General features: G+C 35.9%; 38 protein-coding genes, 1 tRNA gene and 5 pseudogenes (1 of these 44 running past the window's edge). 18 read left to right on the top strand and 26 right to left on the bottom strand.

The features are described 5' to 3' along the window. Positions 1 to 160, bottom strand: partial view of a class II fructose-bisphosphatase gene (gene glpX, locus ACFIKB_RS04585; protein ID WP_015856516.1) — the 5' end (the start) only. Its footprint begins 827 nt before the window's first position; the window shows 160 of its 987 coding nt (coding positions 1-160); its start codon is at positions 158 to 160; its stop codon lies beyond the left edge, outside the window. 143 nt (positions 161 to 303) lie between these two features. Further along, positions 304 to 1,620: a homoserine dehydrogenase gene (locus ACFIKB_RS04580; RefSeq protein ID WP_375635882.1), complete on the bottom strand. Its 1,317-nt coding sequence runs from the start codon at positions 1,618 to 1,620 to the stop codon at positions 304 to 306. 1,253 nt (positions 1,621 to 2,873) lie between these two features. Here ACFIKB_RS04580 and ACFIKB_RS04575 point away from each other — a divergent pair. The 3 genes from ACFIKB_RS04575 (at position 2,874) to ACFIKB_RS04565 (ending at position 6,534) form a co-directional block, all read left to right on the top strand. After that, positions 2,874 to 2,948: transfer RNA gene (locus tag ACFIKB_RS04575), tRNA-Glu, on the top strand. Positions 2,949 to 3,770: 822 nt separating this feature from the next. Continuing rightward, positions 3,771 to 4,985: an NADP-dependent isocitrate dehydrogenase gene (locus ACFIKB_RS04570; protein WP_375635881.1), complete on the top strand. Its 1,215-nt coding sequence runs from the start codon at positions 3,771 to 3,773 to the stop codon at positions 4,983 to 4,985. Between the two features lie 121 nt (positions 4,986 to 5,106). After that, complete coding sequence (locus ACFIKB_RS04565) at positions 5,107 to 6,534, top strand: MFS transporter (protein ID WP_375635880.1); 1,428 nt, start codon at positions 5,107 to 5,109, stop codon at positions 6,532 to 6,534. Positions 6,535 to 6,577: 43 nt separating this feature from the next. Here ACFIKB_RS04565 and ACFIKB_RS04560 read toward each other — a convergent pair whose 3' ends face one another. The 7 genes and pseudogenes from ACFIKB_RS04560 to ssb form a co-directional block, all read right to left on the bottom strand. Then, the gene (locus ACFIKB_RS04560) at positions 6,578 to 7,777 is read right to left on the bottom strand and encodes an MFS transporter (RefSeq protein ID WP_375635879.1); all 1,200 of its coding nucleotides are present in this window, start codon (positions 7,775 to 7,777) and stop codon (positions 6,578 to 6,580) included. Between the two features lie 1,298 nt (positions 7,778 to 9,075). Then, a complete protein-coding gene (tgt, locus tag ACFIKB_RS04555) occupies positions 9,076 to 10,194 on the bottom strand; it encodes a tRNA guanosine(34) transglycosylase Tgt (RefSeq protein ID WP_375635878.1) in 1,119 nt (372 codons plus the stop codon). Positions 10,195 to 11,639: 1,445 nt separating this feature from the next. Next, a complete protein-coding gene (locus ACFIKB_RS04550) occupies positions 11,640 to 12,152 on the bottom strand; it encodes a peptidylprolyl isomerase (protein WP_375635877.1) in 513 nt (170 codons plus the stop codon). An 18-nt stretch (positions 12,153 to 12,170) separates the two neighbouring features. After that, positions 12,171 to 12,764, bottom strand: coding sequence for a peptidylprolyl isomerase (locus ACFIKB_RS04545; RefSeq protein WP_375635876.1), 594 nt, complete (start codon positions 12,762 to 12,764; stop codon positions 12,171 to 12,173). After that, positions 12,754 to 13,273, bottom strand: a pseudogene (gene coaD, locus ACFIKB_RS04540) (pantetheine-phosphate adenylyltransferase). Before coaD ends, ACFIKB_RS04545 begins: the two are co-directional and overlap by 11 nt. Before the next feature lie 24 nt (positions 13,274 to 13,297). Further along, positions 13,298 to 16,081, bottom strand: coding sequence for a DNA gyrase subunit A (gene gyrA / locus ACFIKB_RS04535; protein WP_375635875.1), 2,784 nt, complete (start codon positions 16,079 to 16,081; stop codon positions 13,298 to 13,300). Positions 16,082 to 16,309: 228 nt separating this feature from the next. Next, positions 16,310 to 16,816 carry a single-stranded DNA-binding protein gene (gene ssb, locus ACFIKB_RS04530; protein ID WP_375633841.1) on the bottom strand — a complete coding sequence of 169 codons (507 nt, stop codon included), beginning with the start codon at positions 16,814 to 16,816 and terminating at the stop codon, positions 16,310 to 16,312. 332 nt (positions 16,817 to 17,148) lie between these two features. On the opposite strand from ssb, the gene uvrA reads away from it, so the two are divergent. The 4 genes from uvrA (at position 17,149) to ACFIKB_RS04510 (ending at position 23,601) form a co-directional block, all read left to right on the top strand. After that, complete coding sequence (gene uvrA, locus ACFIKB_RS04525; protein WP_375635874.1) at positions 17,149 to 20,064, top strand: excinuclease ABC subunit UvrA; 2,916 nt, start codon at positions 17,149 to 17,151, stop codon at positions 20,062 to 20,064. Positions 20,065 to 21,092: 1,028 nt separating this feature from the next. After that, the gene (locus ACFIKB_RS04520; protein ID WP_015856528.1) at positions 21,093 to 21,431 is read left to right on the top strand and encodes a P-II family nitrogen regulator; all 339 of its coding nucleotides are present in this window, start codon (positions 21,093 to 21,095) and stop codon (positions 21,429 to 21,431) included. 59 nt (positions 21,432 to 21,490) lie between these two features. After that, positions 21,491 to 22,900, top strand: a complete 1,410-nt coding sequence (gene glnA / locus ACFIKB_RS04515) for a type I glutamate--ammonia ligase (protein WP_015856529.1) — start codon at positions 21,491 to 21,493, stop codon at positions 22,898 to 22,900. Positions 22,901 to 23,055: 155 nt separating this feature from the next. Next, a complete protein-coding gene (locus ACFIKB_RS04510) occupies positions 23,056 to 23,601 on the top strand; it encodes a hypothetical protein (RefSeq protein WP_375635873.1) in 546 nt (181 codons plus the stop codon). A 34-nt stretch (positions 23,602 to 23,635) separates the two neighbouring features. On the opposite strand, the gene ACFIKB_RS04505 is transcribed toward ACFIKB_RS04510, so the two are convergent. Beyond that, entirely contained in the window at positions 23,636 to 24,424 is a 789-nt protein-coding gene (locus ACFIKB_RS04505) for an ATP12 family chaperone protein (protein ID WP_375635872.1), read from the bottom strand. A 912-nt stretch (positions 24,425 to 25,336) separates the two neighbouring features. Here ACFIKB_RS04505 and ACFIKB_RS04500 point away from each other — a divergent pair. From ACFIKB_RS04500 to ACFIKB_RS04480, 5 genes are read left to right on the top strand one after another with little or no spacing between them, the layout of a single operon-like run. Continuing rightward, on the top strand, positions 25,337 to 25,648 hold the full coding sequence (locus tag ACFIKB_RS04500; protein ID WP_375644746.1) for a prephenate dehydratase domain-containing protein: 312 nt from the start codon (positions 25,337 to 25,339) through the stop codon (positions 25,646 to 25,648). After that, entirely contained in the window at positions 25,635 to 26,840 is a 1,206-nt protein-coding gene (locus ACFIKB_RS04495) for a DUF6421 family protein (protein WP_375635870.1), read from the top strand. The genes ACFIKB_RS04500 and ACFIKB_RS04495 overlap by 14 nt, the downstream gene beginning before the upstream one ends. Then, the gene (locus tag ACFIKB_RS04490) at positions 26,837 to 27,763 is read left to right on the top strand and encodes a DMT family transporter (RefSeq protein ID WP_375652939.1); all 927 of its coding nucleotides are present in this window, start codon (positions 26,837 to 26,839) and stop codon (positions 27,761 to 27,763) included. The genes ACFIKB_RS04495 and ACFIKB_RS04490 overlap by 4 nt, the downstream gene beginning before the upstream one ends. Before the next feature lie 19 nt (positions 27,764 to 27,782). Beyond that, on the top strand, positions 27,783 to 28,085 hold the full coding sequence (locus tag ACFIKB_RS04485) for a hypothetical protein (protein WP_375652937.1): 303 nt from the start codon (positions 27,783 to 27,785) through the stop codon (positions 28,083 to 28,085). Positions 28,086 to 28,122: 37 nt separating this feature from the next. Further along, a complete protein-coding gene (locus tag ACFIKB_RS04480; RefSeq protein ID WP_375652936.1) occupies positions 28,123 to 29,049 on the top strand; it encodes an acetyl-CoA carboxylase biotin carboxylase subunit family protein in 927 nt (308 codons plus the stop codon). A 967-nt stretch (positions 29,050 to 30,016) separates the two neighbouring features. Here the strand turns inward: ACFIKB_RS04480 and ACFIKB_RS04475 are convergent. The 9 genes and pseudogenes from ACFIKB_RS04475 to ACFIKB_RS04435 form a co-directional block, all read right to left on the bottom strand. After that, the gene (locus ACFIKB_RS04475; RefSeq protein WP_375652935.1) at positions 30,017 to 32,770 is read right to left on the bottom strand and encodes an autotransporter outer membrane beta-barrel domain-containing protein; all 2,754 of its coding nucleotides are present in this window, start codon (positions 32,768 to 32,770) and stop codon (positions 30,017 to 30,019) included. A gap of 1,439 nt (positions 32,771 to 34,209) precedes the next feature. After that, positions 34,210 to 34,611, bottom strand: coding sequence for a hypothetical protein (locus ACFIKB_RS04470; RefSeq protein WP_015856534.1), 402 nt, complete (start codon positions 34,609 to 34,611; stop codon positions 34,210 to 34,212). A 366-nt stretch (positions 34,612 to 34,977) separates the two neighbouring features. After that, positions 34,978 to 35,379: pseudogene (locus tag ACFIKB_RS04465) on the bottom strand (hypothetical protein). Between the two features lie 119 nt (positions 35,380 to 35,498). Beyond that, on the bottom strand, positions 35,499 to 35,822 hold the full coding sequence (locus ACFIKB_RS04460) for a hypothetical protein (RefSeq protein WP_375635866.1): 324 nt from the start codon (positions 35,820 to 35,822) through the stop codon (positions 35,499 to 35,501). Positions 35,823 to 35,841: 19 nt separating this feature from the next. Continuing rightward, positions 35,842 to 36,787, bottom strand: a pseudogene (locus tag ACFIKB_RS04455) (hemagglutinin repeat-containing protein); the annotation flags it as partial. 854 nt (positions 36,788 to 37,641) lie between these two features. After that, positions 37,642 to 39,018: an amino acid permease gene (locus tag ACFIKB_RS04450; protein ID WP_375635865.1), complete on the bottom strand. Its 1,377-nt coding sequence runs from the start codon at positions 39,016 to 39,018 to the stop codon at positions 37,642 to 37,644. 931 nt (positions 39,019 to 39,949) lie between these two features. After that, positions 39,950 to 40,312 (bottom strand): hypothetical protein, encoded by a 363-nt coding sequence (locus ACFIKB_RS04445; RefSeq protein WP_375635864.1) that lies wholly within the window; start codon positions 40,310 to 40,312, stop codon positions 39,950 to 39,952. 317 nt (positions 40,313 to 40,629) lie between these two features. Beyond that, positions 40,630 to 42,168 carry a histidine ammonia-lyase gene (gene hutH / locus ACFIKB_RS04440; protein ID WP_375635863.1) on the bottom strand — a complete coding sequence of 513 codons (1,539 nt, stop codon included), beginning with the start codon at positions 42,166 to 42,168 and terminating at the stop codon, positions 40,630 to 40,632. A gap of 910 nt (positions 42,169 to 43,078) precedes the next feature. Beyond that, positions 43,079 to 43,892, bottom strand: a pseudogene (locus ACFIKB_RS04435) (class I SAM-dependent methyltransferase). A gap of 374 nt (positions 43,893 to 44,266) precedes the next feature. On the opposite strand from ACFIKB_RS04435, the gene ACFIKB_RS04430 reads away from it, so the two are divergent. From ACFIKB_RS04430 to parE, 4 genes are all read left to right on the top strand, one after another. Continuing rightward, a complete protein-coding gene (locus tag ACFIKB_RS04430; RefSeq protein WP_015856539.1) occupies positions 44,267 to 44,893 on the top strand; it encodes a LemA family protein in 627 nt (208 codons plus the stop codon). After that, on the top strand, positions 44,893 to 45,744 hold the full coding sequence (locus tag ACFIKB_RS04425; RefSeq protein ID WP_375644750.1) for a TPM domain-containing protein: 852 nt from the start codon (positions 44,893 to 44,895) through the stop codon (positions 45,742 to 45,744). Before ACFIKB_RS04430 ends, ACFIKB_RS04425 begins: the two co-directional genes overlap by 1 nt. A gap of 122 nt (positions 45,745 to 45,866) precedes the next feature. Next, a complete protein-coding gene (lipB, locus tag ACFIKB_RS04420; RefSeq protein WP_015856541.1) occupies positions 45,867 to 46,604 on the top strand; it encodes a lipoyl(octanoyl) transferase LipB in 738 nt (245 codons plus the stop codon). An 81-nt stretch (positions 46,605 to 46,685) separates the two neighbouring features. Further along, a complete protein-coding gene (gene parE / locus ACFIKB_RS04415; RefSeq protein ID WP_015856542.1) occupies positions 46,686 to 48,752 on the top strand; it encodes a DNA topoisomerase IV subunit B in 2,067 nt (688 codons plus the stop codon). Positions 48,753 to 48,769: 17 nt separating this feature from the next. Here parE and recJ read toward each other — a convergent pair whose 3' ends face one another. Further along, positions 48,770 to 50,554, bottom strand: a complete 1,785-nt coding sequence (recJ, locus tag ACFIKB_RS04410) for a single-stranded-DNA-specific exonuclease RecJ (protein ID WP_375644752.1) — start codon at positions 50,552 to 50,554, stop codon at positions 48,770 to 48,772. A 296-nt stretch (positions 50,555 to 50,850) separates the two neighbouring features. On the opposite strand from recJ, the gene rplM reads away from it, so the two are divergent. Next, the gene (gene rplM / locus ACFIKB_RS04405) at positions 50,851 to 51,315 is read left to right on the top strand and encodes a 50S ribosomal protein L13 (RefSeq protein ID WP_375635857.1); all 465 of its coding nucleotides are present in this window, start codon (positions 50,851 to 50,853) and stop codon (positions 51,313 to 51,315) included. Positions 51,316 to 51,317: 2 nt separating this feature from the next. After that, positions 51,318 to 51,803, top strand: coding sequence for a 30S ribosomal protein S9 (gene rpsI, locus ACFIKB_RS04400; protein ID WP_015856545.1), 486 nt, complete (start codon positions 51,318 to 51,320; stop codon positions 51,801 to 51,803). A gap of 303 nt (positions 51,804 to 52,106) precedes the next feature. On the opposite strand, the gene ACFIKB_RS04395 is transcribed toward rpsI, so the two are convergent. The 6 genes and pseudogenes from ACFIKB_RS04395 to ACFIKB_RS04370 form a co-directional block, all read right to left on the bottom strand. Next, complete coding sequence (locus tag ACFIKB_RS04395) at positions 52,107 to 52,472, bottom strand: response regulator (protein ID WP_015856546.1); 366 nt, start codon at positions 52,470 to 52,472, stop codon at positions 52,107 to 52,109. Positions 52,473 to 52,996: 524 nt separating this feature from the next. Then, the gene (locus ACFIKB_RS04390) at positions 52,997 to 53,356 is read right to left on the bottom strand and encodes a hypothetical protein (protein WP_375635927.1); all 360 of its coding nucleotides are present in this window, start codon (positions 53,354 to 53,356) and stop codon (positions 52,997 to 52,999) included. 734 nt (positions 53,357 to 54,090) lie between these two features. Beyond that, a complete protein-coding gene (locus ACFIKB_RS04385) occupies positions 54,091 to 54,879 on the bottom strand; it encodes an ABC-2 family transporter protein (RefSeq protein WP_375644753.1) in 789 nt (262 codons plus the stop codon). Then, positions 54,863 to 55,687 (bottom strand): ABC-2 family transporter protein, encoded by an 825-nt coding sequence (locus tag ACFIKB_RS04380; RefSeq protein ID WP_375635855.1) that lies wholly within the window; start codon positions 55,685 to 55,687, stop codon positions 54,863 to 54,865. The genes ACFIKB_RS04385 and ACFIKB_RS04380 overlap by 17 nt, the downstream gene beginning before the upstream one ends. Then, a complete protein-coding gene (locus tag ACFIKB_RS04375; protein WP_375652933.1) occupies positions 55,662 to 56,315 on the bottom strand; it encodes an ATP-binding cassette domain-containing protein in 654 nt (217 codons plus the stop codon). The genes ACFIKB_RS04380 and ACFIKB_RS04375 overlap by 26 nt, the downstream gene beginning before the upstream one ends. A 149-nt stretch (positions 56,316 to 56,464) precedes the next feature. Continuing rightward, positions 56,465 to 56,548: pseudogene (locus ACFIKB_RS04370) on the bottom strand (ATP-binding cassette domain-containing protein); the annotation flags it as partial. Positions 56,549 to 57,671: the final 1,123 nt, after the last annotated feature.

The raw sequence follows: 57,671 nt of genomic DNA, 5'->3' as shown, positions 1-57,671 counted from the left end.
GTTCCTGCCGCATTGCATCTACAGCAGCCTGATCCGCAGCTTTTTCATCGCCACGCCCGCGCCAGCGTGCAGCAGCAACAGCAGCACGTTCAGTAACACGTACCAATTCAAGCGTCAAAATACGATCAAGTCCATTTAAAATCTTCTGAGTTGTGGGCATATGAAAAAATCCTACCGAATGAATACCAGAAAAAATATGAGTCCTTATTAAATACTAAGAATAAAGTTTTTGGCAAAGATGAAAATTTTCCACAAGAGACAAAAGAACTCAAGCTTGCCTTTTTGTCATTATCAAGAAAGTTATCAATTCTCTGCCATAGGCTCAATACGAATAAATTGAGATTTTGCAACAAGATGTCCATCTTTTTCAATTTCTGCAAGTGCCTGTCGTACATTCACCTCTGTTGTTTCATGCGTAATTAAAATAATTGTTTTTTCAATTTGATCTTCTACAAAAGATCTTTGAACAATCGACTCCAATGAGATGTGATTATCAGCCATATGCCTTGCAACCGCGGCAAAAACACCAGTACGATCATGAACATTTAAACGAATAAAATAACCCCCTGCATGATGAGAAATACGTGCTTTTTTATGAGGAGTAAGTTCTAATGCTGGACGTCTTAAAACAGGTGCATACTGAAAACCAGAACGCGCTTTTGCTATATCAGCCAAATCACCAATAACGGCTGATGCTGTTGCCATTCCTCCGGCGCCAGGACCAGAAAACAGTAATTCACCTAATAAATCACTTTGAATAGAAAGAGCATTGGTTACGCCATTTATCTGTGCAATCATTGAAGATGTTGGTACCATTGTCGGATGAACGCGTTGCTCTATTCCAGAATCCGTTTTTAATGCAACCCCTAAAAGCTTAATCCGATACCCTAATTCATCAGCTGCTCGAATATCAATTTGCGAAATATTATGAATTCCTTCAACATAAACATCATCTAACGAAACAGCTGTTCCAAATGCCAAGCTTGTCAACAAAGCTAATTTATGAGCAGTATCATTTCCCTCAATATCAAAACTTGGATCTGCTTCAGCATACCCAAGTCTCTGTGCATCTGCTAAACAATCTTTAAATGAAAGACCTTCCGTAAACATGCGTGTTAATATATAATTACAGGTTCCATTGAGAATACCATAAATTCGAGATATGTGATTACTGACAAGTGATTCTCTCATTGCTTTGATAACAGGAATTCCCCCTGCAACAGCTGCTTCAAAATGAAGAAAAATACCTTTTTTTTCTGCAATTATAGCCAGCTCTACTCCATGTCGAGCAAGAAGGGCTTTATTGGCTGTTACAACATGATGTCCCGCCTCAAGCGCTCTCTTAACAGCGGTGTACACCACATCCAATTCACCACCAATTAACTCTACAAAAACATCAATCTCATTAGAAGCAGCCAACTCCACAGCTGAATCAAACCATTTTATATCACTGAGATCAATTCCACGATTACGGTTTTTATCGCGCGCACTAACAGCAACGACTTTGATAAATCGCCCACATTGACAAGCTAAACTATTCGCTTTTTCACATAGAGCTCGAACAACTGAAGTACCAACCGTACCAAGTCCCGCAACACCAACTTTTAAAGCTTCTGCCATTATTAACCACTGATCCCTATCTTCACTGAAAAATCGTTTAAATGATGTGCCAATCAACACAAAGAGTACTTACATCCATAAGAACAAAAGAAATACTCCGCTCTATTCACTTCATGTTCTCCAATAGAATTATCCCCGCTTGTTCAATCAACATTCCTAAAAATATAATATTTATTGTCTTCAAAGATTTCAGAATCTTTATAAAATATCTAATTCAGAATAAAAATCTGTAAAACTGATAAATGCAAGTTGCCATAAAGAAAAGTTCTAAAAAATAATCAATAACAAGTTAAAGAATATTAAGGACTTAGTAAGAAAGAATAAAAACATCTCTTCTAAATTAACAAATACGGAACAAAAAACATTCTTTCATATGATAAATTAAGAGAATGGATAAAACAAAGTAGATCAGTAAATAATAACACATTTCTTCCTACCATTCCATAGTTTGAAATATAAATCTTTAATGCAAAAATCTTAATGCACTTATATATCAAAATAGAACCTTACATTAAAGTAAAAAACAAGACTTAATATGTGCACACCATAATTCTGAAATGTTATAAATATGGAGAATAAATTTGCAAAACTCAAATATTTTACCTAAACTTACTGCCACCCCTTTGAAAAACTAGCGAATTGAAATGACAAAAACCTCAATCTACCCTTTACCCATGCTAATTCATTTTCAAATAAATAACCTTCTCAACATTTGAGGGAACAAATGAAGGGGTTTTAATTTTAATTTCCTTATAAACATGTAAAAGTAAAGATAAGAAAAATATTTTTAATATATTCTGTAAAAATTGCTTTAATATTTTCATTTTCATCATACAGAATCTATTTATATTTTTAAAACTGAAACTAAGCTATGGCTTATGCCTCAAAAAACTTTTGTATGATTGGTATTATTTGTTTATTTGGTAATAAATATTGTCTTTTTACTTCATAAATTATACAGTTTTTTGCTTTATGATAAGTTCAAATGAGAAATCTTCTGTATAAAGGCTCTTTCAAGCAAGTTAAATAATATTCTCATGTGCAAGCAAAGATAACAAACGATAAAATATGCAAAAAATAAACACATTTAAAATAATGTTTTGATCATTTTTTCCTACTACTCAAACTGAAAAGAAACAATCCAAACAGGAATTGCTCAAAAATTATTCAATAAAACACACTTTTTTCAAAAAAAATGACACAGAGGGCTTGCGAAGTAAAAAGATCCTCTCTATAAGCCTCATCAATGGTTTGCGCCCATCGTCTAGCGGTTAGGACATCGCCCTTTCACGGCGGAAACAGGGGTTCGATTCCCCTTGGGCGTACCATCATCTTTTTTTCTATGTGTAATACATTCATTTTATTCGTATTTTAAAAAATGAGGAATGCATAAATAAAAACGAGGGAATAAGATTTTTAAAGGGATCTCTTCGTAAAAAAGATACAAGAATCATTAGATAACTGATTTCTTTGTTGCATTTCGAGGATAGTGTTTTACTGCGCACAGTTAATAACAATAAAAATCGATAAAATATAAAAATTAGAGGGTTCTAGCTCGTGATCCGGTGAGTTTATAAGCCATATTCTTGCGTATACCGTTAATTTTTAAATTAAAACCAGCCACATCATTTATACGTTTCTTCCAACCTTCAAAACTGAAATTTACCCCAAAACGCATTTTATATGAAGCATTTCTAATTACAGTGCCTGTGCATCACATTAAACTTTTCTATAAACAAGCAGACCGTAATCTTAGAATTGAAATGCGATATAAAAATAGATTCTTATTCACCTAACACAACAAATCAAGAAACTATAATTTAGAATACGATCAACTTATTAAATGGAAACTCTGATAATAAAAATGCATAATCCCTGCCCCCAGTGATCTAACTACCTTATCTATTAAACAGATTCTTCATCAATCATAGAATAATTATAGATTTGCAAACACATCACTTCTTTTCAAAAAACTTCTATTCAAAAATTAAACCCTCCAACAAAATTTACACTCTATTGATAATATATTCTAAAAATTGATAATATATTCTAAAAGCTCATATTTGAATGCTTTTTTCCCTTGTTTTTACTTTTCATTATAAACTTGAAAGTGCTATAAAGTAGTATCGCTTAAAAAAAAAGGACTTCTAATGGCAAAGATCAAAATAGAAAACCCCGTTGTTGAACTTGATGGGGATGAGATGACCCGTATCATCTGGAAATATATCAAAGATAAATTAATCCATCCCTATCTCGACATTGATCTCAAATATTATGATCTTTCCGTCGAAAATCGTGATGCAACCAATGATCAGGTAACAATCGATTCTGCCAATGCTATCAAAAAATATGGGGTTGGTATAAAATGTGCAACCATCACACCTGATGAGGCACGCGTTAAAGAATTTAACCTAAAAAAAATGTGGAAATCACCTAATGGCACAATTCGCAATATTTTAGGAGGAGTCATTTTTCGCGAACCCATTATCTGTAAAAACGTCCCTCGCCTTGTTCCTAACTGGACAAAGCCAATTATTATCGGACGTCACGCTTTTGGTGATCAGTACAAGGCAACAGATTTTAAATTTCCAGGAAAAGGGAAATTAAGTATTAAATTTGTAGGTGATGACAATCAAGTTATTGAACATGATGTTTTTGATGCCCCAAGCGCAGGGGTTGCTATGGCTATGTATAACCTTGACGAGTCAATTCGTGATTTTGCCCGCGCATCCTTTAATTATGGACTACAACGGAATGTTCCAGTTTATCTTTCAACAAAAAATACCATTCTAAAAACTTACGATGGTCGTTTTAAAGATATCTTTCAAGAAATATTTGATACGGAATTCAAAACTGAATTTGAAAACCGTAAATTATATTACGAACACCGCCTCATTGATGATATGGTTGCTTCTGCACTTAAATGGTCAGGGGGCTATGTATGGGCATGTAAAAACTATGATGGTGATGTTCAATCTGATATTGTTGCTCAAGGCTTTGGTTCCCTTGGTCTCATGACCTCTGTTCTTATGACACCAGATGGTAAAATTGTTGAAGCAGAAGCAGCACACGGCACAGTAACACGCCATTACCGTCAGCATCAAAGAGGCGAAGAAACATCAACAAATTCTATCGCATCTATTTTCGCATGGACACGTGGACTGGCGCACCGTGCTAAACTAGATAACAACGAGAAATTAAAAAACTTCGCCAAAACATTAGAAGAAGTTTGTATTAAGACCGTTGAAGAAGGTTTTATGACCAAAGATCTCGCGCTTTTGATTGGACCTAAACAAAAATGGCTTTCTACAACAGGTTTTCTTGATAAAATTGATGAAAATCTTAAAAAAGCTGTGAACAATTAAGTTATCACTTCATTTAAATTCCAAAGCTCTACGAAAGGAGGGCTTTGAATCTTTTCTTGGCAAATTCAGATAACTGCCTTATAAATAAAAAAGGTCAACTCTTTACTGAATAGCAAAAACAGTGAAAAAAAAAAGCTGGTCTGCACTTTTATTAGGTAAAAATGGTATTCGCTTTTTAACGTTTATAGGCGGTGTAGTGTTGCACGCTACTAATGTTTATGTAGTTATTACTATTTTACCCTCTCTTATGAGTGATCTTGGCGATGGACTGTACTATTCTTGGGTGGCAACTGTTTTTATTACAGCGTCGCTCCTTGGGACTTCGCTTGCAACCAAAATATTAGAGAAAACAGGTCCTCGCAAAGCTTATGTGATCTCTGGTTTTATTTTTACTTTTGGTACCTTCATATGTGCTACAGCTTCGGCTATGCCATTATTTTTAATAGGGCGCTTTATTCAAGGATTTGGAAGCGGCTCTTTACTATCCCTATCCTATTCTATGGTGCGTCTTGTTTTTAGTCCATCTGTATGGTCACATGCATTGAGTATCATCTCTGGAATGTGGGGAATATCAACCTTGTTAGGACCAGCTATCGGTGGCATTTCTGTACATTATGGCGTATGGAGAGCATCCTTTTGGGTTATCGGCATATTAGCGATAATCTTCTTGCTCATAGCTCTTAAAGTTTTACCAAAAGAAAATGAAAGAGAGATTCCAACATCCCCTTTTCCTCTCCTACAACTCTCCATACTCATCTTATTAATTTTTATTATTTCTGCTGGTAGTGCTATAAATACCACAATTGCGCAAATTTGCGGATTAGTTATTGGATTAACCCTTTTCTTTGTTCTAGCAAAGATCGAATCATCCACACTTCATCCCATGTTACCGCATAAATCCTTTTCCTTCTCTTCTGAGTTTTTTTCTATTTATGCATTGATACTCGTTATGACGACAGTCGTGTATAGCGTAGAGCTTTATTTTCCACTTTTTCTTCAAGAGCTTCATGGACAAGCCCCACTTATTGCTGGTTATATAGCGTCACTCATGAGCTTAGGCTGGACATGCGGTTCTCTATCAAGTGCTGGTATATCCGCAAAAAAAGTTCGCAGCATTATTGTGTATTCCCCCATATTAAGCCTTTTCGGTATAAGCAGTCTTTTATGGCTCATTCCAATAAAAGATTCTACATCTGAACATATTTTTATCATTTGCTTAGCATTGTTTTCTATCGGGATTAGCGCAGGCATAGCGTGGCCGCATTTGTTAACACGGATCTTACAATGTGCAAACAATGAAGATACTCTACGTGCTAGCGAATCCCTTACCTCTGTACAGCTATTTTCAGCCGCGTTAAGTGCAACACTTGCAGGAACAATCACCAATTTTGCTGGTCTCTTTAATCCTGGAGGAATAGTAGGAATGATTTCAGCCGCCAAGACTCTTCTTGTCGTACTCATCGGTCTTTTATTTTGTCTTGGTATTCCATTTGCTCTACGCGTTTCCTATCGCATATTAAAAAACCCAACAGGACAATCAAATAACTAAATAAATAAAAAAATATTTTTTCTCTTAATAGTTAAAAGAAATGTTAAGTATGCTTCTCCATATACCATGAGACGCAAAAAATCATTAACCCACACAAAGTCAGAACACTTCCTAAAATAGCTGTATATTCATAACTATAGCCCAATTTTAAAACTAATGCTCCAGATTCTGCACCAAGAGCGTTGGCAATATTAAAAGCAGACTGCATTAATGCTCCTGCCAAAATCTGTCCCTGTAGTGCAACATCCATAATTTTTGTTTGTATAGAAGGCATAGCAGCAAAAGAAGTCCCAACAAAAAAGCATCCTACTGCCGCTGTTAACGGAGCATAGGATAAAAAGAAAAAAAGAAAAAAAACAAATACGCTCCAAAGCATAGAAAAAAATATCATCGGCGAAATACCAATTTTAACAGCTAATTTAGGCCCCAAGAGATTTCCTACCACCATTCCCAATCCAACTAGCGGCATGATAAATGGTACCCACTCAAGTGAAACACCAGAAATATGCATTAATGTTGACTTGATATAAGTGAAAACAGAAAATAATCCTGACGCTCCCACCGAAACCATAAACAAAAGAAGCCATACCTGCTTTTGCTTTAATGCACCCATTTCGTGCAAAGGATTCGTTTTTGGAAAACTTAAATCACAAGGCAAAAAATTCCAAATAAGCAAACAACATAATAAAGCAATCATACCAACAAGGACAAAAGCAATCTGCCAACCAATAAGTTGACCAATCCAAGTAGCACTGGGTGCTCCCAAAACGGTTGCAATTGTTAAGCCAAGCATAACATATCCAACAGCTTTAGAACGTTCTTTCATTTCTACCATTGAAGAGGCAACCATAGCCGCAAGTCCAAAATAGATTCCATGGGGAAGTCCACTGAGAAAGCGTAATACTACTAATATGCTAAAATCAGAAACAAAGGCACTAGCAATATTTGCTAAAGCATAAAAAAGCATCAATCCTATCAAAACAGTTTTGCGTGATACCTGAGCTGTTGCCACAGCTAAAAGAGGTGCTCCAATCACAACTCCTAATGCATAAGCAGAAATATATTGACCAGCGGTAGGAATATCAACATATGAACTTCGTGCCATCTCTGGCAGTAGCCCCATTGCAACAAACTCTGCAGTACCAATAGCAAAACTCCCCACGGCAAGAGCTAAAATTATTAAACGCCGTATTCTCGAATCAATTCCCAATGCAAGAACTTTTTGTTTATAAGAATCCCTCATATCATCACTTCTGGATAAGAGTTTTAACTGTAGATATCTGTAATATACACAAACAAAAATTCAAAACATTGTTATACGCATGCCCAATAGTCCCCAATAAAGTTTTAGAAATATTTTGATATATAAAGCATTTTATGGAGTTTTAAGTAAGTTCTTTAACGGAAAATCTTTGAAAACCTCAAAGTTATAGATGTATTCACCTATTTTTATCGAATCTGCCAGATAATAAAATTTGTCTCCTCTTTTCAGCAGTTCCGATTTTACAGTAAAACCTTTATTTTGCAACGATATCCTATACCCTATAAATAATTCTAAAATTTGTCGAATAATGCACTTCAAACAAGTGAACCACATCTCATCATTATCTTGATACAAAAATAAAACTTCTCACAAAATTATTGTTGCATTATTTTTGTTATCTAAATGCAGATCATCCAAATTGATAAGCTATAATTTCAACTTTACGCCATTCTTATAAATTATTATAGAATCCTTTAAAAACTCTCATGATAATAGTGCTTGGTTTCTAGATTTATTAAATATCCTCTTTTAGGCAGCTTTACCCCTCCCTCCTCTAACAGAGGAATCGCATCAGATATCTAACTCATTATCTTTAAATTAAAATATTCACGTAAATATATATGCTTATTTTCAGATAAATTCTATAAACAGAGCAGAAAACAAATATAATAAGTTTTATTTTAATATATTTATCGATATTTTATAAATATGGTAATTATCGTGATTAATGTTTAAATTTTTATGACATAACATATTTTTTTATTTTATATATTAATAATATTATATAAATCTATTGTAAGTAATACTTATATTAAGATATTAAAATAATGAAAACTTAAAATATACAATTATAATATTTAAAATGTTATAATCTTAGCTTAGTTTTCTTTTAATTTGCTAAAATTTATCTATACGGTTGTATATAACCCATTCTTTACCTTTAGTAATAAAAAACACAAATTAGCTCATAAAAATACAATTTTCATACTTCTTTAAGAGTTCGCTAACGCCTCATTAACATTGTTGCTTTAAACAGTCATCAGAAACAGAAATAAACTGTTTTTCTCCGGATCAGGTAGCGCGTACCGGAGTAACAGTTTCTGTTTTATATAGTAATTAGAAAAAGAATATATGCCCTATAAAACCGCACTGCTATATCTTAGGATAGTGGAATTTATAATTTTGGAAGGTGTTTCTAATTTCATATTTTTAGCTAAATTTGTAAGTGCAAGAATAAATTCAATAAAAAAATGAAACGTTATATTACGATTAATATTTTAGCGTCCTTGTGCCCATAGCGCACGAGTTTCAGCGCAAAAATCAGCATAACAGCCTTCTTCAATGGCATCACGAATTCCCTGCATCAGTTGTTGATAATAAAAAAGATTATTCCAAGTCAACAACATACCCCCAAGAGATTCACCAGATTTGATCAAATGATGCAAATAAGCACAACTATAATCATGTGCTGCTGGACAAAGTGACTGCGAATCAAGAGGATGTGGATCTTCTGCATAACGCGCATTACGCAAATTAATTCTACCAAAGCGGGTAAAAGCTAAACCATGACGTCCTGCACGCGTCGGCATAACACAATCAAACATATCAACACCACGAGCAACACTTTGTAAAATATCATCAGGTGTTCCTACTCCCATAAGATAGCGTGGTTTATCCTCTGGTAAAATCGGACAAGTAGTATCCAATACTGCTGTCATAACACTCTGCGGCTCACCAACAGCAAGCCCTCCAATAGCGTAACCTTTTAAATCCATTTCTTTTAATGCTTGAGCAGAACGTTCACGCAGTTTCATATTATCACCACCTTGAACAATCCCAAACAATGCTTTATCTGGCTGATCTCCAAAAGCTGTTTTACAACGCTGCGCCCACCGCAATGAAAGTTCCATAGCTTCTTCCATTTCTTTTTCAGTTGCAGGTAATGCAATACATTGATCTAACTGCATCTGGATATCCGCACCAAGAAGTTCTTGAATTTCGATAGAACGCTCTGGACTCATTTCATAGTAAGCTCCATTAATGTAAGAGCGAAAAATCACACCTTGTTCAGTAATTTTACGGATTCCCGCCAATGACATAACCTGAAAGCCACCAGAATCGGTTAAAATAGGTCCACTCCAGCGTGAAAATTCATGTAATCCTCCCAAACGCGCAACACGTTCAGCTCCTGGACGTAACATTAAATGATAAGTATTCCCTAAAATGATATCTGCACCAAGATCACGTATCTGATCCATATACATAGCCTTAACGGTTCCCGCCGTTCCAACAGGCATAAATGCGGGTGTACGAACACATCCTCGCCCCGTTATAATTTCGCCTCGACGTGCATACCCATCTTGAGCAATTTTTCTATAATGAAATGTCTTTATCATAACTCTCGTCTTTTTGATTCCATCAATGCATATCTCTATAGAAAGAAAAAAGGTATCCCCTTACGAGCATTGTCATAAGCTTTATGAATTAATTTTTGATTCGCTCAATATTGTAACCAGCATAAAAAATTAAACGAGATAAAAGAACATTTCTTGTTAAGAAATCACCATAATAAAGTGATAATCTAGCTCCAGAAAAATAGTAAAATCTTTATAATATCATACCTCAAAATACCTACGCTTAACGCACTAAATCCTTAATAGAACTGCAAAATTATTATCACAATAATCTCATCTTCACATACTTCCATAAGCAGTAACTTTGTACGCATAGAAGAAAAATCTGAACGCATTGTACAGCTTACAATATTCTTTACTTTTACAGATAAAAATTTTTCATCTACTGGGCACGGCGATCCTCACGCTTAATAAAAGCGCAAATGAGCATAATCATTTATCCCCTCACAATATTGAGATAATTCACAAAAAAAATTAACGTGTAATAAAAACACTTAAAAAAACTAAAAATGCTTTTTGTAAAGATTCTCAAATACCAAAAACTCTATCGTAACATTAGAGGCTGAAAAAGCGTATGATGGTACCCGCTCTTGCTCCTTCACAAGCTTTAAAGATGGTAGTGCATAATAGATTTATACTATTATAGCTTTAAAACTATAAACGCCATAAACGTCATTGTGGAAGTGAATGTTGATATGCACTGAGAAATGCTTCTTAAAAAACACGTAAATATGCAACATAAGTATATTCCGTTTGGAACGTTCCTCTATTAAAAAGCGAGAAAAATAAAAGCGTAAGGCTATGCATAACCTTCATTATTTAAATGATATTGCTTTAGATACTTTTTAAAAAAGTAAAGCTGAATTAAAAAGGAGATGGCAAGACTAGCCATTTGTTTCACCTCTGCGCCTTTATATTCTTCTAAGATTAAACTGTCTTCTTGTTTTAAAGATTACACCAATGATATATAATATAAAAGCTGTTTTCCTACCTTGCTAGGAAAACTGGAGCAGCTAGTAAGGCTCTTATCCGTATTAATATGTGTTTCAAACATGCTGCTACATTAGGATTGGATGTTGATTTACAAGCAGCAACAAAAGCACACGCTCTCTCAGGAAAGTAACATCATAAAACCTTAATAGACCGACAATGAATTGAAGAGAAATGCCGAATTTTTTATAAAACACTTTTCCAAACAACAACCATAACACAACAGACTTTGCGTTTTCTTATTCTGACAGGTGTTTGTACAAATCCTTTGCATTATACTCTTCAGGAAGATCCGATTGAAGGAAATATATGGACAATTCTTAGCTCGAAATTATAAAAGGTAAGCGTGATACTACAAAAAAGTTTTGTGTGCCTTTATTGATCAGAAAAGAGTATTTTTTCTTAGAAACTTACAATTGAAATCAGTATAATTTACACTATTTTGCATCCGCAGCAATAACGGCTTTGGTAATTGAATCTGGATCTGCAACAGGTTCACCACGTTTAATTTTATCAACATTTTCCATACCTTCAACAACCTGCCCCCATATGGAATATTGACGATCAAGCCACGGAGCATCTGCAAAACAAATAAAAAACTGAGAATTAGCAGAATTTGGATTCTGACTACGTGCCATAGAAACTGTACCACGCTTATGAGAAAGATTTGAAAACTCTGCTGTTAAATTTGGTTTTTCTGCCCCCCCCATACCCGCACGTGATAAATTGAATTTTTCACTATCCTTCTTTCCAAATTGCACATCCCCAGTTTGCGCCATAAAACCATCAATAACGCGATGGAAAATAACATTATCATAAGCACCTTCACGTACCAGTTCTTTAATACGTGCAACATGACAAGGCGCTAAATCAGCCAAAAGATCAATAACAACTCTACCCTTTGTTGTTTCAAGAATTAAAGTATTCTCTGGATTTTTATTCTCAGCCATATGGAAAGCTCCTTTGATTCATTTCTCAACTTGTAAAGTAGCAGCATTAATAACATCAGGATTTTTTACAGATCCATTATTGCTTGTCGTACCTTTTTTTATTTTATCAACAACATCCATCCCCTTTATAACCTCTCCAACAACCGTATACTGACCATTTAAAAAAGCAGCATCATCAAAACAAATGAAGAATTGAGAATTCGCGGAATCCGGATCTTGTGACCGTGCCATCCCAACAGTACCACGCTTAAACGGCTGCTTTGAAAACTCTGCCGGTATATTGGGATAATTTGAGCCACCCATACCAACGCGTTTCAGATCAAAATCTCTACTGCCTTTTTTTCCAAACTTTACATCACCAGTTTGTGCCATGAAATTAGGAATAACGCGATGAAATACAACATTATTATAGGCCCCTTCTTCTGTTAATCTTTTAATTTGCGCAACATGTTTTGGCGCCAAATCAGGACGCAGACGAATAATGACATCACCATCTTTGAGAGATAAAACAAGAAGGCTTGCATCACTCGCTGGACTAGAATTACCGGCGACAGCGGACAATGAAAAAAAACAAAACACACATAACAAAACAGCAAAAATTCTACGAGACACAATTATTCTCCCCTAAAAGATTGGAATTTCGAGCTCAAAGCTTGTGCAATATTGGGCGGTACAAATGGTGTTACATCACCTCCCATAGAGGCAATTTGGCGTACCAATGTAGAAGTTATTGCACGCCCAGAAACGCTTGCCGGCAAAAAAACAGTTTGCAATTCAGGAGCCATAACGCCATTCATCCCTGCCATTTGCATTTCATAATCAAGATCAGTACCATCACGCAATCCACGAATGAGAAATGAAGCACCAACTTCACGCGCCTTCTCAATTAGAAGGTTGCTAAAGGAAAGAACCTGCAATCGATTAGAATCCGCACCAAAAAAGTCTTTCCCTACCTGCGTAATGAAATCAACACGCTCTTCAAAGCTAAAGAGTGTTTTTTTGTCAGCCTGTATCCCTATAGCGACGACCACCTTATCAGCTAACACAAAACACCCTTTCAAAACATCAAGATGACCATTTGTAAGAGGATCAAAAGAACCTGCGTAAAGAGCAATTTTCATGATTTTACTCCATCCTCTTCAAAATTATTTTTCTTCGCTCATATCAACTGTATCAGAATGCTTCTCACCTTCATCATCTAATGAACTCGTATCATCTTCAGGTTCAGAAATACGTTCAACCGATACGACTCTTTCACCTTTGGCTGTATTAAAAATTGTGACTCCCTTAGTTGAGCGCCCAGCAGTACGAATTCCCTCAACAGGAACACGAATAAGCTGTCCTCCATCTGATACCAACATAATTTGATCTTGCGCCTTCACCGGAAAAGCCGCTACTAATTTACCAATTTCAGCTGTTTTAGATGGATCCGTTGCACGAATCCCTTTTCCGCCACGTCCGGAAATCCGGAACTCATAGGACGAAGAGCGTTTACCATAACCAAACTCACTCACCGTCAAAAGCATTTGTTCACGTGCATGAAGTTCTGTATAACGTTCATCTGTTAACTCTGTTTCAGCACCCCCATCTTCCTCATCAAGAGTTACAATATCTTCAACATCAGCATCTGCACCAGAAGCACGCCGTTCATTCATTACACGTTTAATATAAGCAGAACGCTCAATGGACGTCGCCTCGACATGCTCCAAAATTGTCATCGAAATGACTTTATCGCCTTTAGCTAAATTGATACCACGAACTCCCACAGAATTACGCCCAGCAAAGACACGAACATCAACAACTGGAAAACGGATACATTGTCCATTAGCTGTTGTTAGAACAACATCATCATGTTCTGTACAGGTTTCAACAGAAAGAATTTCATCTTCTTCATCAAGTTTCATTGCAATTTTACCATTACGATTAACTTGAATGAAATCTGATAATTTATTACGACGCACAGTTCCACGTGTCGTCGCAAACATAACATCCAATGCACTCCAGCTCGCTTCATCTTCAGGCAAAGGCATAATCGTTGTAATACGCTCACCTTGTTGTAAGGGAAGCATATTGATCAAAGCCCGCCCACGCGATTGGGGTGTCCCCAGCGGCAATCGCCAAACTTTTTCCTTATAAACAATCCCACGTGATGAAAAGAAAAGAACCGGAGTATGCGTATTGGCAACAAACAATCGCGTTACAAAATCCTCATCCTTCGTGGACATACCAGAACGCCCCTTACCACCACGTCGCTGTGCACGATAGGTATTAAGAGGCACACGTTTAATATAGCCACTATGACTCACCGTTACCACCATATCCTCTGGTGCGATCAGATCTTCACTCTCCATCTCAGCGCTACCAAAACCAAATACGGTACGTCGCGGCGTTGCAAATTCCTCACGAAGAGCACTCAACTCATTCTTAACAATACACATAATGCGTACGCGTGATGCCAAGATATCAAGATAGTCAGCGATATCCACGCCAATTTTATTCAATTCATCAGCGATTTCATCACGCCCAAGGGCTGTCAATCGTTGCAAACGCAATTCTAAAATAGCACGCGCCTGTTCTTCAGAGAGATTATAAGTACCATCCTCATGAATAATATGACGAGGATCATCAATAAGTTTAATCAAAGGCGCGACATCCATTGCTGGCCAGCGTCGCTCCATTAACTGTGCACGTGCTGTCTGCGGATCAGGAGCTTTGCGAATAAGTGCTATAATTTCATCAATATTGGCAACAGCAAGGGCAAGACCAACCAAAACATGTGCTCGCTCACGCGCTTTACGCAAAAGATATTTTGTTCGCCGACTGACAACTTCTTCCCGAAATGAAACAAATGCACGAAGCATATCAAGCAACGTCATCTGTTCGGGTTTTCCCCCATTCAAAGCAACCATATTACAACCAAAGGAAGTTTGTAGCGGCGTATACCGATATAATTGGTTTAAAACAACTTCCGCAACGACATCTTTCTTTAGCTCAATAACAACCCGATACCCATCACGATCAGATTCGTCACGCAAATCAGAGATTCCCTCAATGCGTTTATCGCGCACCAATTCGGCCATTTTCTCAATCATCGTTGCCTTATTAACTTGATAAGGGATCTCACTCACAATAATTGCTTGTCGACCACTGCGAATTTCTTCGATCTCAACTTTAGCACGCATAATGATTGAGCCACGCCCTGTTTCATAAGCTGCACGAACACCAGAATGGCCGAGGATAATGCCTCCTGTAGGAAAATCCGGACCAGGAATAATTTCAATTATTTTATCGAGTGTGATATCGGGATTGTCAATCAAAGCGATACAACCATCAACGATTTCACCAAGATTATGGGGAGGAATATTGGTCGCCATTCCCACAGCAATCCCCCCTGACCCATTAACCAAAAGATTGGGAAAACGCGCTGGTAAGACAACCGGTTCACGCTCACGCCCATCGTAATTATCCTGAAAATCAACAGTATCTTTATCGATATCAGCTAAAAGTTCTTCTGAAACTTTTTCTAAACGACACTCAGTATAGCGCATGGCCGCGGGTGGATCACCATCAACGGAACCAAAATTTCCTTGACCATCAATCAATGGATTTCTTAAAGAAAAGTCCTGCGCCATACGCACTAAAGCATCATAAATTGAAGCATCACCATGGGGATGGAATTTCCCCATAACCTCACCAACAACACCAGCAGATTTACGATATGACTTATTGAAAGAAAGCCCCATCTCATTCATAGCATGAAGGATACGTCGATGAACAGGCTTAAGACCATCACGAACATCAGGGAGTGCACGTGAAACAATCACGCTCATCGCATAATCGAGATAGGAGCGTTGCATTTCATCAATAATACTGATTGGTTCAATACCGGTTAGCACATCACGTTCTGGGTGTGGAGTAAGATCGGTCACAATTTTAAAACTTTCAAAAAAGAATCATTTCACTTTATTTATATCGAAAAATACACCAAAATGCTAATTTCTCCCCCATGACAAAAAAGAAATTTAACAATATTTTTCAATATGTTATTAATTTATGTTAAAATTACCAATAATAATCAACAATTTTCACTTCGCTAAACTTCAAAAATCTGAAACAAACAAATCATAAAGTAATCATAATACGACAAATAAAGACTCTTAAAAAGGTACGTCATCATCTAATTTGTGTGAAAAATTTTCTCCCAATTGATTATTATTTTGACCAAACGTATTTCTCTGATTTGAGTTACTATCGGCAAAGCCACCACTATAACTCCCCCCTTGACTTGCTCCTTGCTCCCCGCCCGCGGCTCCCCGCCCATCAAGCATTTGTAATTCGCCACGGTACTTTTGCAAAACAACCTCTGTTGTATAACGGTCATTTCCATTTTGATCTTGCCATTTTCGTGTCTGTAACTGCCCCTCAATGTAAATTTTGCTGCCTTTTTTTAAATATTGCTCTGCAACTTTGACAAGGTTTTCATTAAAAATAACAATATTATGCCACTCAGTGCGTTCTTTTCGCTCATTTGTATTCCGATCACGCCAACTTTCTGAAGTAGCAATACGCAAATTTGCCACTTGGTCACCAGAATTCAAACGGCGGATTTCAGGATCCGCACCAAGATTACCAATCAAAATAACTTTATTAAGGCTACCAGCCATCGCATAAACTCCAAAATTTTAATTCGTAAAATACTCTGTTTTATAACAGTTATAACCATCTCGACCTTCAATTTACATGTCTGCAATTGACCTTCAATATGGATATTGCTATCCTTTCCCAATATTGTATCCGTGTAATTATAACAAAAGATGATAAAGACGCATAGTTTATTCCACCACGAGAGAATAAAAAGCTGCTTATTTGTATTTTTCTTTTCACAAAACTTATACCTTCCTTTAACATTAAAGCAGTTAAACACATTGTAATTCTAAAAAACAGTTTTATTCCATTTTAGGCGCTCAGTTTTTGTCACATATGCCAAGGATAAAATATGACTTATCAAAAATATATCTCCATTCGCGGTGCACGTGAGCATAACCTTAAAAATATTGATCTCGATCTGCCTCGTGACAAACTTATTGTTATAACAGGACTTTCCGGATCAGGAAAATCATCCTTAGCTTTTGATACAATTTACGCTGAAGGACAACGCCGCTATGTCGAAAGCCTTTCAGCCTATGCACGCCAATTTTTGGAAGTCATGCAAAAACCCGATGTAGACCGCATAGACGGTCTCTCTCCAGCTATCTCCATTGAACAAAAAACAACCAGTCGCAATCCTCGTTCAACGGTAGGTACCGTTACTGAAATCCACGACTACATGCGTCTTCTCTTTGCACGTATTGGTATTCCTCATTCTCCAGCGACAGGACTTCCTATTGAAAGCCAGACCGTAAGCCAAATGGTGGATCAAATTATGTCCTTACCAGAAGGAACACGAATTTTTATTATGGCACCCTTGGTGCGAGGACGAAAGGGAGAATATAAAAAAGAGCTAATAGAACTTTTAAAAAGAGGATTTCAACGAGCTAAAGTTGATGGCGAATTTTATGAAATCCCTGACATTCCACCTCTTGATAAAAAGTATAAACATGACATAGATGTCGTGGTAGACCGCATTGTTGTACAAAAGGATATCACCTCTCGCTTGGCTGATAGTATAGAAACCTGTTTACAACTAGCAAATGGACTTGCCATAGCTGAAATGGCAGACCAACCTTTGACACAAAAAGAAACGACAAAAGAATCTGCTCATAAATCAAAAAATGATACACACAAACGGCTCATTTTCTCAGAAAAGTTTTCCTGCCCTATATCTGGTTTTTCTATTCCTGAAATTGAACCTCGCCTTTTTTCGTTCAATAATCCTTTTGGGGCCTGTCCTCTCTGCGATGGATTGGGTATCAAAAAGGCAGTGGATCCACTAAAAATTGTGCCAAATAAAAATCTTACCCTAAAGAATGGAGCTATTGCTCCTTGGGCTAAATCGGATTCACTTTATTATAGACAAACCTTAGAAGCATTAGGAAAAGCTTACGGTTTCAAACTCACAGATCAATGGTGTGAACTCTCTAATGAAGCACAACAGGCTATTCTCTACGGTACAAAAAAAGATGAAATTTCTTTTATCTATAAAAATAATTCTGGTTCGCATAAAACGACCCAACCTTTTGAAGGAATCATCCCCAATATGGAGAGACGCTGGAAAGAAACCGATTCTGCTTGGTCTCGAGAAGAAATCGAACGTTATATGTCTTCTTCGCCTTGCCCAGCTTGTCATGGTTATCGTTTAAAACCAGAGGCACTTGCTGTAAAAATCCACGGAATGCATATTGGGCAAATATCAGATCTTTCTATTCTAAAGGCAGATGATTGGTTTGCCAATATTCATCAATATCTCACAGAAAAACAACGTAATATCGCCATACGTATTTTAAAAGAAATTCGCGAACGCTTAGCTTTTTTAAATCATGTAGGATTGGAATATCTTACCTTGTCTCGAAATTCAGGAACGCTTTCAGGTGGAGAAAGCCAACGCATTCGGTTAGCATCCCAAATTGGTTCTGGTCTTACAGGCGTTCTTTATATTTTAGATGAACCATCTATCGGTTTACACCAACGCGATAATGAACGCCTTTTGGAAATGCTGCGTCATTTACGCAATCTTGGCAATACAGTTATTGTTGTTGAACATGATGAAGATGCTATTCTCACAGCAGATTATGTTGTCGATATGGGCCCTGCCGCGGGCGTTCATGGTGGAGAAATCATAGCGCAAGGGACACCACAGGAAATTATAGAAAATTCAGCCTCTCTCACAGGGCAATACCTTTCAGGAAAAATGGCTGTTAAAATACCCGCTGAGCGACGCAAAATATCAAAAATGAAAACACTTAAAATCATCGGCGCCAAGGGAAATAACCTCAAAAATATCAATGCGAACATCCCTCTTGGAACCTTCACATGCGTAACCGGTGTTTCTGGAGGAGGAAAATCAACATTTCTTATTGAAACGCTTTTCAAAGCAGCTTCACATCATATCATGGGCTCTCATCACAGCCCTGCCAGCTATGACAAAATTGAAGGATTAGAATTTCTTGATAAAGTCATTGATATCAACCAGTCCCCCATTGGACGCACCCCACGCTCTAATCCCGCAACCTATACAGGCGCTTTTACACCGATTCGTGAGTGGTTTGCCGATCTTCCAGAATCAAAAGCCCGTGGTTATAAAGCTGGGCGTTTTTCATTTAATGTTAAAGGAGGACGTTGCGAAGCATGTCAAGGTGATGGAGTCATAAAAATTGAAATGCACTTTTTACCCGATGTCTATGTTACTTGCGATGTCTGTAAAGGAAAACGCTATAATCGAGAAACACTAGAAATAAAATTCAAAGGACAGTCTATAGCCGATATTTTGGATATGACAATTGAAAAGGCAGAGGAATTTTTCCAAGCTATTCCCGCTATTCATAATAAAATGGAAACTCTCATTAAAGTAGGATTAGGTTACATAAAAGTAGGACAGCAAGCAACCACACTTTCTGGTGGGGAAGCACAACGTGTGAAACTTGCGAAAGAACTTTCACGTAAAACAACAGGACGTACACTCTATATTTTGGATGAACCAACAACAGGTTTACATTTTCACGATATTTCCAAACTTCTTGAAGTGCTGCATGAACTAGTCGAGCAAGGCAACACAGTTATAGTCATTGAACATAACCTTGATGTTATAAAGACAGCCGACTGGATTATTGATTTAGGACCAGAAGGTGGAGATCGTGGTGGCGAAATTGTTGCAATTGGACGCCCTGAAGACATCATTAAGGTTCCCGCTTCCTATACTGGAAAATTTCTAAAAGATGTTTTACTGCGCCCCTCTCTCTATAATTCCAATTCTTAAAAACGCTTTCCATTGTAAATACAGCATACGAACAAAGCCTGTACTTTTATTGTTACCTGTAAACACCAACACCTAAATTCCAGTGGTGCAACATGTTTAAAGCAAAGACTGAAACAAGTTAGCGCTTTATAAGCTGTTTCAGTTTTCGTATTGCCCATAGGAACGCGCGCATAATTGCGTATTTATTCTCTGTTTTTTTATATCTGAAACGGCCAAACAGCCCAATTTGGAAAGAATACGAAGTTTTAAGGGGATAAATTAAGTTCCTATCTTTACATCTCCTTTTAATTTATCTTTACGATTTTCAAAGGCATCCGCAGCAGTATCTTATAATAAAGAGTGCCCATTGCTTCACGCTTTTGTTTATCGCGTTCCTTAATGGAATCACATTCCTCACGAAGAGACAAAACGCCCCAAACAAAATATATTTGCGTTGCCAATTCACACATCTGTTTTAAAGAAATATTTCTCAACGCTCTCAAGCCCATTTCACGACGGCACCTAATGCTATAATGAGAAATCCATTATTGTACACCACCATCTTTTCCAATATTTGTCTTCCCCTACTCCCTAATATTGTAAAACCTTTAGTTATCGAAAGCTTTCATAAAAAGCATTTTATTTTTTTCAAATATTTTTATCCACACACTCGTACTATTCATGATATACAAAGGCATCGTTTTGATTGATTGACGATAAAAAGATCTAAAATGAGAAAATCTTACGCTATTAGAGTTTCTCATTCAGTGTAGAAAACGTCGAATTATCATTATAAGTCAACGTATTATCTAACAAAAAAGAAACAAAACTTTTTTATTATATTATTTTAATTCTTGTACAAGAATTGTAAGATTTTTTCCAAAAAAACAGTATTTGACTTTATTCTACAAAAGAAACTCTCCTAAAAGAGTATAGAGTGTCATTATTTTCGACTTTTTGTGCACAAAGTATCTGTTGGACATCTTACAGTTGTCAATATAATGTGATGCAGTCTAAAAAGACAAAATAACGTTGGAGATAATTTCAGCATGAAAAAAATTGAAGCCATTATAAAACCTTTCAAACTTGATGAAGTGAAAGAAGCGCTTCAAAAAATTGGGTTACATGGTATTACAGTAACAGAAGCGAAAGGTTTTGGTCGTCAAAGGGAACATACAGAACTTTATCGTGGCACGAAATATGTTGTTGACTTTCTACCTAAAGTAAAGATTGAAATTGTTGTGTCCGATGAAAAACTAGAACAAACTGTTGATGCAATACGTAAAGCAGCTCAAACAAAACATATAGGAGATGGAAAGATATTTGTCTTTTCCATTGATGATGCCATTCGTATAGGCACGGACGAAACCGGTATCGATGCCCTTTAATAAATAACGAGAAAATTCACTTTTTTATCTATCTCAACGCCATATTAAGGAAATTGAATATGACAACCGCATCAGATATTATCAAACAGATTACAGACAACGAAATCCGTTTTGTTGATTTACGTTTTACTGATCCACGAGGAAAATTGCATCACATTACAATGGATATCGCAGAGATCAGCGAAGATACTTTTAGTGATGGTGTCATGTTTGATGGTTCTTCAATTGCTGGTTGGAAAACAATTAATGAATCTGACATGGTTTTAATGCCAGATCCAGAAACAGCACATATTGATCCTTTTTTTGCTCAATCTACTTTGGTCATATTTTGTAATGTACTTGATCCTGTCTCTGGTGAATTTTATCGTAGAGATCCTCGTTCTATTGCCAAAAGGGCTGAGGTTTATATGAAATCTTTAGGCATTGGAGATACAATCAATGTAGGTCCAGAAGCAGAGTTTTTTATCTTTGATGATGTGCGCTATAAAACGGATCCTTACAATACAGGGTTTAAACTCGATTCAAGTGAACTTCCCTCCAATGATGATACGGAATATGAAACAGGCAATCTAGGACATCGCCCACGAATAAAGGGGGGCTACCTTCCTGTTCCGCCGATTGATTCCTGCCAAGATATGCGTTCTGAAATGCTCACAGCACTCAAAGATATGGGCGTACAGGTCGAAAAACACCATCACGAAGTAGCAGCAGGCCAACATGAATTGGGTATTCGTTTTGATACACTCGTTCGCGAGGCTGACAAGATGCAAATTTTTAAATATGTTGTACATCAAATAGCAAACAGTTATGGGAAAACAGCAACCTTCATGCCAAAACCAGTTTTTGGTGATAACGGCTCTGGAATGCATGTTCACATCTCCATTTGGAAAGATGGCAAACCCATTTTTGCAGGAAATGAATATGCCGGACTATCAGAAACCTGTTTATTTTTTATCGGTGGTGTTATTAAGCACGCAAAAGCAATCAATGCTTTTACCAACCCATCCACAAACTCCTATAAACGTTTGGTTCCTGGTTATGAAGCCCCTGTTCTTCTTGCCTATTCAGCACGTAATCGTTCTGCATCTTGCCGTATCCCAATGAGCTCCTCACCAAATTCAAAACGCGTAGAAGTTCGTTTTCCAGACCCAACAGCAAATCCCTATTTGGCATTTGCAGCACTTTTAATGGCTGGTCTTGATGGCATCAAAAACAAAATTCATCCCGGACATGCTATGGATAAAGATCTTTATGATCTTCCCTTAAAAGAACTCAAAGAAATCCCTACTGTTTCAGGAAGTCTGCGTGAAGCGCTTGAAGCACTTGACAAAGATCGTGGCTTTCTTAAAGCTGGCGACGTTTTTGATGATGATCAGATTAATTCCTTCATTCAAGTAAAGATGCAAGAAGTCTTGCGCTACGAAACAACACCCCATCCTGTTGAATTTGACATGTACTATTCTGTTTAAACAATCAATACGCATTCTTTTGATTTTTAAAATGGAGGCAAAAGCCTCCATTTTTGTGGATATTCTTCTCATGCAAAAGCGCAAGAGGCTTTTTGCTCATCTGCTTTTCCTTTATAATGTGTTGAATCTCTTCAAATGAATTAACAAGGTTTCTAATGCCGCGAATTTGTTTTCTCGTTCCCCTTCTTTTATGCATTGTCTTTATCACATCAACAACTCAAGCATATACAATAACCAATCAAAAACTCACTGCCCTTGAAAAAGCGACATCCGCTTATAGTAAAGCACTTAAAAATGCCGATGCAAATGCCATCTTAAATGCTATTCCTCCCCAAATCATCAACCGTTTAACCGCCAAAAAAAATCTTAGTCAATCACAATTTCGACAAATCATGAAAAGCCAAATAGAACGGTTGGCAGAAAGTTACAAGATTGAAACGATCAACATTGACCAAAAACAAAAACGTGAAGGTACACTTGATAATGGCACCCCTTATTTTGTTATACCCGTGGAACTTGTAACCACAACAAATGCTGGAAAAAAGTGCTCTATTCACACTGAAATTATTGCCCTACTTCACGATAACCAATGGTATTTTATCCGCGGTAATGACGAAACGCTCTTAAACATAACCAATGAACTATTTCCTGGACTTGAAAAAGTAAAAATCAATCCTCAAAAAGTCACAAAAATACTCTGAGCGAAAAGAATGCACGTAAATAAAAGATTTACCCCTATAAGCAAGTTGTAACAATTGTAGCCGCAGCCTTAAATTCAACTTTTTTATGAGCACGACGCACCATTGTTTCTTTATCTATTCCCCATTGTTCCATCATCCAATCTTCATCTAAATGAGCAATAGACCAAGCATGATCAGCATCAATATTTCCCGCAGCAACAGCAAGAGCAATGAGAGCAGATCCCGTTAAGGTTGTCATCATATGAAGTGCAGCAAGCATATAAGGAGACTCAACGCTACGTAAATAATAACTCACAGCTTGAAGTGCTTCTGGTGATTGTTCCACATGCATCAGCCCTTCTGTCAAATAAAACCTTGAACCCAGTTTTTTTTCTGCCCAATCTAATAAAGGATCCCATTGTTCAGATTGTTTTTGCACCAGCTCTTTAGGTGTCTGTGCACGATAAAAGATCATATCACACGCAACGAAACGCAATAAATCTTCAAAAACAACCTGCATATCATCAGCAATACCATCAATAACAGTATTAACCAAACGCGTCATCGGCATTTTTACAGGATCAACAACGTGCTTTTGGCTCTCAAATTCTTGAGCAACGTATTCAGCAAACACTTCTGTTGGCACATGAAAACGACGCCTTGCAGGCGTTTTAACGGGACGTTCATCTAATAAGATAGTAAAACTCCCTTCCTCACAAGCAATCTTCACTTGTCTATAAAATCGTTTTGGGTGCGGCTGACATGAAAGATTTTGAATCTTTTGAACAGAACTCTTTTTATTCTTATTCAATGGCATATCAAAATGATCCAAAATCTCACGCATATTTGTTTACCTCTGATCTTTTCAAGAAAACGAATGTTTTATATACTTTAATAAAATTTAATCCGACCTTCCCATGCCTCAAAGAAGGAAAAAGACCTTGCCAATCCCAATCTGATTTAAGAGTTATATTTCATGTTTCTTTTACAAACAAGACAATGATAATATCTTTTCATATATTCAATACAGTCATGACTATAGAATAATTTTTAAAATATTATCTTAATTAAAAAGCTGAATATACTGAATTTGATGGTGAAGGTAATCATGATTTACCATTTTGCTTATTATCCACCTACAATAATGTTATCGATACGGACAGCTTCAAAAACAATTTTTGCAAAATATTAAAACAAAAAAGTTCATCATCAAAAAAATGATAGAGCAGTACGGTTTACGTGTCATTCACCTTCGCTTAACCATTCCAATAATTCTCTAACATATCCAATAAATACCCTGCATAGAATTTTTCCTGCTCAATTACTATCCTAAACGACGATGTTTTATGGCATAATAGGATAATGATAAGGCTAAATTATATCACAATTTTCTTTCACATATACATATATTTTGTAAATCACTAAATTATTTAACTTATTTTTATTGATATACTTCACATATTGCACTATATTAAATATATTCTTATACTTAAAAAGTATATAAGTCATACAATCTGAAAATAATACTTTTATCTATACACTTGTCCTTGCAGATACTAACTGCACAGCTGCAGCACAATAGTGGCTTGACAATCACAATCAAAATATTTCTTCCGCTGATTTAGAATCACGTATTATCTTATACGCAACTCTTAAAAGAGCCTTTAATGAACTTGCTCAGAAAAAGGATGGATATCTCTTAAGCTGTGCTGCTTACCCTGATTTGCATACACTCATATTTACCCGTTTAAGTAATATGCAATTATTTGACAGCTTTATCATGCCTACTCACTCTATGGTTTTAGCTAAACGCAATAACATTGATGAAATTAAAACCGTAGCGACTCATCCTGCCCCGCAATCTCTGGTAGCTCATCAATATGACAAAGTATTTGCCAACAGCAATGCTGATGCAGCCGTTCTTTGTAAGGCTGAAAAAGCCGATGCTTGTATCACAACATCGGTTGCGGCAAATCGCTATAGGCTGAGTATTGTCGAAAATTTTGGACAAGTGCCAATGGCCTTTTTGCTCCACTCACTAAAGTCAACTAATCATGAAAAAATCTGAAGCGCTTCTTTCCATTGTTAACTTGGTTGACAAATTCCGTATGCGCCAAGAACGAGATGGGAGCATTAAGGAACCAACTTCGGTAGATAGTAATATGATCAATGAATTGATTACTCTGCTGAACCACCATGCCAATATTCTTGACGGATTATCTCCAAAACTTTTAGCGACCATTTCTGATGATCTTCATCAGTGGATGATCAGCGGTTTAACGACCCCTCCTAAATTTGATAACACTTTGGCTGCTTTCAAAGCCCCATTACCAGATGCTCCCTTGTTTTTCTTGGCTCCAATGCGTGCAACAAATGGACCTGATCCAGAAGGATTCCGGCTGGAATTAGTTACAGGATATCGTCATGAAACGGACTATCTTGCTGACGCCTCAAAATATACAAATAATTATGTATCACCATTTCAATGTATAAAAATGGGAATAGCGTCAAGAGGTTTTTTAGAAGGCAATTGCATTGTTCTATTCCCAGAATCTGTAGCGACTGCTAAGAAAATTGATAAGCAAGCATTTGCTTTGTTTTTTTTCAGTAAATTCTTTGATATTTACAACAAGCAAACAATTGTGGAAGCTGAACGTTTACTCGGTCGAGATAGTAAATTTCTGTTCGGTCAATTGCATAGTCGTAACTTATCTAAAGAAGACATTTACGATGCTCGCTGTTTGTGGGGCTATTACCATGACTATGCACATCATACTGGACCGCGGCCATTAGATAAAAATCTGTATATAAAATTAAATTGGTTCACAGGTCTTCTAGAAGAAACTAAAGTTGATTTAATTACAGTGCGTATTATGCTACAAAATCATCCAAAATTTTGGAAAGAAATAACTGAATTTATCCTATTAGAACGCATATTCCGTTATCCAAAAGATTCTGATCAGCATATGACATTCGATGCTGGTACAGGGATCTTGCTTTTTGAAATGTTAACGCGGAACAAAGCATTGATTGAAACAAATCAAGGTTATCTTCAATTTGATTTGGAGCGTCTTGAAAAAGTAATAATATTGATGATAGCAGATATAGAAGCACTTGAAACATTAGATGATGACGCTTATTTGGCAGGAGCTAAGGATTATATCCAAAATAATCTTGGTAAGCCGCAAACTTCACAGTCACGATTTAATTTTTCAACATCATATTATGCACAGCGAGTGATTAGGGGATTAAATCATTGAGTTTTATAAAAGGACGGTTACTATTATTTACTTTTGCCATTCTAGCATTGTTTTCCATAAGTTGGTTATTATCTAAGAATTTGGTTAGCAATATACCCGTCATGCATGCGGTTGGACTTAGGTTGTTTGCCACCGCTGCCACCTTATGGCTGATTGCAGTATTTCGTGAGAAAGCTGTTTTCAGATCCCTACCATTGCTTTCCATGATACCTTCTTTTTTAATTCTATCAGTGTTAGGATTCTCGTTATATTTTGTATGCAGCTTTGGTGCATTAAAATCGCTCAAAGCCAGTGATTTAACTATGGCTCTCGCTACTATTCCAGGTATTACCTACATATTGGGTGCACTGACGAATAGCCTTACGTTCTCATGGTTAAAACTTATCGGTATGATAATTGTCAGTGTAGCAGCTATAGCATTTAATATAAACAGTGCAGAGCGTGGATATTACAGCCTAATAGGAATAGCTCTTGCCTTAACAGCAGCACTTTCTTACTCTGCTTATGGCTTATTGTCTAAACGTTATCTTGAAAATCTACCTTTGCTCACCTCACTGGCTTGGATCACGACAATTTCTGCAGCATCATTTATGCCATTATTTATTTTTGATCCTACCCCACTCTTATATCTTAAGTTAGAAGACATACTTAGGATATTGATTTTAGGAGCTTTTTTATCATCACTAGGTTACGTATTGTACCAAAAAGTTTTAGCCGAAAGAGACGTATTATACACCAATACTATCGGCGTATTAGCTCCTTTTGCAGTCGTAGCATGTGAACGGATAATCGGTTCGAGCACTTCTCTAAGTGCTCTCAAAATAATTGCTATGATTGTAGTTGTTATAGGGATAATACTCTTAATTTATAGACGCGTCAAAAGTATCTGGATAGCAACTAAAACACCGTTCCAAAAATTCTAAATTATAAGGAAAAAATAAAATGAAAAAACTGGCGTTAGTATGTCAGCGTAATACAAAAATACCCTTTATATTTGAAGCTGCAAAAGCAGCTAACATCGAATTAATAATGATTTATGATATTGCTGAAAGTGCACCTATTCAGCTACCAGCGGCAGTAACCTCAACTTGGCAACTTCCTGTTTTTGATAATCCAGAGTTAGCCCTAGACACTTTTGCAGCCGGAGTGAAAGAACGCAATATTGGTGGAGTTATGACCCTTTTCGAAAAAGCCATCCTATGGACAGCTTTAGCTGCAAAAAAAAATCAATACTCCCAGTATTGAGCCAGAAGTAGCGGCATTAACCCGAAACAAATATCTAATGCGTCAAGCTTTTGCTAAAGCAGGGCTGAGAACACCAAGATTTTTTTATATAGATAATCCAGAAGATCTATCACAAGCTCATACTTTAGGCTGGCCGCTAGTCATTAAACCCGTTTCTGGAGCCGGTAGTATAGGCGTAATGTTAGCTAAAAATTCTGAAGAATTTCCTGATCTCATCAAAGCGGTATGGAATGTTCAGCATAAAGATATGGCACGTTTCAACGATAACAATAAATCTTTAGGTTTAGTAGTAGAACAGTATTTACCAGGAAAAGAGTTTGTTGTGGAATGCTTTGTCGATGCAGCAGGTGTGCATGTTCTAGCTATTGGAGACAAGGGACAGCCTGAAGGACCATGGTTCGAAGAAACAATTTATCGTCAACGCCGTGATATAGATGATCCTTTAATTATTGCTTTATGTGAGGCTGCATGCTCTGGAGTTAAAGCTCTTGGTATAAACATGGGAGCTGCCCATGTAGAGCTACGCTTAGATGCTAATAACTTACCTTATGTAATTGAGATCGGCGCTCGTATAGGTGGGTCAGGTGTTTCCCATTTTATTGTGGAGCAAGGTACAGGGATTTCATTTGCAAAACTATGTATGAATGCCGCTTTAGCTGAACAAAACTTAGACCTTCCCGATATACTCCCAGCTGAAAAAGTGGCGGCAAATTACATTATTCCTCTTCGTGGTCATGGAAGGTTTTCCGGATTTTCAGGTCTAGATAAGGTTGCACAGCATCCACTAACTGCTAGAACTATCATTTTCTTTGAAACCGATCATATTTCACCACCTCCACCAGCATTCGGTGGATATCCTGGTTTTATTTTCTCTGTTCATGACTCAAACGAAGAAGCACGCTATTACCACAAATGGCTCGATGACACCTTAAGCATCATATGGAAACACCATGTTTATCAATAGTCCGATAAAGATATTTCTACTGACGCTCAACTTTGATATAAATCTTATCGATACAAATGAAGTCACAATGCGAATGCGATTGCCTAAAACTTTGCAAACATTTTCCCATTAAAGATGCATATTTCAAAAACCAAGAATTGAGGAAGATATGACCTACTTTTACACCCCATTTTAATAAAAGCTCTTCAATATTTCTATATTTGAAACAATAATGAAAACTTATAAACGACTTTTTTGATACGACCAATTTCTTCTCCCCATATCTCAAAGAAGAAAAGAAAGATCTTACCGCCTCCACTCTAATTTAAAAGTTATATTTCATATCTATTTCACAAATAAGACATGATCTTGTTCATATATTCAATACAGTCATTAGAACATTTTTTTTAAGGATTTATCCTTATAAGAACTAAAGATGTTGCATTTGATTTTAAAAGTATTCACGCTTTACCACTTTTCTCATTATCCACCTACAATAATGCGATTGATACAAACAGCTTCAAAAATGCTTTTTACAAAATTTTAAAGCAGAAAAATGTGCATCATCCACGAAACGATAGAGCTCTATATTTTACATATCCCCTCCTCTGCTTAACAGCAAAAGCTCTTAATCAGCAACCAATATCTCCCTGCCTTTCATGATTGATATCAGCTACCTCAAATGATAGTACTTTACAGCATGATAGGATAATAATAATATTTTAAGAAGCTGATGACGAATACATCTCCAATATTTATAGCCCAAATAACACAAATAGATTTACAGTCTCATTGTAAATTTTTTTGAAGCATTTAAGCACCCCTATCAACCAGATAAAAAACAAATCAACGTGATCCTTTTATACTTATTAAAACACATGATGCCATTATTAAAAGAAGTGACTAAAATTCTGCACCATCAATGGTTTTAATCCCGACAATAAAACAAAACTTTAAAAATCACATTTATTATTTTTAAAACGATTTATTAAAAATGATAGCGCAAACCACCAGAAAAATGAACTCCAGAAAAACCAGCCTTGGTTAACCTATGCTGATAGCTAAGATCACTGTGAAGTGTAACTTTAGAAGAAAACTGCGCATTAATACCCAAACCTGTTTCTAAAGAAGAACCAAAAGAACCCAACTGGAAAACATCTTTAAAATGAACAAATTGTTTTTTACCAAAACGATTAGAAAGATGAATATTACCATAAAAACAAATGGTACGATCCTTTTCAGATGCTGAAAATGTTTTATTTAAACGCCCCCCAATACGCACCAACCATTGACCTATTTTTTTCATCTCAACATCAAATCCATCAATATCACGAAACTTATCAAATTGAAGATGTTGATAAATAAGCTGGAGTTGCGGATCAAAAATAAGATCTTCATATCCTGTCATAAACACTTTACCAGCAGAAAACGAAACGTTCAAAGGATTTGCTTTTAATGTCGCCGTTTTACCCCAAGCATGGGTAAGCACATCCCCTTTAAACAAACCATAAGATAAAAGACCATCTACATAAAAACCAGTGTTGTGTTTCACACTACCGTATGTCGTAAATGACCATTTATTAAACGTACTCTTTTGGCTTTGTTCCACGTTACGAGGTTGTAAGGAAAGCTTTCCATAGGTTCCCATAATCCCAAAAGATGTCGTACTATATGCGCTCTCTATTGTTTTGAGCAAAATGTCTGTTTTTATAGCGTTATAATCAACATTACCATCGTACCCATATTTAAGTGTAGAAAGATCTGAGACATAACGATAACTCCCACCACAACCGTGGATAGATAAAGCAAAATTCCCTTCAACTTTTAATAATTTGCGAGGAATAGACTGCGTAACTTGCAATTCCTTTTGTTGATTACTGATATCCATGAGTCCAATATGAAACAAAGCATTTGGTAACAAAAGATAGGTTGGAACTTGTGGAACAACCTCTCTGACCTTTAACTCAGAATGAGGGATAACAGACACTCCCAAAGAAGGCTGAATATACTTACTTTCAAGGCGAAAATCCCAAAAATCTCCATTTCCTTCAACCAATCTTTGAGAAATTTGTGCATTTCCAAGCGTAGAATTTGGACCATAAGCATGAAGATAATATTGATAAGGCAACCCCTCTAATGCAATATAAGCACGATTTAACTGAAAAGAATCTTCTGCCGCTTTTCCAGAAACCTGAATAAGTGAAATACTATGAGCATTTTCACCGGTTGCTATCTCCCCCTGATTTCCTGCAACAAATTGCACATAAACTGTCGTTTTTCCAGAAACATCGCCATGTATCAAAAGCCGATCAGTCTTTTTATTATCGAGCAAACCCTCACTACTGAAATGTGTATTGAGATAAATATCTGCCCTATCTTGCGCACTATAAACTTCTTTTTCTCCCTTCCCAATATGAAGTGTCTGATACTCCTGAAACATTGGAGTCTCAAAAGCAATAAAACTATCAGAAATTTTTACAAATGAAATAAATGAATTTGTGCGGTTTGCAACTTGCGAATCTATCTCTCTTCTTTTTGTCAAAAACCATTTTGATCCCCCTGTCAAATAAAGCTCAGCAATAGAATTATCGGCAACACGAGTCCCTCCTATCAATGAAGAAGAATCAGCCAAAATCGCTACAGCCCCCCCCTTTTCAACTGTTAATAATAAGTCACCAAAAATTTTTGTACCTTCTGTTACTCCAATATAACTACGACTGTTATTACTATGAACAGCTGTCCCATCTGGAACCTCAAAAATCGTCCTTTTCAAAAAGACAAACCCCTGTTCATACGCATTATTTTCCCCATCCCTCTCAAAATACATACCATGTTTGTTACCTATTGCTTTAATTGTTGAATCTTCAATATTAACCCGCGAAATTAAAATATTTCCTTCCCTGCCATTATTGGACAGTGTATTAGAATCTTGTCCAACTGTTAAAACATGAACATCCGTAGAAATAATATTAGTATTTTTTAAATAAACAGAGCCCTGATGTTTTACATTGAAAACTGTATGTGCAATCTTTTTATTTGTATTTTCATTGTCTTCTGTTTTTTGATATTTTGAAGTAATGGTAACACCATCTAAAGTCGCACTCCCCCCTCTCCCCACATAAAGCGCAGCAGCATCATTCACATCAATAAATCCGCTTTTCATCTGAATACCCGCATCAGCCCTAACGAAAAGAGCACTCTCTTGACCGATACCCAAACCTTCCACTTTAATTTTTGTATTCGTTAACGTAACAGATGCTCCTCGCTTCTCTGCATAAGCTGCAATCTGAGAAGCCTCAATTGTTCCACGATTAACCTCAATCATTCCACTATCAGCTTTAAGACCTATTGACACATTTTTAAAAGCTGAATCACTCAAAACAATTCTTCCCCCTTGTGATACAGAAACACCATAAATATCTTCTATACCCGCAGTAGCTTCAACCTCTACACGCATTGCCTGAATAACTGTATTTGGCTCCTGCACTACTATAGCAGCAGGCAACATGAGAGAACTACCCTCCCCATTCTTTTCTTTAACAGGTACCGTGAACTTATATACTTTATCACTAATTGTATGCTTTACACCATCACTGCATTTATAAGGCAATTTGTTTTCGTCACATAACAGTGATACAAATGCATGAGAATGCGCCTCAATATTTATATTTAATAAAAAAGAAAAAATAGCTGCTGTAAAAACACACAAATACAAGTGATTGTTAGATACCTTGGTTATCATTGTTTTTCAAAACTTTCTTTTTTTCAACAAAACAAAAAATGCTGGCAAAAAATAAAACCACGAATTAAGCACAATAAGAATAAAACAAACAAAATTATTTTATTTTTTCTGATAAATTATAGCGTTTCATAATATGTTTTGTATTTTATGTAAAGAAAGAACAAAAAGTTTAAAAATACCATTTAGGATGACAATCTTTTTAAAGAGTACATCCCAAGAACCACTGAGAACTGCAATACGAAATGCAAAAAAACTAATCTCAAAAAAACGCGAAAAAATGCAAATTTTTAAGAGATATAATATTCAATTTATCTCACCACCGAAAAATAAAAATATAACAAAATGAGAATAATTTTTAAGATCTAAACAATCAAGACGTTTTAATAAAAACACGACATAATGAGATATAGTATATGAAAGCTATAACAGCATCATTTCTTCAACTACAACAAAAAAATATCATAAAATGAAAAGATCTTTATATCAAAATTACTTGTATAATACTTTAGATCTTTTGATAAAATCTAAAATACAGTAAAACACTCACCATCTTGAAATTAAAAAACACCAAAATAAAATTTCATCAAAATCAGTTTTATGAAAGCTATCTGTTTATTATCGTTAAAGAAGATATTTTAGAAAAGCTATTATTTACCATTCTTTATATTGAATAAATTTCTCTGAACAACAACTCACTATCCTCCGCTATCATCATCTGACAACAACACTATTGCTAATCTCGTAGCTGCTGAATATAATTATATTGGAGACAAAAGAGCCGTATTTCTCTCTTCTTCCGTTTAATATTTTCATTCAATTATTGCTTTAAAATGAATATTCTACTGTTGATAATCACTTGTGCAAAGCTTTTTTTATTTACTAGCGTTTTTTATTATTCATCAAGACGTAACATCTTTTTCGTCTAATTGGTTACACCAAAAATATCATTATCTATAGCCTGCTGATACCTTACTACCATTAAATTGGCTAAAAATGAATCACTTTGTGATACTGATAAAAAATAAATTCTCTTTGAATGTTACGATTTGTATCGATAATCTTCTTTAGTCATGCATTCATAAATTGCTGCAAACTCACTTGCACACAAATCCATATTTTCAGGAAAAGCGTAGATCGGCTGCCTGCCACATTTGAACAGTGCTTGTGAGATCGTAGATTTATTGACATTGGACTTTTCTCATAATGCCAAGATCGATTGGGGGAGATTTGCTAACACATCCAGCAGCGCTTAATAAAATTATAACACTCAATAATTTCAATATTTTTCATTTCCCCTCCTTCAATATTTACGATAGAAAGGCTGAAAAGCTTGCTAGTATTTTTTCGCATGCAATATGGCTAGTACATTAAAAAAGCAACCTCGCCCCCCCATGCGAGAAAAAGAACACGAGAATTATTGATTACAGAAACATCAACACCTAAGGTTGACATTCAGGTTGTTCTTTATGCTCTTTACAATGAGGACTATTCAAACGCCTCTCTACACTTCGCTGAGGAATAACTGCATCAGGCTGACAAATTGGAAGATGTTCATATTTCTCACACCACTTCACCCTTCCCAATTTATCTCGGAAACCTGCTTGGATCATACATGCATTCTCTGCCTCCTCAGCATTGAATTTCTCATCCATACTTGTTTCTGTATCAAGACGACCATCAAAATGCTGCACTCCGCATTCCAACAGAGCTTTTTTGATCTCAAGCTGATCTGCGCCGGGCTTTTCCCATGCATCTACGGCTGTTCGAGAAGGCTGCTCTTCGTAACATCCAGCCATAACAAATAAAGTTATCCCGCTTAATAATTTTAAAATATGCTTCATTTTCCTATCCTTGAGTAATTTTGATATTACGAAACAATCTATAAATTATTTTACATGCTGTTTTTTTATTTCCAAAACAATGATGGATATTATCAACCTTTATTATTTTTACCTTTCCGAAGATTATACCATTATTGTTATATCAAAAATACGGTAAAATTATTACTAAAATCATATTCTATCAACAGCATACCTATAATTATTATCAATATTTTGATTACAACAAAAATAGATATTTTTATATTATTGCGCCTACAGTTGTAGTACCCATAAATAAATAGCATTGAAATGGTGAATTAAGTCCCCCCCCCCCGCACAGGCATGAGAAACATGAAGGTAGTGATTGTTGATCATCACCAGCAAAAATTAAGGCTGGCATTCAAGTGCGGTTTTATATTTTTTACAAAACGAGCTGTTCAAACGCTTCTTGACACTTCGTTGCGGGATAACAGCACTAGGACGACAAATGGGGAGGTTTTCATCTTTATCAAGTATAACACCAATATAGTCCTCCCCATTTGTAGTGGAATTTTGCTTGGATCATGCAAGAATCAATGGAAGCCTCTGCATTGAGGCTTAACTTTTTATTTTCTGGAAAGACATCATACGAGGTTGGCATGCCACATTCTAACAGTGCTTTTCCTACCTCAGTAAAGTCTGCTCCAAGCTTCTCCCAAGCACTCAAAACTCCTAGTGGGGCTTGTAGATGTTATATCCAGCGACCTTTAACAGAATGAGACCACTTAATAATTTTAAGTTTTGTTTCATTTTTTTCTCCATAAATAACCTAAACCTAAATTATCTAAAATCGAATAAATTGGCATAATATGAAGCGTTCCATAGTACCTTGCACACGTATAAGGCGCATGACTATAACAATTCTAGGATCATAGCCCGCCTAGCGCTCTCCCCTCCTTTCGCATGGGAATTGCTGGTGGAAATAATACATAAGGGAACTCCGAGGGTACCTTATAAAAAGTAGGTGGATTGTGACCAAATCCTATACCAATGGGGTTAAGTAAATGATTTTGTAGGTAGACATGATCTTTTTCGCCATCATTTACGACATATAATGGATTCGCTATCGGTAGAGCCTTATCAGCTGTTCCAAAAAGATAGATATCTGTTTTCTTTGCTATATTGTGAATGCCACGCTTTTTAAAGTCACGCAATCCTTTACCTACTGTTATGGCACCTGGAGCTATGTGCACGAACAATCGCTGCTCTATTGCCATTTAGTCCGCCAATCAAACCATTGCCGATTTTGTGTTTCACATCCCCATGAGCAAAACGTTTTGCTACATCTCTTGTATCTTTTATGGTACCAAGAATGCCCACATTGACAGATCCTGTCACACCAGCAAAGGACTTTTCAGGCATCTCTTGTGTCTTAGAGATATCATAGTTTTCCGAAAGCGTGATATTATTGCCAGCATCGACGTTGACATCACACTCTGCCGAAACATTTGTCGGCTTTCATGTTTACATCATGATCAGCAGTAATCCGCACATCTCCGCGCACTTTGAAATAGGATTGAACGGAGGTATTTTCCTATTGATCGCCATTGTCTTTCACACTCGTAACCCCAAACACCAATAGAAGCACCGTTGCTCTTTTCAAACTGAAAGCCAAAGCCTGTGCGCTCTTCCTGTGTACTCGAACTATGATTATTGTGACCCACAAACACATTGACATCATGCGCTGCCGAAAGGTTAATACCCTTCCCTGCAAGATCAGAGTCTACTACGCTCACATCTTTTTTCTTGAGCGTAATGTTGATATTACAGTTAACATTGAGAGAAGAGCCTTGATGTTCAAAACTCTCTTTATTTTTTGTCTTTGTTTCGCTCCCGTATATCGAAACAAAATTTTTGCCTGAACCCACATCAAAACCTGTTGCATGCGTCTGTAAATGGCTGCTATGATGGTCTATCATGCCAACAATCGTCACACTTTCTCCCATTACATTGATATCTTGACCGGAAATCAGATGAGAAACAATAATCATAGCATCTCCGTGTAAATCCGTATCAATTTTGCCCGTTGCCTCAAGGATAGAGGAAATCGTTGTGATATGCGTTTCAGAGCTATTGGAAGATTTCTCGTGTAAAAAGCCACTTTCCGATGATTTTTTTGCTGATCGTAGTGTTCTTGAGCACCTTTTATAATAATATTGAATAATTTTGCACCACAATACAGTTGCGGAGTGCATTTTGTCCTTCTCCACTTGTGATAAAAATTACTCCCGTATCAATTTTATAAAAAATAAGTTTGATCCTTGCTCTTTTGCTCGCAATAACAACAAGAATCGTAAAACTATCACACGTTCATTGTTCTCTTTAATTTACTCTTCTTAATTTACTCTTCTATGAAATTTTATTGTGATACCTTGCTGCTCTTTATTGAAGTTTTTGCAAACACAATGATACAATGCCTACAATGACTTTATTATCCACTATTTTCTACCAACGCCAATCCTCTTTGAGAAAAAAATAATAGAAATAAAAAACTTCTCCCCTTTACCCCATAACAACCAAAATATCCTTTTAAAGGACACAGAAGACTCCAACCCTTTTTTTCAAGAGAATACATCAAGAACTTTATCTTCGCTTCTAAAAGCAATAGTAGTTCCTTAAACAACAAAATTTAAACAACCAATTTTTTAAAGAGCTTATAAAACAATAAAAATAATTCTTACAATAACTTATCTTGTAAAACAGAAATCCATTAATGCGTTTGAAAAAAGATATCTGCCTATAATCTTGTCTCTAGTAAAATCCATTTGCGTTGTTAGGCATTTTAACATGAAAGACTTATATTGATTGCAGAGCTCACCATCAAAAAACGCCTAATATTTATATGATTTGGTCATTACCATAAGCAATGGCTCACAAAAACTCCCAAAGTAAAATAATAACGAGCAGATTTTCTTCAATCTAGATTATACTAATCTTTAGAGAATAACAATCAAACAACTCTTCTCCTGATAACATCAGCTATTTGTTTTGAGTTTAATCTCTATTCACATTTTATTGCAGTTTCTTTTGCTTAAAATTATAAAGTTTAAGTGCATAAAAACAAATAACAAGCCAAGCAATCCAACTAAAACCTATAATTAAAACTGGTCGTGTCTCATCAAAATACCATAAGAGAATAAAAATAAAAACCATAAATAAAATAGAAAAAATCGATCCTATTGGCCAAAATGGAATTGGAAATTTTAAACTATTCTGTGCTTCTTTAGGCATCTTAATTCGCATAAAAACTTGTGAAAGTAGAATCATCATCCACACAAAAACTGTCGCGAATGTTGCCATTGCAGCAATAAGAAAAAAAAGCTTTTCATGGTAAAAATAATTAAGGACAGCACCAAGAAGAAAAATACCGAAGATCATCAAAATAACAAAAATTGGTATACCATTTTTTGATAAATATTGAAACTTCTTTAAAGCATAACCTTCCTGCGATAAACCATGTATCATGCGACAAGCACCATACATTCCACTATTCATTGCAGAAATAGCCGCTGTAACAACAACAATATTTAAGATATTTGCCGCATATGAAATCCCAAGATTTTCAAAAATGGATACAAAAGGGCTGTCCATAAGACCAATCTCATTCCAAGGATAAAGTGACATTAAAATAGCTAACGTCATGATATAAAAAAGCAAAATACGAACTGGAGTAGAATTAATTGCCTTTGAAATTGTTTGATGAGGGTTTTGAACTTCCATGACTGCCATCCCAATGATTTCTATACCACCAAAAGCAAAGACAACAACACTAAAGCAAGCTAAAAAACCAAACCAACCATTAGGAAAAATACCACCATTCTTCCATAAATTATGAACAGTAACAGTAGAAGAAACTGCACTTTCACCCCAACCACAAAAAATAATTACTATTCCTAAAATAATCATTGCAATGATAGCAATAACTTTAATAGAAGACAGCCAAAACTCTAGTTCACCATATACTTCTACGGCAGCTAAATTAATACCCGTGATAATTAACGTAATACTAAATGCCCATACCCAAGGAGCAACATCAGGATACCAAAAACCCATATAAGTCGCAAAAGCTGTAATATCAGCCAAACCAACAAGAATCATTTCAAATACATATGTCCATCCCGTTAAAAAACCTGCTAATGGCGATATGTAATTTGCTGCATAACGTGCAAAAGAACCAGGCAATGGATTATGAATAATCATCTCTCCTAAAGCCCGCATAACCATAAAAATAGCTAAACCAGCAATACAATAGGCAATCAAAACACTTGGACCCGCAAGCTTAATTGCCTGTGCAGACCCATAAAAAAGACCTGTTCCAATAGCAGAGCCAAGAGCTAAAAAAATAACTTGGCGCTTACTCATACCTCGTTTCAGTTCATTTCGTGCCATTACTTTCCTTCTTTATTGAAATGTTGACGAAAATCCACACCACAATAACAGCTTTATGATAAATAAAGCCTCATGTTTCTCTTTCGAAGATATACTTTAAAAGCATTAAACAATAGCCTTCCAGGTGCTCTATCCTAGGCAATGAAAAATACTTTTATTGCGAATGATTCAGCTTTTTATAGCCTAAGTTTTGTATCATTTTATTGAAATTACGTGATAATAAAATTTTTTATAATTGTCATTTAACTCATTTTTATATTTTCTATTTTTCTGCAGAAAATGTGGGATTGAATGCAAGATAATGTAAACATTTTTATTCATAAGGATAATTTATTGTTTTATATATTGAATTGGCTCCTCAATATCATAAGATTTTCTCTTTTCCAAACCTGTTCATATTGAAGCAATCAAAACTTTTCGTTTACACATTCTAAGCGAGATTGACGTGTGAATAAAAAACACATAAAGAAAGAAATAAAAATGCCTTTTAATAAACTGTCTCAAGTACAAAAAGCTGTCGCAACTCGGAAAATAGATTATCTGATAGTATCAACTCGTATCTTCGTAACATAAAAAATAATGATGCACTATTAATCTTATACTTTTCACGAGAGTTTTTAGATTATACCAGTCACGGATGCAACCCTGACATGTAAGCTTAAGTATTGAGGAAATATTTTCTTAAAACAAACCCGTGTACGCAAAAAACAACACTGTTTTACATGAGAGGCATAAGCTTCCATTCATCATATGTGTTTTTCAAGGCTATAAATAAAAACCTTAAATTGATATCATCGTATTCAAGAGAAACATGCGTTAAACTTTCTATTAATACCGTATAAACCTTCTATACTTTTTAGTTTGTCACATCATCATAAATTGCATTCAACACCACGTGCACTCATTTTTAAAACCAATTGATATAGCTTAATCAATGATAAAGTGAATCTCGCCATTCCTCAAAGGCGTGAGAAATTTTAGCCCCAGCCCATCTTTTAAAAACTCCAGCCGCTTTAAATACAAGCTTTCCAAGCAAAAGAGCAACTGCGGCAAATATCATCTTTTCAACCTTTGGTCCAACAAGAGAGCGACTATTATTTCCACTTCTTTGATCTGAAACATTCATGATAGCTCCTCTTGTTACCTGAACAAAAATATCTTTCTCCTGTACCCATATAGCAATAAAACCACCCTGTTGAGATCTTCCTCTCCAAAAATTCGCGTGAGCCTCCACAATTTGCGAAAAACAAACAATGATTGCCATTAAAATACATAATAGACGATTTTTAGACATTTATTTTCCCTTTCTCGTGATTTAAAAGTACAAAAATTACAAACTATCTTTTAAAAAGAGAAATACTCAATAGAAATATTAATTTTAGTGAGTAATAATAAATATAATACACTCATTCATAAACTTATCTAAACTAGTTTATATCAAAAGATAAGCGCATTAAAGAGATAATTGTGAATAAACACAATACATAACAGCCAATAAATGGAAAAATATTTATTAATTATTATAAAGATATATCCATCATCTCTCCAATTTTTGTATAAAGAAATCTCATAATTAGGTCTCTCCTTCTCTTTTGAACTCAAAAATAAATATTATTTGGGTTCTAGTGAAGGAAAAATTGTTTCTGGTAAAATAGATAATAAGTGCCCTTCACGCACAAGTATATGTGCTTGATGAAGATCTGGAGCCAGATAGCGATCTTCCTTAAGAGAAGCAACATTTCTGCGTAAACATTCCATAACAGATTGCAAAAAAGCACTTGTTTTTAAAGGTGCACGATATTCAATTCCCTGTGCTGCAACAAGCGTTTCAATGCCAATAAGTGTAAAAAGATTTTCGCTCATTACCAATAACCGACGAGCTCCATGGCAAGCCATTGAAACATGATCTTCTTGATTAGCTGAAGTTGGTGTTGAATCAACGGAAGCAGGATGAGCCATTTGCTTATTTTCAGACATTAAAGCTGCTGCTGTTACTTCAGCAATCATAAAACCTGAATTAAGACCTGCATTATACGCTAAAAAAGCTGGAAGTCCATAAGAAACTGCTGGATCAACCATCAAAGCAATACGCCGTTGAGAAATAGATCCTATTTCACATAAAGCAAGAGCAATCTGATCAGCAGCAAACGCTACAGGCTCAGCATGAAAATTCCCACCTGATACAACTTCACCATTCCTTAAAATCAATGGATTATCTGTAACAGCATTTGCTTCAATAATCAGTGTTTTTGCTGCTGCTAGCAAAATATCAAAACATGCCCCCATGACCTGTGGCTGGCAACGTATACAATAAGGATCTTGTACACGCTCATCACCACGTAAATGTGCTGCACGAATTTCTGAATCCTCTACAAGCTTTTCTAATGTTTTCGATACAGCAATCTGCCCATGATGTCCTCGTAAAATATGGATATCAGGATGAAATGGCGCCGTTGATCCCATAATGGCATCTGTCGTCAAAGCTCCTGCCAGCAATCCACCACACAATGCCCGATAAGCTCGAAAAAGACCGGCAAGTGCAAGAGCTGTTGATGTTTGCGTCCCATTAATAAGAGCTAGACCTTCCTTTGCCTCTAAAATAATAGGGGACAATCCCGCTTTCTCTAATGCAACCGCTCCACTCATACGAATATTTTGAAAAAATGCTTCTCCTTCTCCCATCATAACAGCCGCCATGTGAGCAAGTGGAGCTAGATCACCTGAAGCACCAACAGACCCTTTTTCAGGAATGATAGGAATGACACCCTTTGCAAGCATATTTTCCAGCAAATTTACCAATTCTAGACGAACTCCTGAAGCCCCTCTTCCTAAAGAGATAAGCTTTAAGCTCATTATCAAACGCACAATATTTTCAGCTAAAGGCTCTCCTACCCCACAACAATGGGACAAAATAAGATTTCTCTGTAAAACAGCGACATCGTCCGCATCAATTTTAATAGAAGCCAACTTCCCAAAACCAGTATTAATACCGTACACAGGCTCACTTCCAGCAGCAATTTCAGCAATGCGCTGAGCCCCTTTCTCGATAGCTAAATGCGTGTCATTATGAAGTTTACTCACTTCACCATTAAAATAAATAGCTTCAAGTTCACTAAGCGTCACCTCGCTCGGTTTTAGTATAATAGTCATAATTTACTTTCTTTTTTAATCAAAGTATAATGTTTAGCATTATTGATCCTCCTATAAAACAAAAAAACTATAACGACTCTTTAAAACAAGAATGCTTTCTTAAAGGCATTCCTTACAATGGAGCCATTATCCAAAAGTAGAATAGTTGACGATAAATGAAAATGAAATATTGACAAGCACAACCAAGGTCATGGATTTCAAAAATAGATAACGCATTAATTTATAATCATAATCTAGCATTATTCATATTGAATGAGAAAGCCGAACATCTTAAGATTCTCCCATTCTAAATCCGTGTACGTTGAATCAGTCAAAACCATTCGCTTGCACGTCATAAGCGAGATTGGCGTATGGATAAGACTGTACAAAAAAGAACTAAAAACTCCTCTTATGAACCGTCTCAAAGGCTGTCGCAACATTGGGAGATGATAAAGTGTGTGATGGTGCAGGCTTATTCTTGTGTATGAAGTGTAAAGGGAGGACTCAATGAATTTATCATATGGATATATCATTAAGCTATTCCTACTAAACTTATAAAAATCTTAGATAGATAGCTGCCACAATCTATCATGATTGCAAAAATTAAACTCTATAGAAAATTAAAAAACTTATTTACACATCACAACATAGAAGAAATTAAGCTTATTTACCACTTCTTTGCCACTTCTAAAATTGTATTTAAAGCGCCATATTGAAACCTGAAAAGCACATCTTCAATAAAACCACACAAGGCTCGAGCTAACCCGTTATTTAAAATAAAAATAAGATGTAAGATGTAATAAGATGTCAATTTGAATGCTGAAGAAGAAAAAACTCTCCCTCCTCAAAATCTGCCTTAATAATGCGTTAATCTCCTGAATACCGCCTACTCTGATGTGCTAAAAGAGCAAAAGTAATCATCGATATCAGATCATCCTGCATACATATAGAGCTCACTTCGATACAAAAGCTCCAAATTACCTTGCACTTCATATTTCTTTATCAATGCAACCAATTGCCGCAAATATTCTTCCCCATAGCAAGCAATAGCGCGTTGCGCTTGCGTTGAAGAGCGGCTAATTCCAATAAAAGCTTCAGATGGGATCATCATCATCCAATTGTGCGTATGGAAAAAAATCTTTTCTGGATCTACCCCAAAGCCATCACTCATTTCCTGTAAAAAATCAAAATTACGATAATACCGAGAATAGTTCGGACTCATTTTCTCTAACAATGTCTCATAAGCCTCTAGAAATTCACTATGCTTGAAATCAAGATTATTTTGAATAACAGCCATGACACCATTGACTCGAAGTTGATCTGAAACAGAACAAAGCAACTTAGGACGATCCATCCACTGAAACGCTTGCGCTGCAATGACAAAATCGACCTCACCAATTTGAGGCAATAGGTCTTCGGCACGGCCCTGATACCACTGCACCGTAGGAAATTTTCTTCGCCCCTTCTTAATCATATCTGCCGATACATCGATAGCATGATATTGGTGCTCATTTCCTAAAAATTTAACAATTCCCTCTAATGCGATACCTGTCCCAGCCCCCCACATCCACAATGGACAAATGCTTTTTGTTCTTAAAAGGATGGAGCATGGTTTTAAATAAAGTGAGAGGATAGCGAGGACGATCACGATCATAATCATTAGCCAATCCATCAAACTTTTCACTTTGCCGTTGAACACTTTCTATCACAGGATTTTCCCCTCTTTCACAATTACTACCATACATAATTAAAAAAACTTTTTTATCCGATGTATTAAGCATAACTTCTAAAGGAGGGAAAATAAGAACTGCCCTACCTTCTATCTTTCCATAAGATTGATGCTTAAATTTTTCCCGTTTCCAATTATTATCTGCACGTTGTGAATTACAAAAATAATATAATTTTCTGTAATAATAATTGATATGAATATTATTGATCTTTTATAAGGTGACATCTATATTACCATTATTATTTTAATATCAACAAATCACTTAAGCGTGCCTAAAATGCATAGAGATGTCGGTTTATTGATAAATATACCTGTTTATAAAATTTAAAATACTTTCCACCAAAAAGATAAACCCTATATATTACATAAAATATCTGTGGAGGCATCTTTATGTTAAACGTACAAACTTCTTCAATGTTTAAAATATTAAAACAATTTTCAATCGTGATTTTTTTGGCATGGTTAGTCCCATTTTTAAGTGGGTGCGGATTTAATACGATACCAACAAATGAAGAAAAAGCACACGCAGCATGGAGTGAAGTGCTCAATCAATATCAACGTCGTACAGATCTCATCCCCAATCTTGTAGAAACAGTTAAAGCTTACGCAGCTCATGAACAAAGCGTTTTCACAAATGTAATTGAAGCACGTGCAAAAGCAACGCAAGTCAACATTAATGCAGATATGTTGAATAATCCAGAAGTTATGCAGCAATATCTCAAAAATCAAGCAAATTTATCAAGTGCACTTTCGCGGCTTATGGCTGTTGTCGAAAACTATCCGGATCTTAAAGCAAACCAGAACTTTCTTGCTCTTCAATCACAATTAGAAGGAACAGAAAACCGAATTTCCGTTGCACGCCGCGATTATATTGAAACAGTACGTGCCTACAATACTGCACTCAAAACAATGCCGACGATGATTTGGGCAAAGCTATGGTTTCGTGATGCTAAACCTATGCCTACTTTTACCATCGATACTGATAGCCAACAAACACCAAAGGTTAATTTTAATTAATGAAAATATTTCAACACTCTATACAACGTCGTACTTTTCTACGTTTATGGGTTCCTTTGAGTATTCTATATTTGATCATTGCATTGGGGAATGTCACTTACGCACACACTAAGTTTCCTCCCTTAACCGGCCATATCAACGATATGGCTCATTTACTTGATCATGCAACACAAAGAAATTTAACGGAAAAGCTAGCTACACTCGAAGAGAAAACAGGAGATCAAATCGTTCTTGTGACGCTCCCTACTCTTTCGGGCAATGATATAGAAACATACAGCAATTCTCTTTTTCGTACATGGAGATTAGGTCAAAAACAAATCAATAACGGCATATTAATCGTCATTGCACCAAATGAACGCAAAGCACGTATTGAGGTAGGCTACGGTCTGGAAGGAGAACTAACAGATGCCATTTCCTCTGTCATTATTAATAGCTTCATGATTCCTAATTTTCGTGAAGGAAATTATCAAAAAGGAATTGTCGAATCCGTTCACGCAATTATCAAAGTGATCACACAAAGTGATGCTGATTTTTCTTTTCGAATCAATCAAAAAGCTAAAGCTGTTGAAGAACAACGCAAACAAGCTGAAAAAGAAGAAATGATTATAAATACAATCACGTTTCTCATTCTCTTTATAGTCGTTGGTTTGCCCATTCTTGCTATGATTTTTGGTAAAAAAATAGGTCCACGAAAGTATCTTTGGCTGGGTATTGTCTTCACACCTTGGTTTTTAAACTTAAATGCGAGCGGTAGAGGTTCTGGTAGAATCTTTGGCGGACCTTCAGGGGGAGGAGGATTCAGAGGTGGTGGTGGATCATCAGGTGGTGGCGGTGCAACAGGAAGATGGTAAAACGAGCATAATGATTTTTTTAATAAAATTCATTGCACTTCTTATAAACTATCTCTTAATCCTGTTCTTTTTTTATTTTTCTGATTACAATACAAACTCAAACATCAAGATAAATATTACCAATGACATTTGAATTAAAACATACGGATCGTAATCACTTATCACATCATTTTAATGCAATTCTAGGAAATCCACCCGTTGAATGGAAGATAAGTAATCATCTAGTTGAGTATCCTGAAGCTCTGCGTTATATGCAAGAACGTGTAGAAAAAATTCTTGCAAAAACCGCGCATGAACAAGTTTGGCTTCTTGAACACCCTTCCCTTTATACAGCAGGGACGAGTGCAAATAAAAAAGATCTTTTGGCGCCTAATTTATTCCCTGTTTATGAAGCAGGACGTGGAGGTGAATTTACATATCACGGTCCAGGACAGCGTATTGCTTATATCATGCTTGATCTTAAACGCCGAAAACAAGACATTCGTGCTTTCATTAGTGCATTAGAAGAATGGATCATACAGATGCTTGCAAACTTTAATATTAAAGGCGAACGCAGAGAAGATCGCGTTGGTGTCTGGGTTAAACAGTCTCATTGCCCATCAAAACAAAATGATCTTTCTTCCGAAGATAAAATTGCAGCTATTGGCATTCGAGTGCGCAAATGGATAAGTTTTCATGGAGTTTCTATCAATGTTAATCCTAATTTAGCCCATTATTCAGGAATTGTTCCTTGTGGAATTAAAAACCACGGTGTAACAAGCTTTCTGGATCTAGGTTACCCTGTAACAATGCATGATATTGATATTGCTCTCAAACACGCCTTTGAACAAATTTTTGGTCCAACAATTGATGTTTCCTAAGTGCATTGATTTTTAAATAAAAAACAGGCATAAAATTACTTTAATAAATATTTTATTTTATGAGGTAGATAGTTAAACGCTATGAGCGATAACAAAAAGGATCTTTTTAGTGTTTTAAATAAAGCCCAATCTCGGGTAAATACAAAAGAAAACACTCTGCAGTCTCCAATGAAATCAAAAGCGATGATTTCAAAAAAAAGTGCAAAAGATACGCAAGAAGATGACTATAATGCCCTCTCTATTCGAGTGCTTGAGGGTTTAGAGCCCGTACGTTTACGCCCTGGAATGTATATTGGTGGAACAGACAGTAAAGCGCTTCATCATTTATTTGCCGAAATTATTGATAACGCGATGGATGAAGCTGTTGCGGGTTATGCAGATTTTATTGAGGTCTCATTAGATAGGAATGGTTATATAACCGTTACAGATAATGGACGTGGTATTCCTGTCGAAAATCATCCTCAAATGCCTGAGAAATCTACTCTTGAAGTTATTATGACACAACTCCACTCAGGGGGAAAATTTGATGGAAAGGCTTATCAAACTGCGGGTGGGCTTCATGGAGTAGGAATTTCTGTTGTCAATGCTCTTTCTGATGATATGGAAGTTGAAGTTGCACGAGAACGAAAACTTTACCGCCAACGTTTCTCACGCGGTATTCCTCAATCTGGATTGGAAGATCTAGGAGATGTTTATAATCGTCGTGGTACGCGCGTTCGTTTTCATCCTGATCGTGAAATTTTTGGTGAAAAAGCAGCTTTTGAGCCAGAAAAAATCTATAAGATGGCATGCTCCAAAGCTTATCTTTTTGGTGGCGTAAAAATTCGCTGGACTTGTGATCCCGTCATACTTGAAGGCGCAAAAAATATTCCTGAAAAAGCTGTTTTTCATTTCCCCAATGGGCTTAAAGACTATTTACTCTCGTCACTAAAAGATGAATATCGAGTAACATCAGAAATTTTTTCTGGCAAAACACAACAAAATAATGGCCATGGCTCCGTTGAATGGGCTATTGCTTGGCATGGTGGTGATTCTTGTGTGCAATCTTACTGCAATACGATTCCTACAGGAGAAGGCGGAACACACGAAATAGGATTACGTCAAGCTCTTTTGCGTGGATTGAAATCCTACGCTGAGTTAATAGGAAACAAGCGCGCAACAATTATTACGTCTGACGATATTATGATTTCAACAGCCGCAATACTTTCAGTCTTTATCAGTAACCCTGAATTTGTTGGACAAACAAAAGATCGATTAGCAACCATTGAAGCACAGCGTATCGTTGAGAATGCAATCCGCGATCCTTTTGATCATTGGTTAGCAAATTCCCCGCAAGAAGCAACAAAACTTCTCGATTGGGTTATTGAACGTGCTGAAGAACGTGTTAAACGACGCCAAGATAGAGAAATAAGTCGAAAAACTGCTGTCCGTAAATTACGTCTGCCCGGTAAACTTGCAGATTGTAGCCAGAACCATGCTGTGGGTGCTGAACTATTCATTGTTGAAGGGGATTCTGCAGGAGGATCTGCTAAACAAGCAAGAAATAGAGCAAACCAAGCAATTTTACCTCTTCGTGGTAAAATCTTAAATGTCGCCAGTGCTGCACATGAAAAAATGAACTCAAGCCAAACAATTAGCGATCTTATCCTTGCTCTTGGATGTGGAACACGCTCCAAGTATCGTGAAAAAGATCTCAGATATGAACGTATTATCATCATGACAGATGCTGATGTTGATGGTGCTCATATTGCGTCACTGCTCATTACCTTCTTCTTTCAAGAAATGCCTGACCTTATTCATCAGGGACATTTATATCTCGCCGTCCCTCCCCTTTATAGAATATCGCAAGGAGGAAAAGTTGCTTATGCTCGTGACGACATTCACAAGGATGAATTACTCAAAACTGAATTTACTGGAAAAGCTAAAGTCGAAATCGGGCGTTTTAAAGGGCTGGGTGAAATGCGCGCGGAACAACTTAAAGAAACGACTATGCATCCTCAAAAACGTACATTGCTTCGTGTTTCTATTGATGCCGTGGAAATGCAAGAAACGAAAAAGACTGTAGAAAGTCTCATGGGAACAAAACCAGAAGCACGATTTCGTTTCATACAAGAAAATTCTACTTTTGCTTCTAATCTAGACATCTAATGTAAAAAATATCCCTTTCAAACCACTGCGGCTGCGTCAATCACACGCAGTTGCGGATTGGTCGTTCCATTCCAATAATTCAAACTAAGATGACCAGCTAAATGAATCATTTCACCAATATTTTCAAAAAGAAAATCACCAAGAGATGTCCCTACAGAACGAAAAGCTATTCCTTGCAGTTTTTTTCCTTCAACATTAGATACAATGAGGCGAAGATGTCCTTTACCAACTTCAGATAGATTCACCAATCGATGAGAGGGAAGAACAAAAACAGGTGTTGCATTCCCTGTCCCAAATGGCCCTGCTTTTTCAAGCAACTCAAACAGCGCTTCATTAACACCAGAAGCAGAAAGAGAACCATCTATACTAAGAGACTTTTTAGCATGCAACTCAGAAACCCTTAAAGAAACTTTTTCTTCTAGCCATTTTCGAAAGATTTCAATTTTTGTTGATTGAATTGTAATTCCTGCTGCCATACTATGTCCCCCTCCTTTTTCTAATAAATTTAATGTAACAGCTTCACGAACGAGTGCTCCTAAATCTATACCATTAATTGAACGTCCCGACCCTACGCCATTTCCATCTTCTTTTAAAGCAATAGCAAAAACAGGACAAAAAAAACGCTCTTTGAGACGGGAAGCAAGAATACCAATAATTCCCGGATGCCATTCTTTATGAGAAATTACAAGTGACAAGGGTATTTCTTGATCTTGATAAAGAGAAGCAATATAAGATTCCGCTTGTGTTAATTGAATGTTCTCCATTTCTTGGCGTTCTTGATTAAGCCGATCTAATTGTTCTGCTATTCTGTCCGCTTCATCTTTATTCTCACAGCTAAGCAAACGTGCTCCCAAAGCTTGATCACCAATGCGCCCTCCTGCATTAATTCTAGGACCTAACAAAAAACCAAAATGAAAACTATTAAGCGGCTCCCCTATTCGTGCAACCTTTGTTAAAGCTGTTATTCCTGGATTATGCATAGAACGAGCAACTTGAAGCCCTTTTATCACAAAAGCACGGTTAACCCCCTGTAATGGAACGACATCACATATGGTTGCCAATGCAACAAGATCAAGCATACTTAAAAGATCAGGCAGCTGCCCTTGGAATTGTTTTTTCCGCAGCAAATGATGAACCCAAGCTAACGTAACAAAAACAACGCCCGCTGCACATAAATGCCCCTGTTTAGAAAAATCATCAGGACGATTAGGATTGACAAGAGCAACGGCTTCTTGATGAATCTCTGACATTTGATGATGATCTAAAATCACAACATCAGCACCAGCAAGCCTCGCTGCTTTTACCGCATCTGGACTGTTTGCGCCACAATCAACAGTGATAATTAACCGAGCACCTTCTTGCACAAGCATCCTCATTGCTTGTTCATTCGGACCATAGCCTTCAACAATACGATCAGGAATATAAATTTTGACTTCAATACCAAAATAACGAAAAAAACGCGCTATGAGTGCTGAAGAACAAGCACCATCAACATCATAATCACCAAAAACAGCAACCTGTTCTTGATTGAGAAGAGCCTTAACAATACGCTCTGCAGCGCATTGCATATCCCTAAAACTTTCTGGATCAGGCATAAGCGTACGTAATGTTGGATTAATAAAAGCAACAGCCTCAGCTTCATCCACATCTCTTGCTGAAAGTACTCGAGCTAACTGATCTGGAAAACCAAATTTTTGAGAAATAGCGCGCGCATTATTTATCCCTTGAACATCAAGGGCATCTAACCAAGCTTGACCACAAGCAGAAGATTCAACATTGAGAAAATAACGAGACCACTGCATTATTGCTTATTTTATAATGAAGAAAGATAAAATACAATCATGCGGTAAAGATAAAATAGTCTTTTGCAACATTCATTTTAAGTTTAAATGGTACACAAACTTCTTTTAATGAGGTATTATAATACCATTCTCATAACATATTGTTTTATAAAGTTTTTATTTTCTCTTGACGTCAATCAAAAGACATTATATCAGAGCAAGGTGTATGCGTTAAATATTTCGCTATGGTAACAATTTTCAACGCAAAACAGTAAAAATTCCCTTATATTAAAAGGGTTCTAATAAAGGATACTTCTATGGCAACTTTTTCACAAAAGCCAACTGAAGTGGTGAAAAAATGGGTTATTATTGACGCAGAAAACCTTGTTTTAGGTCGTCTTGCCACATTTGTTGCTAACCGCTTACGTGGCAAACATAAAGCTACATTTACTCCACATGTTGATGATGGTGACAACGTTATTGTCATTAATGCAAATAAAATAGCTCTCACTGGCAAAAAATATACGGATAAAAAATATTATTGGCATACCGGCTATATTGGTGGAATCAAACAACGTACAGCACGTCAACTTCTTGAGGGGCGTTTTCCCGAACGCGTTATTGAAAAAGCGGTAGAGCGCATGATTCCTCGTGGTCCCCTTGGTCGCCGTCAATTGAAGAATCTACGTGTTTACGCTGGAAGCCAACATCCACATGAAGCACAACAGCCTGAATCTCTTGACGTTGGTGCTTTAAACCGCAAAAACAAAAGGATTGCTTGATTATGGCTGAAATTAATTCTCTTTCTGAGCTTAGCATAGTAACAAGTATTACAGAAACACATGAAAATGTTGTTCCTGTCCACGTGCAAAAGCTTGATTCACAAGGACGTGCTTATGCAACAGGAAAGCGTAAAGACGCTGTTGCACGCGTATGGATTAAACCAGGTTCTGGAAAAATCACGATCAACAATAAGGAATTTGACAAATATTTTGCTCGTCCTGTTCTTAGAATGATTCTTCGTCAACCAATTGTTGCAACAAACAGGGATACCCAGTTTGATATTATTGCAACCGTTGCAGGTGGTGGTCTTTCCGGACAAGCTGGTGCAGTGCGCCATGGCATTTCCAAAGCTTTAACCTATTACGAACCAGAACTTCGCTCAATCTTGAAAAAAGGTGGTTTTCTCACCCGTGATAGCCGTGTTGTTGAACGTAAAAAATACGGTAAAGCAAAAGCACGTCGTTCTTTCCAATTCTCAAAGCGTTAATTTCATTTTTTGTACAATGCATAAAGCCTCGGACAAAAACGGGGCTTTTTTAACTGCTAAAACAGATTTTTAGTAGAGAAAAATTTACACCGGTTAGAAGAAAACAAGAATGCAAAACAACCGATTCTCCTTAGACAAGAGCTAAAAAATAGATCAAAAAATTCAAAAGCTCAGTTTCAATTTTTAAAAACTTGTATTTTTTTAATAGACATATCCACGTGCTAGAATACAAAATATCTGTAATATAACTTTAGTTATCTCATAAGCTTTCCAATGTCTTTTTCTATCATTACTTAACAAGCTTCAATCCAAGAAATGCTTTACCATTGTGATAAAATGCGGGACAGAAATAGGTTTTGACATATATTCTTCACATCCACTTGCACGAATTCGTTCTTCATCCCCTTTCATAGCAAAGGCTGTTACAGCAACAACGGGAATCGATCTTAGTTCTTCATCTTCTTTTAATTGTTTAATAACATCTATTCCAGAGACCTCTGGCAACTGGATATCCACAAGGATAAGGGATGGCATTGATGAACGCGCCAAATCTAATGCCATAAGACCATTCCGCGTTTCAATGGTTTCATAGCCACTCGCTTCTACGAGATCACGGAATAGCTTCATATTAAGCTCATTATCTTCCACGATCATGACTTTTTTTGACATTAGTATAACTTCCACCCTTCTTAAACAAAATAGGAATGAATCTACATTCTCTTTGCTTAAGATAAAATGATAAAAAAAATTGTAAACCACAAAGAGACTAAAAGCTTCCAATAAAAGCTTTTTACGCAAACATTTGTAATACTCATCACTATGCTTTTTCATTTCATAAAAATGAAACCCACAAATAGTTGTAAGATTGTATTACCGTATATTTTTTGAGTTAATATGCAAAGTTTATGGATATCTCAATTAATGCATTCGCGTTTTCATCATAAAAAAATATCAGCCACAAACTTAGCTCAAATGCGTATTTTAAAGAGGAAAAAATTTAAGTAGTCTTTAAAATAGCTGATTAGTTAAATTTAATGTGCCATATACTGCCATCCCCCAAACAATATCTTAAGGATAAACTTATCAATATCATTAAGAGTAAAATATAAATAAACCGTGATTAAATATCACGGTTTATTTATATAAAATATTCAACAACAGAATAATTCAAAGTTCATCAAGTAAAATATCTTTTAATTCAAAGCCCATGCACTATAAGCAAAAGCATCGAATGTTCTTCCACCTGTCGTTCTTCCGGGACTCGGTGGCTTTCTAGTAAAGAAATATACAAGATATGCGATTAAACCAAAAATCGCTGCCTCCATCCCCATTAAACCCGCGACTTTTTGGACATTTTTCTCAGCCCCTTGTCCTCCAAATTGGCTAATAATCATATCAACAGCTTTAATAACTCTATTTTCCTGTGTCATTACAGAAATGAAACCAGCATTTTGAAATCTACCATTTAAAGAATCAGCATTGGCTCCTAAAACCTGTGAAAAGAAAATAGCGACTGCAACCACACATACTATACAATGCTTAAATATTTTCATCATAACCACCTATTGACAATGTTTAATAAAATAAATTTTCTTTACCGCCCCCTCTAAATAGAAAACATTACGTCATCTATAGATAAAGTATATTTATCTTCTTATAATAAAAAATATAATACAAAACTTTAATTAATAATTTTATTTTAATTGCTATTTTTATATTATATTACATTTACAATATACCCGTTACATATTTATCTTAAGTTTGTCAATTATTTTATTTGTGTTTTTATATTATACAATTTAATGCTAAAATGTATTAAATTAGAATTATTTTATTGTTTTTATTATAATTTTAGTTTTATTATCATAAATATTATTATGGTATTTCAGTACAAAAAATACCAATGTGTTGTTTTTTAGTTACACGTACTGTTTTTTATTTTTTATATAATATAGTAAGATAAATATTTTTAAAATTTACAGAAAACAAAAAAATACTTTATTGAAAGATTCTGATAAAATTATTTTCATTATTATAAATTAGGAAGAAATAGCTGTCCCAGTAAAAAAATTAGCGTAAACTCCAGCTTAGCTCTTTGATTGAAAAAGCTAAATCAGATACAATAAGAGATAACTTTTGGTGAACGCGCCAAATCTAATGCCATAAGGACATTACACATTTTGACGATTTCACAGCCTCTCGTTTCTACAAGAACGCGGAATAATTTTAATAAAGTTCTTTAATAAAGTTCATTGTCTTCCACGATTATAACTTTCTGACTTTTATATCATCCCCCTAATCCATTAAATTTACGAATTGTTTTTTTAAAACTTATGAAAGTCATGGCAATAAAAAGAAAAGTACTCAACAGAAGATATCCAATATTCCATTCGCCTTTACCAAATAACAGTGAAACGGGCAAAGAAGCAGAAAAAGCCATAGGAAGCATAAACAAAAACCATTTTACGATGCTTAAAGGATAAATGCCTATTGGTACAAATGACAGCTCGTAAATCATTTCATGAAAATATTCGACAGGCATCTTACGGCTAATAATAAATGTTATAAAATTAAACATCATGAAAAAACAAATATTGACGATAAAAACACAAAATATTGCAACAATAAAAGAGATCCATCTGAGCTTAAGATCGGATATATTCGGTAATGATACAAATAAATAGGCACTAACATAAAGAACAAAGAGCTTGATCAGATTAAGTGGTTTACACCAACCAAACAACATCAACAACCAGATTGAAACAGGCTTTATCAAGTATGGCTCAATTTTACCATCCGCTACTTTTTCAAAAAATGTTTCAATAGAATTAGTAAAAATATTCAAAAATATTCCAAGTAAAACAAAGACAACAAAGATAAAATGAATTTCATCTGTGCTATAGTTACCGATTTTTCCTGAAAAAGAAGATATTCTATCAATAAATATGAATTGAATAAAATAATAGCATAGAGAAAGAATAAACTCCCCAGCCAAATTCTTACCATAAACAATCTGTCGGCGGATATTCAGGCTGATAAAATGAAGGATTATTTTCATCTCAACCACCCGCTCCATTATATGCTTTCATTCCTTTATTCCAAGCAATATAAATTAAGAATAAAAGACACAAAATATAAGTAAAACTTCCGAAAATAAACTGCTGAAACAACGCTAAATTTTGCGTCGCGAAAAACTCGGCAGGAGCTGATATCATGAAACGATAAGGATTAAATTGCATAAGCGGAATAAGCCATACCGGCCAAAAAGATGGTGGTAAAAGAACACCCCCAAGAAGTGCTGAACTGAGAATACTGAAAGAGAGTAATATATTGTACTCAATCACCAAAAAGCTTAATAAGGCAATTCCAAAAGAGATTAAAAAACAAAGCAATTGTGATAGAATAACAATGAGAAAAAAGAATAGAAAAGCGATGACCAATCCCAGAATATTTTCATAGGATGAAACAAGCTTAACAACAAAAAGAGCCAATAACGGGATGCTATATAATACACTCTCCCCTAAAAAAGTAAAAAGCATTTGTGTCATATAACTGAAGGGCTTTGTAAGATATACTTCTAATTGACCTTCTTTAACATGATGAGAGAAAAACTTAATCACATTATAACCATTATTTAAGCGTCCTAGGACTAAAGCAAAAGCATAATAATACATCATATCATGAAAGCTAAAGCCATTTATGGTGTTGCCCATATCAGAGAAAAGTGCATTCCATAATAGAAGTTGAATAACAAATGGCGAAAGTGTCCCAATGATAATATCGGTAAAAAACATTACTCTATCACTTAGAACAGTGAGTAATCCATTCTTGGCAAAAAGAAACATACCAAAGCAGTGGTTAGATAAATTCTTTAAATTTAACACGGAGCATCTCTTCAAGCGAGGGAGTGGATACAGAGAACGTACAGTTCAGTTCGGTTGTAATTTCGCGTACAAAACGCGCAAAATCCTCACGGGGCAGCGAAACCTCCAGCGAGCATTCTTCAGCGTTAAAGTGCTTATCCTTTAAAGAAGTAGATGATTTCAACGCAATCTCATCAATTTTTTCTACAACAGTTGAAGATGTAGCTACGTGTTCACAAAAAAGCGTCATTCTCACCAAAGAAGGAATGACATTTTTAAGCGCTTGAAGATTGCCATGAAACTGTTTCTTTCCCTTATGCAAGAGAATAATATCATCAACGTATCCATCAATATCTCCCATATCATGACTCGTGATGATATACCCTGTGCCGCGCTCCCTTTTCAGTTTTTTAAGAAGCTCCCTGATTTCATGCTTAGATGTAATATCAAGACCAATACTTGGCTCATCGAGAAACAACAGTTTAGGTCTAAAGGAGAGATTAAATGCCAATTCACTTTTCACTCTCTCACCCAGACTAAGCATCCGCACTGGCTTATCCATAATATGCTCAAGACCCAGCAACTCTGTAATCTCTCTAAGATCACGGGTAAAAGAGGCGCGTTCAAGACCATATAATGGTCGAACCATATCCAGACTGTAGCGTAAGGGTAAATCCCACCACAAACAATTCTTGTGACCAAAGACCACACCCAAAGACTTGAACAGATCTTTTTTGCTTTATAAGGATCAACACCAAGGACTTTAATACATCCCTCATCAGCATATTGTATACCAGAAAGTATTTTAATCAGTGTCGATTTACCCGCTCCGTTAGGGCCAAGAATTGCTAATGATTGCCCTGAAAAGAGGGTAAAACTCATATCTTTTAACACATGATGATTTGTATAAACCAGCTCGAAGAGAGAAACCACCTTGTTTTTAAAACCAATTCCTCTGTCAATGTTGCGATATATTTTTGAGACGTTATTAACGTCAATCAATAATGATCCCATCAGTCACTCCTAATTTCAACTTATCCCCCCCTTTGAATGTTCCCATAATAAATATCTGTTTTTGTTCACTAGACAAAACAAAAGTGTTCAAGCCCTCCTTAGAGCAATAAAACGCACCTGACGTTTTATCTCCAATTTTTTGTCTAGATATTTTTTCAATGTGATGAGTTCACTTCAATGAAGCATTAAGACACTAAAAACTTATTTCTTCTTTTATGAAAGATAATCTTTTGGATAAACTAAGTAAGTAGAAAAATGATTGCTCATTGAAAGGAGAACTTTGCTAATAAGCCTTCATTGTATAAGAAAAGATACAAAGCATAAATCTACACTATAAGCATATCAAACCACATTGATAACAAAACAAACTTCCTTGACCACAGGAATTCTTTGAGAAGATGCTTTTCCTAAGCATTACTATAAAATGCCTCAATTATCTCCCATAAAAAAATTAAAATTGCCCTCACTATTTTAGTAAATATCCTTCAGACTTTATCTAACCCATCTCCCTCAACAGACAAACCTCCCCAATATATGACCTCTATAGATAATTCAAAGGAGCAGCTTCATCAACTCAGATTATTAATAACATACCATATCCAAAAATAACAATACAATCTATATGGATATCCAAAAATAACAATACAATCTATATGGATAAAGAGCTATAGAAAGAAAACTTATGATATTCGAAAATTTCATCACTCAAAAACACAATTTTTTCATAGCGATTTACTTATCAAAAACTTTCTCCAAATGATGCACTATTCATCTTATCAAATTTATAGACAAAATTTGTATCAATCAAAAAGAACAAATGAAGTTTCTTTACTCTGTTTCAGCATTGCAACACTACTTATTTGTCTAATAACTTACTGTATTTATACAGCTTTTTTACAGTGAGGGACGCGTAAATAAAAGTTAGGGAATAGGATTTTCTAACATTTCTCTATAAAGCACGCTTCGCACAATGTTTCTAATGTTTCTTTGA

The sequence above is a fragment of the Bartonella sp. MR110HLJHH genome, from assembly GCF_042194225.1.
GTDB lineage: Bacteria > Pseudomonadota > Alphaproteobacteria > Rhizobiales > Rhizobiaceae > Bartonella > Bartonella grahamii.
Note: the sequence above shows the minus strand (reverse complement) of the source record. Positions and strands in the feature narration are given on the sequence as shown.

What these genes read in the sequence shown, in the direction of transcription:
- ACFIKB_RS04450 (WP_375635865.1), bottom strand. Translation starts at nt 39,018, where the DNA reads ATGGCACGAAATGAACTGAAACGAGGTATGAGTAAGCGCCAAGTTATT.
- ACFIKB_RS04570 (WP_375635881.1), top strand. Translation starts at nt 3,771, where the DNA reads ATGGCAAAGATCAAAATAGAAAACCCCGTTGTTGAACTTGATGGGGAT.
- uvrA (WP_375635874.1), top strand. Translation starts at nt 17,149, where the DNA reads ATGACTTATCAAAAATATATCTCCATTCGCGGTGCACGTGAGCATAAC.
- ACFIKB_RS04395 (WP_015856546.1), bottom strand. Translation starts at nt 52,472, where the DNA reads ATGTCAAAAAAAGTCATGATCGTGGAAGATAATGAGCTTAATATGAAG.
- ACFIKB_RS04495 (WP_375635870.1), top strand. Translation starts at nt 25,635, where the DNA reads ATGAAAAAATCTGAAGCGCTTCTTTCCATTGTTAACTTGGTTGACAAA.
- ACFIKB_RS04520 (WP_015856528.1), top strand. Translation starts at nt 21,093, where the DNA reads ATGAAAAAAATTGAAGCCATTATAAAACCTTTCAAACTTGATGAAGTG.
- ACFIKB_RS04430 (WP_015856539.1), top strand. Translation starts at nt 44,267, where the DNA reads ATGTTAAACGTACAAACTTCTTCAATGTTTAAAATATTAAAACAATTT.
- ssb (WP_375633841.1), bottom strand. Translation starts at nt 16,816, where the DNA reads ATGGCTGGTAGCCTTAATAAAGTTATTTTGATTGGTAATCTTGGTGCG.
- ACFIKB_RS04550 (WP_375635877.1), bottom strand. Translation starts at nt 12,152, where the DNA reads ATGGCTGAGAATAAAAATCCAGAGAATACTTTAATTCTTGAAACAACA.
- ACFIKB_RS04560 (WP_375635879.1), bottom strand. Translation starts at nt 7,777, where the DNA reads ATGAGGGATTCTTATAAACAAAAAGTTCTTGCATTGGGAATTGATTCG.
- ACFIKB_RS04445 (WP_375635864.1), bottom strand. Translation starts at nt 40,312, where the DNA reads ATGTCTAAAAATCGTCTATTATGTATTTTAATGGCAATCATTGTTTGT.
- tgt (WP_375635878.1), bottom strand. Translation starts at nt 10,194, where the DNA reads ATGATAAAGACATTTCATTATAGAAAAATTGCTCAAGATGGGTATGCA.
- rplM (WP_375635857.1), top strand. Translation starts at nt 50,851, where the DNA reads ATGGCAACTTTTTCACAAAAGCCAACTGAAGTGGTGAAAAAATGGGTT.
- hutH (WP_375635863.1), bottom strand. Translation starts at nt 42,168, where the DNA reads ATGACTATTATACTAAAACCGAGCGAGGTGACGCTTAGTGAACTTGAA.
- ACFIKB_RS04500 (WP_375644746.1), top strand. Translation starts at nt 25,337, where the DNA reads ATGCAATTATTTGACAGCTTTATCATGCCTACTCACTCTATGGTTTTA.
- ACFIKB_RS04470 (WP_015856534.1), bottom strand. Translation starts at nt 34,611, where the DNA reads ATGAAGCATATTTTAAAATTATTAAGCGGGATAACTTTATTTGTTATG.
- lipB (WP_015856541.1), top strand. Translation starts at nt 45,867, where the DNA reads ATGACATTTGAATTAAAACATACGGATCGTAATCACTTATCACATCAT.
- ACFIKB_RS04485 (WP_375652937.1), top strand. Translation starts at nt 27,783, where the DNA reads ATGAAAAAACTGGCGTTAGTATGTCAGCGTAATACAAAAATACCCTTT.
- ACFIKB_RS04580 (WP_375635882.1), bottom strand. Translation starts at nt 1,620, where the DNA reads ATGGCAGAAGCTTTAAAAGTTGGTGTTGCGGGACTTGGTACGGTTGGT.
- ACFIKB_RS04510 (WP_375635873.1), top strand. Translation starts at nt 23,056, where the DNA reads ATGCCGCGAATTTGTTTTCTCGTTCCCCTTCTTTTATGCATTGTCTTT.
- ACFIKB_RS04505 (WP_375635872.1), bottom strand. Translation starts at nt 24,424, where the DNA reads ATGCGTGAGATTTTGGATCATTTTGATATGCCATTGAATAAGAATAAA.
- ACFIKB_RS04390 (WP_375635927.1), bottom strand. Translation starts at nt 53,356, where the DNA reads ATGAAAATATTTAAGCATTGTATAGTATGTGTGGTTGCAGTCGCTATT.
- parE (WP_015856542.1), top strand. Translation starts at nt 46,686, where the DNA reads ATGAGCGATAACAAAAAGGATCTTTTTAGTGTTTTAAATAAAGCCCAA.
- ACFIKB_RS04425 (WP_375644750.1), top strand. Translation starts at nt 44,893, where the DNA reads ATGAAAATATTTCAACACTCTATACAACGTCGTACTTTTCTACGTTTA.
- glnA (WP_015856529.1), top strand. Translation starts at nt 21,491, where the DNA reads ATGACAACCGCATCAGATATTATCAAACAGATTACAGACAACGAAATC.
- ACFIKB_RS04385 (WP_375644753.1), bottom strand. Translation starts at nt 54,879, where the DNA reads ATGGAGCGGGTGGTTGAGATGAAAATAATCCTTCATTTTATCAGCCTG.
- ACFIKB_RS04375 (WP_375652933.1), bottom strand. Translation starts at nt 56,315, where the DNA reads ATGGTTCGACCATTATATGGTCTTGAACGCGCCTCTTTTACCCGTGAT.
- ACFIKB_RS04480 (WP_375652936.1), top strand. Translation starts at nt 28,123, where the DNA reads ATGCGTCAAGCTTTTGCTAAAGCAGGGCTGAGAACACCAAGATTTTTT.
- ACFIKB_RS04475 (WP_375652935.1), bottom strand. Translation starts at nt 32,770, where the DNA reads ATGATAACCAAGGTATCTAACAATCACTTGTATTTGTGTGTTTTTACA.
- rpsI (WP_015856545.1), top strand. Translation starts at nt 51,318, where the DNA reads ATGGCTGAAATTAATTCTCTTTCTGAGCTTAGCATAGTAACAAGTATT.
- recJ (WP_375644752.1), bottom strand. Translation starts at nt 50,554, where the DNA reads ATGCAGTGGTCTCGTTATTTTCTCAATGTTGAATCTTCTGCTTGTGGT.